A 56,262-nucleotide genomic window follows, 5' to 3' on the forward strand; every position below is an offset into this window, starting at 1 on the left:
AAATCAAGTGAAGGAAGTGAAATTCAAGGTATTAATACACAATCTTGACAGGTATGTCAAGATTGTATGCTTAGCTTGGTTGAGGATTTCTACAGAGCCCAAAAAATAGAGAGTTCATATTCTTTCAAAAAAGAAACTACAAACAATTCAACAATACTCGTTGCTGAAGACAAAGCTGATGCAAAGAAATTGCTCACGATCGCATTACGTTCACTAAAAAAGCAGCAAATATCCCCATTTATTATGTACTACAAAAGAGCTACAAAAGAGCTTACGTCAGAAAATAGCAAGATGCTTAAAAATATACCGTTGTCATGAACAAATACAAATTCAATCACAAAGAAATATAACTTATTAGAGAATATATTGATGAGAGCTTTATATACTTCAAGACATCATATATTTGGCAATTATTCTTGAGAATCTACAAAATATAATCTTTTAAAAATGGATTTTCGTCATTGCTATATACCAATAAATATGAAGAGTGTACAGGAGTTGATTTTATATGGCTGATAGCAAGAAAATTCTGATGGTAATTGCTCAGGAGAATTTCAGGGATGAAGAGTATTTAGAACCACGGAAAATCTTTGAGAAAAACGGTTACGAGGTAACAGTTGCCAGCAATTCAACTGCCACTGCTATAGGAATGAAAGGAGAGAAAGTAAAACCCGATATTACCATTGATGACGCAAATGCAAATGATTATGAATCAATTGTGGTTGTCGGAGGCGGAGGGTCCCACAAGTACCTGTGGGAAAACGTGAAACTCCGGAGTCTCCTAAAAGAAGCAAATAAAAGCGGTAAAGTAGTGGCAGCTATTTGCATATCCCCAGTGGTGCTTGCTAAAGCCGGATTGCTAAAGGGTAAGAACTGCACTGTTTTCAAAGATGATACCTGCATCAAAGCCCTTAAGAAAAACGGTGCCATGTATGAAGACAAGGATGTAATACGAGACGGAAGAATCGTGACAGGTCGTGATCCAAAGGCCGCAAAGAAGTTCGGCGAGACAGTTGTGGAAGCTTTAAAGGAATGAGCTTCCATATTTTTGTATAAGCAGACTGAATTATCCGCCAGAGCATCCATTTAGCAGATTAACATCTGCCCCATAATATTTTGTAAGCTGAAGAACATCGACTAATCCGTATTCCATGCATAGGCAAAGGCTTTCATTGGAACTCCCGCAGTACTTTAAACTAAATTTTTAATACCTTTACATATTATGATAATCTGATGTAGCTATAAAATATTTGCACATTCTCTTGCTTTTTTATACAAATTCTTTTGAATTTGTATAGGACCTACAAAAGAAAGCAAATAACAAAAAGTAATATACGGTGCTATGCCAATAGAAGGACTTCTTGTACCGAACCTGCTCTTTGGACTGATTGTCTTAACCCGGGCAGCACTTTAGGATCTAAGAGATTTGCTATTTCTGCATTCTGCACATGGCAAGCATGTTCAGGAATATAATTTTTTCAACAACTAAGATTATCCTTTTAAAACATCCCTGAATTTAACCCATTTGCGAGTCATTACAACAGTCCGGTTGGTATTCTTAATGACTTTTTCCGGGAAAACTCCTAAAAGGAAGTTTGTAAGGAATGGGCGACTTGTAGCACCAATGAACACAACATCATGATTTGAAGCTTCAGAAGCAATTGCTTTTGGAGCATCGTTTGCTTTGACAAATTTTTCTTCAGTATTTATACCAATAAACTTGTCAGATATTTCCTTAAATGCATTCTTTGCATTTTTCTCTTCAGCAGCGGAGTGCCCCACGTTTAAAAGTGTTATTTTGCCTTTTTCTTTCTGGGCGAGTTCACGAGCCAGTTCTGAAGCCAAAACTGAGTGTGGTCCTCCGGCAGTTGGAAGCAGGATGCTTTGCATGTTTTCCAAATCTCTTCCTTCCTCAAAGCGAACCACAACCACATCACATCTGGCCTTCAGTAATATCGGATCAAGGGTACTTCCAAGAACAAAATCCTTTCTGTAAGTTCTTCCGCGCCAGCCCATTACAAGCATATCCGGTTTCTCCTCTTCTATTGTCTCGAGGATTGTTTCTGAGGCTTTTCTACCTACCTTGATAATACCTCCGGAAGGCACAGTCGTTTCGTCCATTAATTTGTGTATTATTGCTTTTTGCTGTTCAACATACTTGTCAGCTGCTGAAAGAGGGGTCTGTTCAGGTAAAGTGATAATATTAAGGAAAGTTATGCTGCCACCACGATTTTCAGCAATTGAGTTGGCAAATTTTGTGAGTTTGGAAGCCAATGTTATGTTTTTCACAGGTACAAGGATATTGTAGCCTTCATGTTCCACGGGTTTGTATTCGTAGACTTTTCTCCGAAGTTCTTTTGTGACTTTCTTCAGAGATTTTTCAGAATAGATCAAAAAGATAAAGGATCCCAGCAACATCCATAGAATAGTGATTCCCAGAATAAATCCGGTTTGCTCAAGTTGTCTTATAAGGAAATAGCCAATTGAAGCCTGTGTAATAATTGCAAAAACAGGCAAGTAAGGAGCCAGAGGCATTTTAAAAGCACGTTTGAGATCCGGTCTTCTAAGTCTAAGGACCACAAGAACTGCATTTACCATTATGAACAGAATGAGGAACATCACATTGGCTACAGAAGCAACTGTTTCAATGGGAAAAACTGTCATTGAAGCAATTATAAAATAACTGAAAAGAATGGCATAGTGCGGAGTGCAATGTTTTTCATTTATCTTTGAAAGGGCAGCAGGCAAAAACCCCATTCTTCCAAGAGCAAATACCACTCTTGATGATGAATAGACTGTGGCATTCATTGCACTTATGGTAGAAACAAAACCACCTGCAAGGATCAACACAGAACCAAATACCATAATTGTATCCGCCACCCTTATCATGCTGAATTCCCCGAGTTCTCCCAGGAAAACCCAGCTTGGGACATCCGAATCAATAGCTCCTATCAATGCAAAAGCCACAAGGATGTAGATTACAACTGCTGTCCATAGAGAAATCATAACCGCTTTTGGAATGTTTTTTTCCGGGTTTTTGACTTCCTCACCGCTTTGCACAATTATTTCATAGCCTTCAAAAGCGATGAATGTCAATCCCATTGCAACAAGAAGACCCGTAAACCCATTTGGGAGAAATGAAGGATTCGAAAGAAACGCTATTGACCATCCCGGGGTTGTAATTGTCTTGTATATTCCAAATCCTGCAAAGATAACAAGGATAGTAACCTTCAGGAGAGTAATAAAACCACCTAACCTTCCACTTTCCTTGGCACCGAGATAATTTATAAACGCCATTAGAGTCACGATAAGAAGTGCAGAAACCTTCAACAAAAAACTCTGAGGGACAACATCGTAGCCGAGGAAATGAACAATCATTTCTGAAAAAAATGCTCCGAAAGTTACTGCATAGAGGGCACAAGCAATAGTGTGGGCTGCCCAGTCTACCCAACCTGCAAGAAAACCAAGATGATTTCCCAATCCTTCTTTCACCCAGAGAAAACTTCCCCCTGCCTCAGGTATTGCAGAACCAAGTTCCGCATAGGCAAGCCCGGTAAATGTGGCAACAATACCGTTTAGCAGAAAAGCTAGAAGAACAGCAGGTCCGGCAATACCTGTAGCTATACCCGTTAAGGCAAAAATACCAGCACCAATCATGCCGGCAATACCAATCATTGTAATATCAAAAAGTGTCAGGTCACGACTCAGGCTTACCCTAATATTATCATCTGGCACGATAACAAAGAAGCCGATGCTTTGTTAAATAATTTTTCTTTTAATTATGGGAAAAGAAAACAATTCAAACTGCATCATCATATTCTGATGGAAAATCCACTATTTCTTCGCCGATATAAAGTGCGTTTTCAATTAGTTCAAGAACCATGAATCATTCATCATGACCAGCATAGGGACAGTGTATGTTCCACTGATCTTGCAGGCGTAGAAACAAAATTAGGATCTATTTAACACAGACAATTATTTATTCACTAATCTACAAACTAATTAAACAAATGGAATGGAGACATTTCATATTCCTATGTTGGCTCCCTGCCTATAAAAGAGAAAAAGGAAAAGAAAAAATCAACCTGATTAAATAACTCAAACTAATAGATACACAATTTACCATGCTTTATCGTACTCTTGGAAAGACAGGAGAGAAAGTCTCAATTCTCGGACTCGGTTGTATGAGGCTTCCGGTCATTGGTGATGACCCTTCAAGAATTGATGAGATTGCAGCCGAAGAAATTGTCCGCTACGCAATTGATAGTGGAATTAACTACTTCGACACAGCTTATCCCTACCATGAAGGCAAGAGTGAATCTTTTTTAGGAAAAGTTCTGAACGATATTGACCGGAAAAAAGTATTTCTGGTTACCAAAATGCCATCTTGGCTCATTGAAAGCCGGAAAGAAATGGACACCTATTTTGAAGAACAACTTGAAAAGCTTCATACTAATTTCGTAGATGCGTATCTTGTACATACCCTCAACAGTGATTTCTGGAAATCACTAACAGAATTGGGATTATTTGAGTTTTTAGATACCATCAAGGAAAAGGGAAAAGCGCGATATGTGGGCTTTTCTTTCCATGATAATGTCGAACTGTTTAAGGAAATCGTAGATGCTTACCCATGGGATATCTGCCAGATCCAGTATAATTATCTTGATGTTGATTACCAGGCAGGAAAAGAAGGACTGTTGTATGCAGCAGAAAAAGGGCTTGGAATCGTCATAATGGAACCCCTTCGTGGAGGCTGTCTTGCTGAAAACGTCCCCCCAGAAATCATGGATATCTGGAATAAAAATCCTGTCAGACGAACTCCTGCGGAATGGGGCTTGAGATTCTTATGGGACTACCCTGAAATCAATATCGTACTCAGCGGAATGACAACGCTTGACCAATTGAAGGAAAATATTCAAACAGCTGAAAATGGGCACGCAAAATCACTGACAGACTTTGAACATGAACTAATTTCAAAGGTCAGAAACATTTATCGTGAAAAATTAAAAGTCAACTGTACCGGATGTAGGTACTGCCTCCCCTGCCCTGCAGGTGTGAATATCTCCCTGAATTTCAAATACCTAAACAATGCAATGCTTTTTGGAGACATTGAGAAGGCACGACTGGACTACATGAACCATGTTGGAGATGACCGAAAAGCCTCAAATTGCATTAAATGCGGAAGATGCTCCGAACGCTGTCCCCAGGACATACCAATCCCCGAAATGCTGGAAGAAATCGTGAAGTTGCTGGAAAGTGAATGAAGACTGTACTTATGGAAAAATGAAAACTATTTATACCATGAGAAACCAATTTTTAGCAAACAGGGGACTTTAAAATGACTGATGATATCAAGCAGAAAATAGAGGAATACCTTAAAAACCACAAATGGTTAAACCTTGCAACAGTGGACTCTGAATGTAAACCTATGGTTCACACCATGGCATATGTGTCAGATGGAGCAACTGTCTATTTTGGAACTTCGAAACAGACACATAAAGTCGATGACATTATGAATAATTCTAACGTGGCATATACTGTGGATGAAGACAACGTGGATGTTATGACAATAACAGGAATTCAGATGCAAGGAATTGCCACTCAGGTAACTGAACCATCCGAGCTTGAAAAATTCAGTACATTAATGAGCGAAAAATACCCATTCATGAGAGATCTACCAAAAACACCGGATTCTGTTGTTTTCAGAGTTGACCCTGTTGAGGGCTATTATCTTGATTACTCTAAGGGTTTTACTCACCGTGACAAAGTGACATATTGAAGCTGCTGCTTAGAGGCAGCTTTCTTTTTTCAACTAATTTTATTTGAATTATCACTCCACAACAAAAGGAATATAATGTGGAGGTTAATTAGCAAACTACTATTAACTAACTGATATTTTTCTGTAAATACGTAATCAAAACATTATTATGCTTCCATTCCCATGTTGCATCATATGTTCACTATAATCACTGGGTCTCAGTTTGGAGATGAGGGTAAAGGCAAGATTGTTGACCTGCTGGCAAAAGACTATGATATTGTCGCCCGTTTCCAGGGAGGTGACAATGCGGGACATACTGTGAAAGCGGGTGGAAAAGTATACAAGCTTCATTTGATTCCTTCCGGTTTTCTTTTAGATTCTCGCGTTCTTATTGGTCCCGGCACGGTTCTAAACCCAGAAGTCCTGGTCGAAGAAATGGAAATGCTTGAAGATGCCGGTATCCCTGTAACCCCAGAAAAGCTGGGAATTGATGCAAAAACCAGTGTAATTATGCCCTATCACATTGAAATGGATCAATTAAGGGAAGCTGCTCGCTCTGAGAAAATAGGAACTACCAGAAGGGGTATTGGGTATGCATACATCGACAAAGTTGCACGTGATGAAATCTGTATGGCAGATCTTGTGGATGAAAATCTTTTTCGTGCTCGCCTTGCTGAGATTTCTGCACAAAAAGAAGCAGCAATATCCCAAATGGGTGGAGACCCCTCTATTGTGCTTGACGACAAGAACATCTCCCATTATGTTTCACTCGGAAAAATGCTTGCTCCTTATGTGACTGATGTGTCACTTGAAATTAATCGTGGTCTTGATGAAGGGCTCAATGTTCTAGCGGAAGGTGCTCAGGGAAGCCATCTTGATGTTATCCACGGCACTCAAAAGTATGTAACGTCTTCCTCCACCATTGCCGGTTCTGCATGTGCAGGTCTGGGGGTAGGTCCCACAAGGGTGGACGAAGTACTCGGGATCGTCAAGGCATATATAACTCGTGTGGGTGCCGGTCCGCTACCAACAGAACTTGAAGATGAAGCAGGAAAACATTTACATGATGTTGGTCATGAATTTGGGACCACCACCGGTAGATCCAGACGTTGCGGATGGTTTGATCTTCCTCTTGTTAAAAAAGCCGTTTACCTTAACGGGTATACTTCACTTGCCCTGACAAAACTGGATGTCTTGACAGGATTGGATCCAATCAAGATTTGTGTGGGTTACATGTTTGAAGGAAAACAACTTGACTACCCACCGGAAAGTACTTCCGCTCTTTCGAAATGCATTCCTGTATATGAAGAATTACCCGGATGGAATACTGATCTTACGGTTGTGGATTCTTATGAGAATCTTCCAAAAAATGCCCGTTTGTATGTTGAAAAACTTGAGGATAAAATCGGTGTGCCTATCAAATATGTTTCGGTGGGACCGGCAAGAGAACAGACATTTGAGAAGTGAGTGCCTGATTCCATTAATCAGGCAAAAACCATATATATGAAACGTTCGCTTTAAGAACCTTATCTCACTGCGTATAGCAAAAAATCATGATAATCTGAGAAGATTCTATTTCATTAAGGAGGATATAATGACTACAGCGTATGATGTGCCTGCTACTGAGATTATTACCAGGCTGGCAGAGAAGCTAAAAGAAAATGATAACATCCAGCCCCCCGAATGGGCTGCATTTGCAAAGACCGGAGTACACAAGGAATTACCCCCTGTGGATAGTGACTGGTGGTATACCAGATGTGCTGCAGTTCTCAGGAAAATCTACATGAATGGACCAATCGGTGTCCAGAGACTTAGATCAGTTTACGGTGGTAAGAAGGACAGGGGTTCAAACCCATACAAGAAAGAAAAGGGCAGCGGTTCCATTGCACGTGTGATTTCCCAACAACTGGAAGCAGCAGGTTTTGTTACCCAGCTTAAAGGCGGAAGGATTGTAACGCCGGCAGGTCAGTCTTTGCTTGACAACACAGCTAATGAAGTCAAGACAGATTTGCTTTCTACTGTTCCAGGTCTTGAAAAATACTGATACAGCTCTGTATTCTGCTCATATGAGCAGTATCCAGATGGATGTGATATGCTATGGAAGACGATCTCGAAGCAATACGCAGGAAACGGATGGCAGATCTCCAGCGCCAACAGGCGGCAATGAGTGAGAATGACGTTCGGGCTGCATACCAAAAAGAACAAGAAATGGCTGAAAGGGAAGCTATGATCCAATCTATTCTGAGACAGATCATGACTCCAGAAGCCAGGGAAAGGCTGACTCGCTTAAAAATGTCTCGCAAAGAAATGGCTGAACAGATAGAAGCACAGCTTGTTTCACTTGCTCAAAGTGGTCGTTTACAGAGCAAAATTGATGATGATAGATTGAAAGCCCTGCTTATGCAGATGCAACCAAAAAAGCGCGAAACCAAGATCACAAGGATGTGAGAAGGTATTCCATGAAGGCGCGAATACTGTTTAGTGGAGGGAAGGATAGTTCCCTTTCCGCGCTCTTATTGGAGTCGTTCTTTGATGTGGAATTGGTAACCTGCACGTTTTCGTTGGCACCAGTTGTAGAAATTGCTGCAGAAGTTGCTGCTAAGCTGGGATTTAAACATAGTGCTATTGAAATGGATATGAGTGTGTTGGATGAAGCTTTCCAGTTGATTCTGGATGATGGATATCCCAGACATGCCATTAATCATATTCATTTGGAAGCTCTTGAAAAAGTTGCATCTCTGTCTCCTGGATGCGTTATTGCAGATGGCATAAGGAGAGATGATATAGCACCACGGCCTGATCAATCAAGTCTCCGAAGTATAGAAGATCGTTTTGGGGTTTTTTGTGTATCACCTCTGCTTGGATACGGGAGGGCTGCAGTTAATGATCTTGTGAACAGGTATCTGGTTATTGAAGAAGATTTGAGCGACAGGCTTGACAAGGCAGATTATGAAACTGAACTCAGGCAGCTAATCAGAGATCGATGCGGTGATGAAAAAGTCAAGGAAATTTTCCCAGAGCATATACAATCAAGAGTAATTTCTCGCAAGTAATAGAGCATTGGTTTATCAGAGCCGATTAAAGATTTATATGATTAGCTGGTTTATGCACTTAAATATATAGAGCAATATTGATTCAGGTGAGATACATGAGCCATAATACAAAAGGACAGAAGAAAAGGTTGGCAAAAGCCCATGTTCAGAACCAAAGGGTTCCTGCCTGGGCAATTATAAAGACTAACAGAAAGGTTGTTACTCATCCCAAGAGAAGGCACTGGAGAAGAAGCAGCCTTAAGGTAAAGTGAGAGGTGAAGATCATGGAAGGCGATATAATAAAAGAGCAGGTTTATACCATTCCTCTTCGCGCAGCCAAGATGGCTCCAAGATGGAGGCGTGCAAACCGTGCAATTACACTCATAAGAAAGTATTTGATACGTCACATGAAAGCTGATCCTAAACAGATCAAAATTGATAGCACAATCAATGAACTAATATGGAATAGGGGTTCAGAAAAGCCACCTTCCTCTATACGTGTAAGAGCAGCAAAATTTGATGATGGGGAAGTACAGGCAGAACTTGCCTGATAACCTTTGGTGACAACGCTGATATTTCAACCGGGTATATCATGACAAGAACTTTGAACATCTATAACAATCCTGTGATTGGGGTTTTTTCCACGTGTACTGAAAATGTTGCAATCGTACCTTCAGGTACTACTGGAGATATTATCCAATCAATAAAGGAGTACCTTAAAGTGGATGTTTTTTCCACACTTATAAATGGAAGTGTAGTTATTGGTTCTTTGTCATGCGGTAATTCCTCTGGATTGCTTGTGCCCCAACACAGCTCTTTACCAGGTTTAATTGATAGTGATGTCCCCATTATAGAAGTGCCGGGTAACCTTACTGCCATGGGGAATAATGTTCTGGTAAATGATTCCGCAGCATTGGTAAATCCCGAAATGACTGATGAGGCAATTAACGTAATTTCAAAAGCTCTCAATGTCGATGTACACAGGGGAACAATTGCAGGAATTAAAACTGTGGGAATGGCTGCAGTGGTCACCAACAAAGGTCTGTTAGCACATCCTCGCATAAACCAACATGAATTGGCACAATTGGAAGATATTTTTGATCTTCCAATTGAAGTGGGTACAGTAAACTATGGCTCAAAGTTAGTAGGCTCAGGTATTCTCGCTAATTCTAAGGGATATGTAGCAGGTTCTGAAACAACAGGTCATGAATTGGGGCGAATTGAAGATGCCCTTATGTATTAATTGTCAAGGATACTGGTGATTTAATATGAAAAATTTCGTGGTAAAAGGTACATTCAAGGCTGGTCATAATTGGGAAAAATTTACTAAGAATGTAGAAAGCCAGAATGAAGAGAATGCACGTGAAAAAGTTTACTCTATTTTTGGGAGTAAACATGGAATCAAGCGCTATCTGATAAACATTGATACAGTTGAAGAGGCATGATCCTATGGCAGAAATCGGGCAGCAACAGGATATACAGTATCTTGCGATGCAGCACAGGAGTTATCAGCAGCAGGCACAGTCTATCCAGCAACAGCTAAATGTGGTTAGAGTTTCTATTGACGAATGCAAAAAAGCTATTAATACTCTTGATGAGTTGCCCGGAGAATCTGAATTAGAGTCTTTGATTCCTATAGGATCAGGATCTTTTTTGAATGCGCGTGTTATGAATAATGATAAAGTCGTTGTGGATATTGGTGCAGGATTCCGTGTTGAGAAATCTGTGAACGGAGCAAAAGAAATTCTCAATAAGCGCTGTGATAATTTACAAAAGATTATGGAGAATATGACTCAATCCCTTTCAAAAATTGCTGAAAAACTGCAGTCCATAGAGTCTTTAATAGCACAGCAGCAGAGTGGACAGCCTCCACAATGAACAAATTGCTGTGGAGGTTCCGATTTTGTTCGGTAAACTCAAAGAAAAGCTCCGTGGATTCACAAAATCCGTGGGCGATCAGATTGAGGAAAAAACAACTCCTTTAGATAAATCTGAAGATGAAATAACTGAAGAGATTAGTCCTCAGGAGTCACCTGCCCAAGAAAACAAGAAGAGTTTAGGTTTTGCTCAGAAAGCAAAAGCGCTTGTATTTGAAAGAGAATTTATTATTACTGAAAGTGACATTGAAGATTCCCTGTGGGAACTGGAGATGGCGTTAATTGAAAGTGACATTGCCCTATCAGTTTCTGAAAAAATTGTATCCGATGTCAAAAATGAACTAGTGGCAAGTCGGCGGAAGATTGGCTCCAATATAACAAGCATTGTTGAGGATGCTTTGAAAAAATCCATTTACGAGGTCATGTCTGCTAACGTTTTTGACTTTGATGAATTTATTGATGCTCACGACAAGCCGGTTCATATTGTTTTCATAGGAATTAACGGCACAGGGAAAACCACGACAATTTCTAAACTTGCAAAACGCCTGAAAGACAAAGGCAAATCAGTGGTAATTGCTGCTGGAGATACTTTCAGAGCCGGTGCAATTGATCAGATTGCCATCCATGCGGAGAACCTTGGTGTGAAGCTTATCAAACACCAGCCCGGTGGAGATCCTGCAGCTGTTGTTTATGATGCCATACAGTATGCTAAGGCTCATAACACTGATGTTGTCCTTTCAGATACTGCGGGACGGATGCACACGAATGTAAATCTCATGTCCCAACTGGAAAAGATCTGTCGTGTAAGTTCACCTGATCTCATTGTGTTTGTGGATGAGGCAGTTGCAGGTAACGACGCAGTTGAGAGGGCAAAACAGTTCAATGAAACTGTGCCCATTGACGGATCAATTCTCACCAAGACAGATGCAGATTCAAAGGGAGGAGCTGCGATTTCAATCGCCTACATTACGGGAAAGCCCATTCTTTTCCTTGGTATCGGTCAGGGTTATGATGACTTGCAAAAATTCGATCCAAAATGGTTTGTGGATCAATTATTCAATTGATCCCTTTCTTTAAACATCCCCTCTTGAGATCCCTTGTCAGGGATTCTATCTTTTCCAGCACATTGTCGCCAGAAGCAATTATGTTAACCAATGCCGAACCCACAATAACTCCGTCGGCACCGTCATTAACTGCTTCTTCAACCTGCTCTTTTGTTGAAATCCCAAATCCTACTGCTTTTGGCTTATCGCTTTTGATCCCGTCAAGCTGTTTTTTCAGGGAATTGCCCAATTCGCTTTTATTACCTGTGACTCCCATTCTGGGAACTACATAAATAAAACCGGTAGTATTCTGTGAAACCTTTTCAATTCTATATGCCGGTGTATTCGGAGTTACCATGAAAATATTTGCAATTCCTTTTTTCTGGGATTCCCTAATGAGATCTCCTGCTTCATCTACCGGTAAATCTGGGATAATTATCCCACTGACTCCGCTTTTAGCACAATCTGAGACAAAATCCTTAATTCCGCGTGCATAAACCAGATTATAATATGTCATACAAACAAGCGGAATGTCGGTTTCAATGTCCTCGAGAAGTCTGAAGTAACTATCCGTATTCATGCCATTTTGTATTGCACGTACCGAAGCCGCCTGTATGATTGGCCCATCGGCAACCGGATCTGAAAACGGAAGTCCCAGTTCGATAATATCTGCACCGCCTTTTTCCAGTGCATAGACAATGTCTTTTGTAGACTCGATATCAGGATCGCCTGCACAGATATATGTTATGAGAGCAGCTTCATTTTTATTATCAAGCTCTTCAAATTTATCAGCAATTTTCATTTTCATCTCTCCTTTTGATAAGGCTCTCAAGATCCTTATCTCCCCTACCTGAAAGATTAATAATTACTGTGTCACCAAGTTCTCCGCTCTTTGCATTCTCGATAACATATCCAACAGCATGTGATGATTCAAGCGCTGGAATAATGCCTTCTTTCCGGCTCAATTCATTAAAGGCATTAACAGCAAGTTCGTCTGTAATATATCTTGGTTTGAGGCGGCCGATGTTTACCAAATATGCAAGTTCAGGGCCGACCCCGGCATAGTCTAGACCGGCTGAAATGGAAGTTGATTCAAGGATTTGTCCGTCCTTGTTTTGCAAGACTTTTGTGTGTGCTCCATGCAGGACTCCTTCCTTGCCTTCACAAAGTGATGCCGAGTGATATGCCACTGTAGGTCCTTCTTTTAGTTCCTTGCCTCCGGCTTCAACGGCAAACAGGTCTACATCATCCTCTAAAAAAGGATAGAATATTCCCATGGCATTGCTTCCGCCTCCGGCACATGCAACGATTGAGTCTGGAAGATCTCCTTCTTTTTCAAGAATCTGTTGCCTGGTTTCTTTCCCGATAACACTCTGGAAATCCCTCACTATCATGGGATACGGATGCGGACCTACAACCGAACCTATGAGATAGTGGGTATCTTTTACATTGGTTACCCAATCTCTCATTGCTTCATTTATGGCATCCTTGAGGGTTTTGGACCCACTTTCCACAGGGATAACTTCGGTACCCATCAGTTCCATCCGATAAACATTCATTTTCTGCCTTTCGACGTCTTTTGCACCCATATAAACAGTAGCTTCCATTCCCAGTCTCGCTGCTGCCATTGCAGTGGCAGTGCCATGCTGCCCTGCACCAGTCTCAGCGACAATGCGTTTTTTGCCCATATGTTTTGCCAGCAAAGCCTGTCCAAGAGCATTGTTCAGTTTGTGAGCACCGCCATGCACAAGATCTTCTCTCTTCAGGTAGATCTTAATACCATATTTTTGGCTGAGATTTGGTGCATGATAGAGGGGCGTCGGTCTGCCTCCAAAGTCCCTGAGCAGGTAATCAAGTTCATCAATGAATTTTTTATCAGAGCGCATTTTTTCATATTCCCGATCCAGCTCTTCAAGAGCTGGCATCAGGAGTTCAGGGACAAATTGACCCCCGTATTTTCCATAATATCCCTTCATTTTGTTACACCTTCAATACTTGTTACAATTGCTTTTGTATTATCGTATATGTCTCCTTTCATAATTGAGGTGCCTACAAGAAGTGCATCAGCCCCTGCTTTGATCATCCTTCTTGCGTCATCAGAATTTCGAATTCCACTTTCACTGACCACAAGGTACTTGCGATTATTTTTCTTTTCATCAGTCCTTATGTAAGGAAGTAGTTTTTCCGTGGTTCCAATATCAACTTCAAGTGTATTCAGATCGCGATTGTTTATTCCCAGCAGTCTTGCACCTGATTGAAATGCGAATTGTAGATCTTCAAGATTATGGACTTCAACAAGAGGCTCAATACCTTTAGAGAGAGCAGTTTCTACAAAGACAGGTAATTTTTCCCTCAGGATGGCAGCTATCAGAAGGATTATATCGTTTTCACATTCGTCAATTTGTTTTTCGTCAATGACAAAATCTTTCCTTAATACAGGAATGGTGACATTCTTCCTGACAGATTCCAGATTCTCCTGTGATCCATTGAAATAGTAGGGTTCAGTCAGAACTGATATAGCAGATGCTCCTGCATCTTCCATTATTTTTCCGATGAATGCGGCATCCGAGGGAGTTATATCTTTTATTTTTTCTCTTGGTGATGAAGGCTTAACTTCAGAAATAACTGCAACATGATTTCTTTGCTTGGCTGCATTGATTGCATCAAGTATTGATCTTTTCTTTGATACAGACTCTGAGCTCCTGTTTTCATATATTTTGGCTTCAGAAATTCTATTGCTTGTTTTTTCGAGTATGTCATTGATTAGCTGATGCAAATAGAACACCTATGTACATTAATGTATTACTATGTACGTACATAATACACCTATTTATAGATTGCGTCAAGGTACTCTTTCATAGCATCCAATTCAGTCATGAACAAGAGCGACTTGATTCTTGTCAAAATTTCCACTCTTAGTGATGCCAATAGTATGACAGACATTGATGATACAACTATTCCTAATAATGCAACCCGCTTCTGGTCTGGCACTAAGTCCAATGACAACTATTCAGATGGCAGTTAAACCCTGAGTGAGTAGTTCAGTAGACCTTAAATTCACCACTCCAGCACTACATAGTGTTGACAAGAGAATCTTACTCAAATGATAACTACCTTTGAATTAGGATGTTTACCCATCCTTTTTTTGTATTTTGTTTTTGGGTTTATCATTAATTTGAAATAGTCTTGTGCTGTATTCTTATTTTGGAGGAATGCTATAACATCTGTTGTTCTTTTATGTACTGATTGGTTTCACAATTTTCCAAAAGCCAAGAAAATCTGGCAGAAATTAAAAGAAAAATGTTTTGGATACATTGAGGTGGACGATGAATCAGATGATGGACAAAAATATGTTAAGGATCTTGGTGTTGTGGGAGTTCCGACTACAATGATTGAGATGTGGGTTTTGTTAGCATTTCTGATAAAAATGCAATTCAAAATTTATGTAATTGGGGGAACTAAAATTGCATGATCTTATTATTGTTGGTGCTGGTCCAGCAGGACTTACTGCATCTATTTATGCTGTTCGTTATGGTCTCGATGTTCTGCTTATCGATATACTCCCTATAGGCGGGCAGATATCCTCTGCAAGACTTGTAGAGAACTATCCCGGATTTTCGAGAATTTCAGGGATTGAATTAATGGAGAAATTTGTTGAACATGCTAGTGATGTGGGAGTACAGATGAAAGAGGCATCTGTCTCTGAAGTTGTGAGTATATCCAACGGTTTTGAAATAGTTACAGGTTCAGAGCGTATACCTTCAAAAGCTGTTATTATTGCAACTGGCGCTAAACCTAAATTACTGGGAATTCACGGAGAGATTGAATTCACGGGGAGAGGGGTCTCTTATTGTGCAACATGTGATGCTCCATTCTTTTCAGGAAAAAAAGTTGCTGTAATTGGTGGGGGTGAAACTGCAATTACAGAAGCACTTGTATTGTCTGACATCGCAAAACAGGTTACTGTAATTCATCGTAGGAATTCTCTTCGTGCATCACAAATCCTTCAGGAACGTGCATTTGCAAGAGACAACATCGATTTTGTCTGGAATACCGTTGTTGAAGAAATCGCAGGGAATGAACTTGTTGATAGAATACATGTCCGAAACGTTATAAGCGGGAAAAAATCCACAATTTCTGTGGAAGGTGTTTTTATTTATGTGGGTGTACTGCCAAACACTGATCTTGTAGACGTGAAGAAAAACGAACAGGGTTTTATTGTGTCAAATGAGGCAATGGAAACTTCTGTGCCAGGTATTTTTGCTGCCGGAGATTGCCGGGAATCTCTCCTACATCAGGTGATTACCGCTGCCGCTGATGGCGCAGTGGCTGCATATTCCGCACAAAAATTTGTAAGAGGCAAGTGAATTTATTGTATGAATAATGAATATATTATACAGAATAAAATAATAAACACGAGGTGGATTTTATGATATGCTTGAATATATGTGAAGATTCAACTGCAAAGGAACTGGAGCCGATAGCATCCGCAGTCCATTCTTTATTGGGTTTACCGATTACGATTCGTAGTCTTAACAATCCCGGAATACGAATGGAACGTGGCGAGGTTCTGGATTGGGAATATACAGGACCCGTATTGGAAGAAGTCCTGAAAACACACACTACCATTCGTAAGGTCCCGACAGAGGGAACATATAAAGGTAAGGCAGTTGTTGTTTCACCTATAAAGACATTGGATGGAAATGTAATTGGTGCAATTGGGGTTGTGGATCTGGTTGCAGCTCTTGATATTCTTTCGGTGTTCCGTGAATATCCTGATATAATAGATGAAGTTGAAGCAGCCAGAAAACGGAAATATTGATTTATTATCCTTAACCTTTCCAAAAAAGATTTTTAAGCAAGCGTTAATTGCAGGTTATTATGATTAGTGATGTTGCCAGGATATTCAAGGAACTTGACAAAAAAGATTTTCGGATACTTAATGGGATCGAATTAGGGATGCGAACCCACGAATGGGTACCTGTAGAATATCTTCTTTCCTTTACAGGTTTTAGTTACGGGGATCTTGAATATAAACTCAGGAAACTGCTTTACTACAAGCTTGTAATTTCTACTCATATGCCATATGATGGATACCGGATATACTTTGAAGGGTATGATGCACTAGCGCTTAATGCATTTGTAAAACGCAATGTTATATGTGCCATTGGTGATGAAATCGGCGTGGGCAAGGAATCAGTTGTACATGAAGCTATTCGTGAACCAGAACTTGCTATTGGGGATTATGAGCCTGTTATTGTTAAGTTTCACAGGGAAGGGCAAACTAGCTTTAAATCTGTAAAAAGAGCTCGTGGTCATCTGGAAGGAAAGGAGCATTTTTCTTGGATATATGCTGCAAGGCTGGCAGCCCAGAGGGAATACGAGATTATGAAAAAACTGTATCCAAAGGTTTCCATTCCGACTCCCATTGACTGCAATCGCCATGCTATCGTAATGGAAGTTGCAAAGGGATCAATTCTCGCAAAAACCAAGCTGGGGGACCCTGCACATTTTTTAAATGAAATTCTTTTACAGATATCCAATGCTTATGAAGAAGACGTCATTCATTCGGATTTGAGTGAATATAATATATTTGTGAGTACAGAAGGCGTTCAGCTTATTGACTGGCCACAATATGTAACACTTGTTCATCCTCACGCAAAGGATCTTCTTCTTAGGGACATTTCCAATATACTGAATCATTTTGAAAAGAAATACGATATTCATATGGATGCTGCTGCAGTATACAATGATATTACTTCCGGCAAGAAAATCCGGGTATAATCGATGAACATTAAAAGTCGTATCATTTATGGAATTGATATTGCACGGGGCTCATCACGTTCCAAGCAGGCTGCGCGTTATGCTTTAGTGATACTGGACAATAATTCCGTATCATATTACACAATGATCAGCCTGCACAGGATATTGCGGATGGTAAGACGCGATATTCCTTCCATTATAGCTGTAGATAATATATTTGAGCTGGCACCTGATAAGAAGGGTCTTGTCCGCATCCTTGACAGGCTCCCTTCTGAAGTAAAGCTTGTACAGGTAACAGGTGGGATGAAGCAGGAGGGACTTTTACATCTTGCCAAAAAACATGGATTTACTTTTGATCCCAAAGATCCGGTTGAAGAGGCTGAAATCTGTGCCCGGCTTGCTGATATGGGTGTGGGTTGTGAGGTTTTACTTTTCGAGGACATAACCAGGATAAAAGTGAGTCGCTCCCGTTCTCTTGGTAGAGGGGGGTGGAGTCAGAACCGATACAGGCGAAAAGTCCATGGAGCTGTGAAAGTAAAGAGTCGGGAAATAGAGGCGATCCTGAAAAAAGCTTCTAAGGAGCGAAAATTTACATTTACCACAAGGGCAATTGAAGGATTTGGAGGCTATGTCAGCTGCGAATTTATTGTTCATGCCAAAAGATCTGCCGTACCGGTGACACCGTATTCGGGTTCTGATGTGCAGGTTAAGATAACCAGCGTTGTTGGGGATAAGATTCGTTACAAGGAACTTCAGGGTTCTAAAAGGGTGCCTACAATCGTTGGTATTGATCCTGGGACCACGGTTGGGATTGCAATCCTTTCTCTTGATGGGGATCTCCTGCATTCGGGAAGTTATCGAGGAATCTCCTTTGATGAAATAGTGAAACTTATTGCTGAATACGGTAATCCGGCAGTTGTGGCGAGTGATGTTTTCCCAATGCCGGATGCTGTTGAGCGTGTCAGAAGGAGTTTCAGTGCGGTTGCTTATTCTCCGGGAACTGAAATCCCGGCAGATGAAAAAATTGCGATGGCACGCCCGTATAATTACTCCAATGATCACGAAAGGGATTCCCTGACAGCTGCACTTTTTGCGTACAAGAAGTACAAGTCCCTACTTCAGAGGGTTGACCGGAAAACTCCTCTTGATGTTGACAGAACGAAAGTCAAGCTGAAAGTCATTCAGGGCCTTTCAATAGGTAATGCCATCGAGCAGATCAGGGCGGAGAACGGTGTGCTTCCCGCACACGTTTCGGAATCAGGTGAAGTGCGTAAGGATGAAGCAGAAATCCGGAATCTTGTTGAAAAGTTGAAGAGAAAAATTGCGGAAGTGGAAGAACTACAGGAGTACATCCGTGAGCTGAAAGCTGAAAATGAATCAAAGGAATCCAAAATCCGTTATCTTGAGAACAAAATCAAGAAGATGCGGGAAACAAACTATGCACAACTTCGAAAAGAGAAGGAAATACGCATAAGGAATGAGCATATTTCCCGGCTGAAGAAAGAAGTCAGAAATCTAAAAAAGAACCTGTCGAAATGCCGCCAGCATGTCAAGAGACTCAGGCAAATTAAGAAAATGGAAAGTACCGGGGAAGGTATTCCTGTTAAGGTTATTTCCTCTTTTACCGCAGAGTCCATAAAACATATTTCGGACCTGTACGGGCTTAAAACAGGGGATGTGGTTTTCCTGAAAGATCCAAGTGGGGGAAGTGCCACTACTGCTGCAATACTTGCGGATGTTGGGCTTCGTGCGGTTATTGTTCCGGATGGAATGTCACATGCTGCAGAAGAGTTATTCTTTGAGAAAAATGTGCCTTTATTACATAATCTAGATATTGAAGTTGCTGATGACTTTGGGGTTGTGGCTCCTGATACATTGGAAGAAGCCCTTAAGGAGTGGGAGGAATATGCAGCTAAACGACGCCACGAGAAGGAAGAGAAAGAACTGCATCGCCTTGTCGATGAGTACCGTAGCGAGAGGCGCCGCAGAATTGTTTGAAACTTTTTTCGTCAAAAAGGTTAAAGGCAACGATACCAGATATTCATACTCTCAATATTGCCGGATATATTGGTATTATTGACAAGCCTGCCACAATATTCATAGCCACATTTTGCAAATACAATATTCATTCCATAGGAGTTTGCTCTTGCAATGGTATATGCGGTCCTGATACAAGTTGCTTTCATTTCCTTGTCCATATTCATAAGCAAATGTGACGAGAGCCCCTTTCCGCGGAATTCGGGCAATGTTGCAAAATCTGTCATTTCCACATTTGAGCTTTCATAGTCTATTTCAGCAGACGAAAGTGCAACAATTTTGTCTTTTTTAAAGACACCAAAATATACCACATTTTCTTCCATTGTTTTTAACAGGTAATCCGGATCATGTATGGGGAATGGATAAGTTTCAAACGTTTTCTGGTATATTCCAGCCATTTGTTTAATATCATGCCTCACACATTTCCTTATGGAATATCCAGATGGAAGAATAGAATGTGGATTCTTTTCTTTTGACAGGGCTTTTTTTATTACATTATCATGCAGTTCATTGAGACGATTAATACTCCTCTTAGCATCAAGGAATTTGCTCATGACTACAGCATCTTCTTTACCATCATAATATCGCGGAATTAATGCTTCGCAAAGATAGTTTCGATCAGAAAGCACTTTTTTGAATGACTCCGGAACCTTTGTGAATATCTTCGAGTAATGTTCCTGTTCTGCAAGAGATTCCAGTTTGTCCATAAGTAAGGGCATATCTGTCGGATCCAGTTTCATGAGATAGATCCGGTCGTTATGCCTGCCGTGCTGGATAATGGAATTGCCTATTTTTTCAATAGTATCCATTAAATCCTTCTCTCCATTCTCTCATTGTTTTCAGGAACAAGGCTTGTGGCGTCATCATAGTCTGCAAGCAGTTTGGCAATCCCGGTTCCCTTATACTCTGTAGCATCATCGTCAAGTTTGAGCTGAAGGCGGCAATCTCCACATTTGCGATCACAATATGCCTTTACGTATGCGTCCGGCTCTTTATAGGTGGTAATGACCCCTTCGTAATTACGAAGAACCACACGATTTGTAGACCAGGAAATAATATAATTGGGCATAACCGGTATTTTTCCTCCTCCGTGTGGAGCATCAATAACGTATGTAGGTACTGCAAATCCACTCGTATGGCCAATTAGATTTTCCATTATTTCAATGCCTTTCCCGACCGGTGTCCTGAAATGCGATAAACCTTCTGAAAGATCACATTGATATAAGTAATACGGACGGACACGGTTTTGAACCAGTTTGTGAACCAATTTTTTCATAATTCTGGGACAATCGTTTACTCCTGCGAGTAGTACACTCTGATTTCCCAGAGGTATTCCTGCATCTGCAAGTTTTTTGAGAGCCTGTTTTGACGATGCGGTAACTTCCCGGGGATGGTTGAAATGGGTATTTAGCCAGATTGGATGGTATTTCTTCAGAATATCCACGAGTTCATCGGTAATCCTGTATGGAAGTACAACCGGCATCCGGCTTCCGATACGTATCACTTCTACATGAGGAATCTGGGTTATTTCAGAAAGAATCCAATCCAGATATTCATCAGATAACATTAAGGGGTCGCCACCAGAAAGTAAAACATCTCTTATTTCTGGAGTATTTTTGATGTACTCAATACCCTGAAGTATTTTTTCTTTTCCCGGTATGCAATCAATGTCTCCGACTTTTCGTTTACGGGTGCAATGCCGACAATACATGGAGCAAACGTTGCTGATATGGAAAAGAACTCTGTCTGGATACCTGTGGGTTATTCCTTCAACAGGGCTGTCCTTGTCTTCGGACAGGGGGTCTTCAAATTCATCCGATGATATTATAAGTTCTTCAGGTGAAGGGAATGATTGGAGATATATCGGATCGTTCCTGAAATCATCGGCATCTATCAGGGAGAGATAATAAGGTGTAATAGATAATGGGAATAATTCCAATGTTTCTTCAAGCTTCTTTTTTTCGGTGAGTTCAAATTTTATTCCAAGTAATTTCTCAAACGTTTCAATATCCTGGATTGAGTGTTTTAGTTGCCAATTCCAGTCTCTCCATTTAATCAAAACTTCTTCCGGTTCTATTTTCGATGCAATTTCTTTTTGTTTTTTGCTGCTTTTTTCCATTAAAATACCACAGGTAAAGTTTCGGCTTGAAGAATATACCTACCAGTCAAATTCCAAATCTGGAATAAAAAAGGGAAATGAACCTTAAGTTTGATAGATATTCTTTTGTCAAAAATTTCGTTGACGGTAGCCTATAAAATAAAATACCCCTAATTAGCTTGTAGTGCTATTATAAAATTGTCCGAATGCCTATATAGTTTTCCCTTTATTATTTTAATTTAAATTATTTAATCTGTAAGTGATTATAATAGTCAATTATGTGATAAAATGGTATGCTGCCAAATCTTTCGACATCATCTTGCTTCAAAATCATTCGGGAATATTCGGCAATTTTGTTAATTCACCACGATGATTTTTCAGCACGTATTTTTCCTCATTCTTATCCATTATGTAATAGTCCGGCATGAGGGGATTTTACCAACATTCGTTGCTATTACATACATAGGCTGGGCAAGACCTGTAGTGTGCCCCCTCAGGCCGTCACGTATCAATTCCGCTCCTTTTTCCACAGGAGTACGGAAATGATCGATTCTCGGTGCGGGTTCACAATAGAAGATATAGTATGGCCTGATCCTTGCGGTTAACAATTTTTGGTGCAGTTCACGTATGGTATCAACATCATCATTGATTCCTTTCAGCAATACTGCCTGATTTCCGACATTGACTCCCGCAGAAACCAGATCATAAACAGCCCTTTTTGTTTTTTCAGTGATTTCTTTGGGATGGTTGCACTGGGTATTCAGCCAGATTGGTACATCGTGGTAACCACCGAGTATCTTTTTCAGGTTATCGGTTATCCTGTGAGGTAAAACAATTGGCAGGCGTGAGCCTATGCGGATCATTTCTACACTGGGGATGTCCCGGAGGCTTTCGATGAGATATTCGATCTTCTCATCAGGCAAGAGCAAAGGATCTCCGCCTTGTAATAAGTACATCCCTGACTTCCGGATGCTGGCGAATCCATTCGATGCCTTCGTCAAGATCAAAATCCAGTTCCAGATCCCTGTCAACAACCAGTTCTTTCCTGAAACAGTGGCGGCAATAGATTCCGCATTTTTTAAAAACAGTGAATGCCACCCGATCTTTATATTGCCTGGCTATACTGTCGGGACGCACTTCATCGGTGGCCCTGTTTTCTTTCCAGACAAGATAATCTTTCATTCCATAGGTGTTCTTTTTTTCTTTAAGAGAAGGAACGACCTGTTTTCTGATTGGACAATTCTGGTCATCCTTGTCCATAAGGGAAGCAAAATGAGGTGTAGTACCCCAGCGTGTATCAAGCTCTGTTATAGCTTGCCTTTCGGATTCTGTTAAGTTGATTATTTCTTCGAGCTTTTCAAGAGAATTTATTTCATTTTTTATTTGTTCTTTCCATTCCTCATTCATTATATTGAATGCTCCTTGTCATAAAGAGAAAAGTCATGAATTATAGTATTTATGGTAGAAATTAATAAATAGTAAATCGTTTTCCGGCATATTCCGGCAAAAACTGGCTTTTAGATTATGCCCGGGTTAGATAGTATGATGAGCTTTTTGGGAAGCTCGTTGAGTATACGATCGGCAAGTTCTGCATGTATCAGGAAGATGAGTTTGTGAGATCGCTCTCTCACTACGAATCGTATAACTTAAAATTACAGTGTGTAAAAATTGCTTTATAGGTATCCGGGTCTGCAAAGGTACTTCAAATCGTTTGATGCCCTTCCACAATTCTTGCAATAGAATTTTGCACCTTCAATACGTTTTTTGAATTCTTCTTCGTTGTTCCTTATGTCCTCTTTTTTCCATGCGCACATATTTTTTGACATGATAGCATTTCCTGTCAGTACACGTTTAAAATTAATAAAGCACAATATATAATAATAGTTTATGAATATTAAAAGCTGGTGTTGTTCTGATCTGTTGAGAAGGTGACAGGTTAGAAACCTGCTCTGTGGGGGAGGAGTCCATGGAACATGTGAAGAAGATGAGTTTGTAATGGTTTGTTTTCATACTGTTTTTTCTAGCAGAAAATTAACTTTCATTAGACAAACTTATATTTTGTCAAATTCTTTTTAAATTGAGAAGCAGGATTTTGGATAAAAATTACAAGTTTGAAATTTTACTGGCGATTTTGGTTGTTTTTTTTGTCAGGATCTATATCATATTTCATAGCCGAAGGTGCACAAGATACAGCAAATGAAGCTAATCGTATTGCTGAAGATGCCAAAAATGAAGCCACCAAAGCAAATGATCATATTGAAATAATCGAAAGTCGACTTTAAAAGTTGGCAATTTTAGATACAACAACACAGAAAAAACAATTAAAACAGATTTAATAAATGGATACTATGTTCGCTATCCTGCATATGTTTATGGTGCAAAATTGTACGTAGACTATTATCCAATTGAAAGCAACTTTGGACCAACAAGTGGCGACCCACTTTTGCTCGGGCAAGGTGAAAGAGTTTCTCTAAAAATACCGGTTAAGGATTACATTGATGAATCAAATGATGGTGCATTTAATTTGACTGTTGAAATAAAATACTTGGACTATACTAACATGACAGAAAAAGCTACTTTTGTGACTTTCAAAGTCCTGTTTTCAAATAACAACATGACTGGCATGACTCCAGTAGAAATGTATGTAGTCGAATATCCAGATAAAATAGGCCACGTATCTGGAAATTTTTGAAATTACGAAATCCCTTATTTCCGATCAAAGAAAGGATTCTTCCCACTTATACTAAGCGGCATCCCGATAGCAACATCAGCATCAATCAAACCTGCCTGCTTTGTTGCCATTCCCGCTGAATACATCATTCGGCTGTCGATGCATAGATCCTTGGCTTTTGCTGCGGCGGCGCCGAGTGCAATTCCGAGATCGATGTGCTTGAATGCACAGATGGGTCCATCATAGTCGTGGTAAAGTTTATTCTGCTTGAGCATTTCGTTACACTCTGCATGTCCACAGGCTCCACAGTTAAGTCCTTCGACCCCTGAGCTTTTGACGCCGATTAGCAGCAGAGCATCTGCCTGCCTTACATTGCCTGCGTCCCTTTTGAGAAAAGCAAACTTCTCACCTTTCAGGTCGGCGAGTTCTTCCATTTTGGCTGCGATTTTCTCCCGGTCTTCGGCTTCTGCGAAAGCCGTGACAATGTCATCGATACCTTTTGTTTTCGGTGCGGTGCGAGCAGCAGTCAGGATTAGTGCTGCCATTGTTTCGATATCGTGCTTTTCATGATTAAATAACATATTTTCAGATAGGTGATTCCTTGTGTTTAATATTTTCTTTCTCCTCTGGCAGAAATATTTAAAGCCAGAAGTTTTAATGAAGGATCATATGTATTTCACATCTCTCATCCTTGCAGGCGGGAAAGCGGAGAGGCTGGATAATCATGAAAAAGCTCTTCTACTTCTGGACAGTACTCCTTTATTGAAAGTTATTATGGATTCCCTTAAAACAGTAAGCTCCGAGATCATAGTCTCACTGCGGGATGAGAGCCAAAGGGATTTGCTTTTTCCGCTGCTTCAGGATTCAACGGTGGTATTTGACAGTTTCAAGGGCAAAGGTCCACTTGCAGGAATCATTGAGGGATTTAAGGCAAGCAGTCATGAATATGTTTTTGTCACAGCCTGCGACATGCCCTTTGTTAATGTGAAGGTCATTGACTATCTTTTCAATGCTGCACAGGGTCATGATGCAGCCCTTATTCGCAACTCCGACGGACGCTTCCAGTCCATCTATGCATTTTATCGGGCAAAAGCCATGATTCCACTGATCGAAAAATGCCTTGATGAAGGGAAAAACTTCATTCTTGCACCGGTTTTTGAACTTAATGATGTAGTCGCAGTGGACATATCTAAAATCAGGAAGATAGATCCGAAACTCAAATGTCTTGTAAACATCAATACTCTTCAGGATCTTAAAAAAACGGGAATAAGCATCGCTGATTAATCAACAATGTAAGTTTCACCGTTTTCAGGTGCATAGGCAGGAATATCATGTGTCTCTGAAACCCACTTGGCAAAACCCTTTGTATTGTGACCGTCTCCATGCATGGTAAATACGACTTCAGTTCCATTGCGGCAGAAATGATTCACAATTTCCTTCAATTCCTTCTCCCCGCAATGGGCTGAAAAGTCATATTGCTCAATCTTCGGTTTCAGGTGTAAAATCCGGTCATTATTTTCAATCATGCCTCTTTCAAGAGCAAGCCTGCCGTTTGTACCCTCAACCTGATATCCTGTAAGTATGATCTTGGCTTTCGGATCATTGTAGAGCTTCTCCAGATAGTACAAAACTGGACCGCCGTTCAGCATTCCGGCGGTAGTAACAATAACAGAACTCTCCAGCTCAACTTGCTTTCTATTTGCTCCTCTGACCAGTGTAGCTGCTTCAAAAGCACGACTCAGTTCCTTAGGCGAGCGCACCGAATCGGGATGTTCCAGCATTTCCTTAAACATCCTTAAGCCCATGCCGTCAACATAAGCGGGAATACCTTCGGATTGGAGCAGCATCATTATCTCCTGTGTCCTGCCAATTGCAAAAGCAGGAATAAGGACCGTACCGCCGATATCAAGGGTCTCGTAAAGGGATTCAATGAATTTCCTCTCAGTTTCCTTTCTTGGAGGATGGTCAACCGAATAATAGGTACTTTCAATTATCAGGACATCTGCTTCTGGAAACTCTTTAGCACCACTCACAAGCCTTGTATCGGTTGTACTAATATCACCTGTGTAAAAGAGACTCTTGCCGGTTGGATCTTCGAGATAAATCCCACATGCTCCCGGGATATGACCTGCATCATAAAACTGTACACTGTACCCTTGGCTTTTGAAGTTTTCTCCCACCTCTTTTAGTCTTGTTCTCTGGGCAAGAACCTGCAAATCTCTCTCATCATAAGGAGTGGGGATACCACGGTCTTCTGAAATCTTAAGAGTATCCTTTCCTAGGATCTGCGTAAACCTTGAAGTCATGGGTGACATATACACTTCTGGAGCAAGATCCATCAGATTTGCAACCGCACCGCAATGATCAAGGTGTCCATGAGACACCAGTACAGTTTTCGGGAAGATCCCATCAAGCGGGTATTCAGGGTAGTCTCCAGGTTTGATCCCGTAATCAAGCAAAACTTCTTCATTTACGAGAACTGCGGACCTCCCTACTTCTCCACTACCTCCTTTAAAATCAAGTTGCATTTGTTAATTCCCCGTTTAAGTTACAGTTTCCTGCCACTTTATAATTTTGCCAACAGGTAAATTAGTACTTTTTGCAATTTCTCTTGGATCCTCTTTACCAAGGTCTTCTACAGTCGAAATTCCAGCCGAGTTCAATTTTTCAGCAGTCACCTTTCCAATACCGGGGATGTCGGTGATCCTCTTTGGTTTGTCATCTGCCTTGTTTTCTTCCTTTAAGGTGGCTTTCCATTCTAGGTAATTGCAATAAGCACATCCTAGGTCCCATGCCCGGCGTTTTCCGGTATTGACCTTGATATGATAAATGCCATGTTTCTCGCACTTCTTATCAGTTACAAGGATATTTCCACTCTTTGGAAGAGGAAGTGAGAATGTGCAATCCGGATAACCGTTACAGCCGATAAATCTGGAACCTCGTTTTGATCTGCGGATCATCAGTTCGGATCCACATTCGGGACATTTGCCTATGATCTTATCTTTGCGAAGACCTTCCCTCAATGCTTTGGAGATGTTCTCTTGGTTTTTCTTCAGTTCCTCGAAAACTGAGCTAAGCATTGCCCTTGATTCCAGAAGAACTTCCTCTTCACTTACAGTCCCTTCTGCAATGCGATCCATGTCTTCTTCAAGCTTGCTCGTCATGTCAGGTTTGGTAATTGTCGGAGCATATTTTTCAAGCGCCTCAATAACGGCATAGGCAGTTTGAGTTGGCTGGAGTGGATTTCCGTGCACATAAGAGCGTGAATACAACTTGCTGATGATTTCGTGACGTGTGGCTTTTGTACCGAGTCCGAGATCTTCCATTATCTTAATAAGCCGTCCCTGCCCGTACCTGCCCGGAGGCATAGTTTCCTTGTCCAGCATTTCCTTCCCGGATATTGGAAGCGTTTCACCCTCGGTAAGCTGCGGAAGCAACCTCTCTTCTGGTGCATTATAATGGTAATACCAGCGCCATCCCTCTTCAACAAGGCGTGCACCGTTTGCTCTGAATTCCTCGCCATTGATATCGAAACGTGCTTTTATGGTTTCCCAAACAGCAGGTCCTGCAAAAGTGGCAAAAAATCTCCTTACAACCAGCTCATACACCTTCCACTCATCTTCTCCAAGCTTGGATTTGCTGGCAACTGAAGTCGGATAGATTGGAGGGTGGTCGGTTGTTTCCTTTTTGCCTCTTGTAGGAGTTAAATCCTTTTTGGAAAGTAATTTTTGGGCATACTTGCCAAAACTTCCTTTGCTGAACATTTCTATTTGTGCCCTGAGATCAATTGACTTTGGGTATACGGTGTTGTCAGTCCTCGGATATGAAATAAAACCGTTAGTGTAAAGTGATTCAGCAATTCTCATGGCTTTTGCAGGTGTAAAACCGATGGAATTTGCTGCCCTGATAAACTCTGTTGTATTAAATGGAGTTGGAGGCTTGTCCTTCTTAAAACCAGTTTCAATCAGAGTAACAACAGCTTTTGATCCTATTTTCCCATAGGCTGCATCGGCTTCATCCTTATCCCAGAATCTTGCTGTGGAATGCTTTATGGTAAAAAGCTCTCCATCTTTTGTAATAGTTGCATAGATCTCCCAGTACGGCTGCGCGACAAAGGCATCACGTTCTTTTTCTCTGTCCACAATGAGTGCAAGGGTTGGGGATTGCACTCTTCCCACTGAAAGGAACGATTTTCCAAGACGCATTGCCGCAAGGGATAAGTAACGTGTTAATGCAGCACCCCATACAAGATCTATTACTTGTCTCGAATGTCCTGCATCTGCGAGATTAAAATCTATCTTTATGGGATTTGCAAAAGCTTCCTCAATTGATGATTTTGTGATTGCACTGTAAACAACCCTGTCATATTCAATATCAGGATTCACTTCTTTAACAATTTCCAGTGCTTCTACTCCGATAAGTTCGCCTTCTCGATCGTAGTCAGTAGCTATGGTGACTTTTGATGCTTCACGCCCCAGCTTTTTCAGGGCACCAACAATTCTCGTATGTGTTGGTGTTGTAATAATGTCTGCATTCACCAGTTCACTGGCATCAACTTCCTGCCAATTATTATAAGCACGGGGGAAATCAAGCTGGACTATATGCCCGCTTAACCCCATGATAACTGTTTCTTCCCCGTTGTCAAACCGGTAAATATCAATACCGTTAATACGCTTGTTTTCCGGTTTCCCGGAACTCAAAATAGACGCTATTCTTTTTGCAGCAATGTGCTTTTCGGCAATTATTAAATGCATTGAGAACCCGTAGGATTTGTTTACTTTAAGAGCAGTTGATTGACAAATATCATTTCATATAAACTTTATTGCGAAAATCAGTCATATGAAAGAAAATGCCATTTCAACAGCTTCTTCTGGGGTCTCTGCAGTATATGTGCCCTCTATCTCCCATTTAGATTTAAGGCAAACAACTTTTTTACCCATTTTCAGCGAGAGGGCGATTTCAGATAATGTCCCATATTCGCCGTCAATTGCAATGAGTACATCAGCCGATTGAGCAATTATTGCATTCCTTGCATTGCTCATTGCAGTGGTTATCGCAATGTCAACATAATCGTTTGCATCATCAGGATTGTCCGTTGGAAGTATCCCAACTACAATCCCGCCTTCCAGCTTACATCCTCTGGAAACCGCTTCCATAACTCCTCCCAGACCGCCACAGAGCACAATCCCTTCCTATCTTGCAATTATGCGGCCGACATCTTCTGCAATAGATGAGATATATTCATCACATTTCCCCGCTCCTATAACTCCTATGTGCGGTTTCATGATGGGATGTCCTTTTTGATCACATATAACTTTTCTGCATTTCAACAACTTCACGACTGTTTTTCGCAGATATGTAGTCTTCCAGAGGATTATGGTTTAATTCTAAAAACGTATATCCCCACCGAAATTTGGAAAGGATTTCTTTTGCCTGCTCCCTTGCACCCATAATATATAATGCAGCACCAAATGCCTCTGCTGAATTCAGCTTAAACGGTCTTCCAAAATTTACAGGATTTGCAGCAACAAGGTAGGGAAGTGCACGATGCTTAAAGTTTCGTTTAAGTAAAAGTGGGAACACTTCCTCCACCGTTTCCCATGAGCAATCCAGTACAACAATATCTTTTGTATCCATGTCTTCCCTAGAGATTGCTTTCTCAGCAAAGGGGTCAAGTAATATGGAATGTTTGGGGAGAGTATTCACTTTCTCATGGATACGTGCTAGCCCAAACTTTTTCAGGCGTTTTCCAGTACACTTTTTCGGATTGCACTGGTTTGCATGATAAACATGAAGCTTATAGTTACTATGCTGCATTACAACCTGCTATATTAAAAGGGGAGTATTTGTCTTTTTGTTTTTGTGGACCCCGGTAAATCCGGGATCCACAAGAGGTGGTTGTATGATATATTACCCCAGTGCTTTGGGAAGAGCAGAAATAAATCTGCCTTATTGCCATTTCCTCTTCTTCCTATTAAGTGTTAACGGTGTAAATGAGATAAGAGTGGTTACAGCAGGCTTAGTTAGAAGAGGACTTTTTATAAAAAATGTAGTGACTTCAGTTGAGGTTAGAGAAGAGGATTTCTACAGAGCCCTTCTCCTAATTACAATTTGAGTGTATAATAAAATTACAGAAGCTCTCAGAGATTCTAGAAAGGCAAGTTATCACTTGAAAATGGTTTGTGTAGACAGAGTTTTTTCATTGAAACTAAAAAAGGAGCAAGGAACTTGTTCAAGAAGCGAAAAAATAAGCATCTTCCTTCCAGTAATTCAGTGTTTTCATGGGAATATATAGAAGAGCAGCAGCACTTGCATACTCAGTTCTTGTCATCAGCACAGAAACTCTTGATCATTTCCAGCATCTTTTCCTTTATTTCAATAAAGGAACCAATGTTCTCCACTTCGGCATCCAGAGGTGCTTTCCCTTCAAAATCCGCAATCATGAGATCATATGAAAACGGAATTTCACCAAGTATGGGTATACCCATTTCCGCCAGTTTTGGTTTAACATCTGAAGAAGTTCCCTTGTTTATCACGGCAGCCAGATTGTTTATTCCAATATCTTCAGCAAGCCATTTTATTCGCTCAGCCGTCTCAATGGATCGCATACCTGGTTCCACAACAACGATCATCAGATCAATACCCTTTGTAGTACCACGGCCAAGATGCTCGATGCCTGCTTCCATATCTATAATGACAGTACTGCTGTCCTTGAGAACCACATGGCGAAGCAGAGCGCGCAGGAAAGCTGAAGCAGGGCACATACATCCACTACCTCCCCTCTCAACCGTTCCCATCACAAGCATCTTGACGCCATCGGGACCCACAACTCCAAATTTATCAACTATGTCATCGACTTTGGGATTGTACTTGAACATCCCCTCAGGCTCACCTGCCCTTTCCTCTATAAGTTCCTTGTAATCGGTAAGTGGTCTTGGAGATTCCGCAATACCCAAGGATGAAGCAAGGTTCATGTCGGGATCTGCATCTATGGCAAGTACATCGTAACCATCCCTTGCAACCAGTCGGGATATGACTCCGGACAATGTAGTTTTTCCCACACCGCCTTTTCCCGTAATTGCTATTTTGATCATTAATTCACCTTAGACTTTTCATTGTATAAAGATTACCGAAAAACAAGGTTCTCAATGATTACTGAACTTTCAAATTGATTCAATACATCATTTCATAATTAAATATCAAAATTATTTCAAAAACATAACGATTACTTCTATATTTTGATGAATATTAAAGAATTTACTTAGTACAAATCTGGCGGGACTAATATGCCCTGTGAGTTATTTGTTGGAAAGACATTGTGACAACAAATATTGGACCAAAACGAGAGTGGAGGATGATTTCAAATTTGATATGTATGTTCATTTGGTTGAGGAATGGGTGCGGAGAAGGTTATAAAGTTAGATTAGCAGTGAAGTGTTTTGATAATGTAAGAGGAATTATTTTAGTGATAAATTAGCGAACTACTGACATTGGCATGGCATCTCAAGTTTTTATATGCTGTCGCCAAAAGTTCTTTTTTGAACCTATTCCTCTCAAAACATGTTCAAAAAACACTATTTTACCTACCAATTAAGCACATTGATCAATTCTGCGAACCTTTGTAATAACCGGAACATTTATTGATTGAAAATATCATGTAAGATCCGGTAATCATGCAGGAATATAAATTAAAACGCGGTAAATCTCCTGATATTGAGAGGATCTATGAAGAACTTCGGTCTTGTTTCCCTTCCGAGATTATTCGTGATGGTGATAAACTGACAACTTCTTACGGAGCGATGTCAGAACTATCTGTCTGGATGAACGGCAAACTCCTTGCCGTTGAAACGGTTTCGGATGCTGAAGGTCTTGCAGATGATGTAATTCTGGATACCAATAAGCGTTTCAGAGATTTTCTCTTTAAGGCAACCGGATACACTGCCAAAGAGCGTGTTAAAAATGCAAAGAAATCAGTTTCAAAGTAAGTTTTTGATCAGTTTTGATGTTTGTTAATCATGATTTTCTTGAAGCGCTTAAGAGCTTTGAGATTCCTACATGTTTAAGAGTTTGTGCAGGTACCGACGGATCTGTTACATTCCTGCTTGAAATTATGATCCGCAGTGAGGTTTCAGTGGTTACTGAAGATCAGTATCTTATGGAAGCGGATGCTGAAATGGCTAAATTGCTGGATGTAGAAGAAAGCTCTTCAATAAACCATCGCACGGTTATGCTTGTTGCAGATGGTATTCCTTATGTGCATGCTTTATCTCTCTCTCCACTGGATCGGATGCCTGAAGGGGTAAAACAGGATCTGATGCGCGCCGATATCCCGATTGGTAAGATCCTGAGAAATTATGGAATGGAAACTCGCAGGGATTTTGAGACCATACAGCTTGAAGATGGTAAGGAACTCTTCGGCTGTGATAAAGTCCTTTCAAGGACTTATAGAATTATTTATCAGAATACCACTCTTATGTGGATAAAGGAAAGCTTCCCGATAGACGGGCGCTGGAACCTGTAATCCAACCGAAACCTTATTATCTGATATTCCCTATTTTGGGGTCACAATAATCACCATATGCCCTGGTGGCATAGAGGTATCGCGCGTCCTTGGTAAGGACGAGGTCGTGGGTTCGAATCCCACCCAGGGCTTATAATCACGGGGTATAAACCCCCTGATTTCTCTTTTATCAATAAGATCTATGTTAGTGTAAAAGATCTGCACTACTCACTTATGCTACGCGCTTTATTTTGTTCCACTTTGCTATTTTGAATTCAGCAACTATTAGCCAGCAACTATTAGCCAGCAACTATTAGCTACATTAGCTATTTCAATGAAAACGACTCCTCAATCGGAGTAATTTATTTTTAATTATTGCAAACCTACTATCAAATTAGTGCATTGAATGCATCTCATTTTGGGGTTGTTTTTGATCCTGAAATATTACTTCATCCCTGATATTAGATGCTAAAAGAATAATAGAGTGCTTTGCACAGGGCAATTATATAATCATGAAAGATAATCTAATTCTTTGAGTGGACATGGACAAACATATCGGGGAAATAGAATCTAAATACGACGTAATTATCATCGGTGCAGGACCTGCAGGGATGTTTGCGGCTAACGAACTGGCAGGTCACGATCTGAATATTCTTGTTGTTGACAAAGGGAAAGATGTTAGCAAAAGGCATTGCCCCATGGACACGGTCCAGCAGTGCATGCACTGCACTCCCTGTGACATCATGTGCGGTGTAGGAGGAGCTGGTACGTTTTCCGACGGAACATTGAATCTCCGGCCGGATATTGGTGGGGATCTCACCGAGTTCACGCATGATCTGGATAAAGCATGGGAACTGGTGGAATATGTGGATCATGTATTTCTCCGTAGTGGAGCCACTGAAAAGGTATTATCACCTTCCACTCTGGAAGTGGAAGAACTTGGGCGCAGGGCAGCTTCAGCAGGTGCCAGGTTTATCGAGATCAGGCAGCGCCATATCGGTACAGACAATGCACCAACGGTAATCGGTAATTTCAAAAAAGAACTTGATGAAAAAGGAATTGATTTTCTGCTCAATAGTGAGGTTGAAGACCTTCTGATTGAGAACGGAGTATGCAAAGGTATCAGGCTTGAGGATGGCACGACTTTGCGGTCCCGCTATACTCTGCTTTCCCCAGGCAGGATAGGAGGGAGCTGGGTCAACGAACTGGTGGACCGGCATTTTATTGATGCCCGCTATGCAGGAGTTGATATAGGAGTACGGATCGAAGTTCCGGCTATAATAATGGATCCGGTGACCAGAATCAACCGTGATCCCAAATTCCATATTCTGACGCGTAAGTATGACGATTTTGTCAGGACTTTCTGTACCAATGAACGCGGTTTTGTTGTCAAGGAAGAATATGAAGGTTTTATCGCCACCAACGGGCATTCCATGCACGAAAAGGTATCTGAGAATACCAACTTTGCTTTCATGGTGCATATTGAACTGACAAAACCAATTGAAAATACCATCAGATATGCCAGGTCGGTTGCAAAACTGGCCACCACCATTGGAGGAGGCAAACCCGTGCTCCAGAGGATGGGGGATTTGAGACGTGGAAGACGCTCTACCGAAAAAAGGCTCTCGAAGAATCCTTTGATACCTACCCTCAGGGACGTTACGCCGGGGGATATTTCGATGGCAATGCCTCACAGGATTGTGATGGATGTTATTGAAGGTCTTGACATTCTTAACAAAATAATTCCCGGAGTGGCTTCAGATTCCACATTGCTGTACGCACCGGAGGTAAAATTCTATTCTATGAAAATTCTGGTTGACGACAACATGCAATCAAGTATCAAAAACTTGTTTGCAGCAGGGGATGGTGCGGGGCTTTCCCGTGACATAGTCAATGCATCTGCCACCGGGGTTCTGGCAGGGAGAGGTATATTAAGAGTATCTAGGAAAAGCTAAGCCGGTTGATGATCATAATGTACAAAATTGGATTTATCGAGCTTCAATGTCATGCAGACTTTTGGGCATTACCATGGCTTTTTACATGATGCATGAAATACTCAATTTTATTGGGATTGCACACTTTTTATATTCACAATTATTTAGATGTCACAGTATTTGTACAGTATTTGCACTCGGACATTTTGCATTTTGGGTTATCAAATTGCCATGTTAGTGCCCATTTCTTAATATCCTGAATAATGCGAATGAAATCTATACCGCTTTCAGTCATTGAATAGAATGATCTGGCTGGTAAGGCAGTACTGTCAACCCTCTTGCGTATAATTCCCTGTTCTTCCAGTTCCTTGAGCCTTGTGGAAAGCATTTTTGGGGTAATACCTTTGATCATTCCCTTAAGTTCATTGAACTGCTTTTCATTGTTATCTCCTTTGTATAGTTCAAGAAGAATGCAAAGTGTCCATCGTTTCCCGATAATATCCATTGTTTTGTAAATTGTACAATCTTTCATAGTATCACATTAGAAACCTCCTACTATATAATAGAGTATCTTAATAATATAAAATATCAATAATATACTATATTGGAGGAAAAATATGTTTTGTTACCAGTGTGAAGAAGCTGCTAAAGGTACCGGTTGTACAACTGGTGGTGTTTGTGGGAAGTCTGCGGAAGTTGCAGATTTGCAGGACAAGCTGATCTATGCCCTCAAGGGTGTTGCATTTTACAATGCAAAAGCGAGGGAAGAAGGATTTAATAATCCCAAGGCAGATCAACTGCTACTTGAAGCCTTGTTTTCTACGATTACTAACGTCAACTTTGATTCCGCTTACTTCGAGGCAAAAATTGATGAAATACTTACATTAAGGGACAGCCTGAAAGAAAAACTCTCAGGCAACATTGCCGTAGCAGATGTTCCCACAGAAGCGACCGTCTCAAGAGAATCCTTGATTTCCGGCAACAATTTTGGAGTACTCAGGATTGAGGATGAGGATATCCGCTCACTCAAAGAATTGCTTACCTATGGCATCAAAGGCATTGCAGCCTACGCACACCATGCTTATGTCCTCGGTTTTCAGAATGAAGACATTTTCAAATTCATTGAGAAAGGACTAATTGCAACTACAAGAAATGATATAGGTGTACCAGAACTTGTTGATATGGCCCTTGAATGTGGTTCCGTAGCAGCAACTACAATGGCCCTTCTTGATGAGGCGAACACTACTACTTACGGAAGTCCAGAACCAACTTCCATTGATATCGGGGTTGGGACTAATCCTGGTATTCTCATTAGTGGACATGATCTCAAGGATCTCAAACAACTTCTCGAGCAGACCGAAGGTACCGGTGTGGATGTTTACACACATGGTGAGATGCTTCCGGCTCATGCATACCCCGAACTCAAAAAGTACAAGCATCTGGTGGGCAACTATGGAGGCTCATGGTGGACACAAAAAGATGAATTTGAGAAATTCAATGGTCCCATCTTAATGACAACTAATTGTTTGGTCCCACCAAAAGCTTCCTACAAGAATAGGCTATACACAACTTCAATGGTAGGTTTTGAAGGTGTAAAACACATCGAAGAGAAAGCTGATGGTACCAAAGACTTCTCTGCCATCATCGAGCAAGCAAAGCAGTGCAGTGCACCAGATGAACTTGAAAACGGTGCAATCATGGGTGGATTCGCCCACAATGCAGTATTGTCTGTTGCGGACAAGATCATCGAAGCTGTAAAAGCAGGTCAGATTTCCCGCTTTATTGTTATGGCAGGATGTGATGGCAGGCATGCATCAAGGGAATATTACACCAACTTTGCAAAGAGTCTCCCAGATGATGCGGTAATCCTGACAGCTGGCTGTGCCAAGTACCGCTACAACAAACTGGATCTTGGTGATATCGGCGGTATCCCGCGTGTACTGGATGCAGGGCAGTGTAATGATTCATATTCACTTGTGGTCGTTGCCCTGAAACTTGCAGAAGCTTTCGGATTGGATGATATCAACGAACTTCCAATTTCATATAACATTGCATGGTATGAACAGAAGGCAGTTACTGTGCTTCTTGCACTGCTTAGCCTTGGGGTTAAGAACATCGTGCTCGGTCCAGAACTGCCGGCATTTGTTTCACCAAATGTTCTCAAGGTTCTTGTTGAGAATTTCAACATCAGCAAGAATACCACAGTCGAAGCAGATCTTGAAAGGTTGCTCTGAGCAACCTTTTAAAAAATTATGATCCAAGTTTATGATCCAAGTATTTCTAGCAATGATTTAAAAGTAAGTAGCTAGATTGGATAAAATTTTACTATTGCAGGTTTAAACATGATTAAAGTGACAGAAATTAAAAGTGCAGAAATAAAACCCAACCCTCATGGTGTAGATGTAAGGAATCTTTATGATTTGGAACACGGGCAGATAGTCCATATAAGTCTCAATCCGGATCAGGAGCTTTTAAAACATGTGACTCCGGTGGATGCCGCTGTATATATACTTGAGGGTGAAGCAGTGGTCAAGGTAGGGGATGAAGAAAAAACAGTAGGACAGGATAGTCTTGTTGAGTTTCCAAAGGGGATTCCACATTCTGTGAGGAATTCCAGTAAAACAACTTTGCGTTTTTTAGTTATAAAAATGCCTCGTCAATCCAAGCCCACAAAATTCCTTTAACCTTTATTTTTCAGGATTTTTTTGAATTTTTTAATTACCCTTACATCTTTTTATATAGGTTGTGCCATAACCCTATACAAGCGCTTGGTAGGGATGTTTCAAGAGGTGAATATTTTGGATCACGAGCAGATATTTTCAGACACCTGGAAGGTGTTTAAAAGAGATTTTGTAACTTATATCATCGCAACTTTGGTAACAACAATAGGTTCTACCCTTATTATTACTGCTGCACCCCTGTTTTATGGACTATACTATATGGTTCTGAAAGGCATCAGAGGAGAGGAAATAGAAATTAAGGACGTTTTTGAAGGTTTCAATCATTTCGTTAAAAGCTGGGTATTCTTTATTGTAGCCGCGATTCTTTTAATGATCGGATTTATGCTTCTTGTAGTTCCTGGAATTGTAATTGGTATTTTATTGATCTATGCTCTTCCTCTTCTGGTCATAAAGGAATATGGTGGCATTGATGCAATTAAGGAAAGTATCGAAATAGCTAGGGACAATTTTGTAGATACTCTTATTCTTGCAATTGTATTATGGGTTATCAGTGCCATTGGTGGCTATGTTGTAGTGGGTTTTCTCATAACTATTCCTATAGTAGCCATTGCAGAAACAATTGCAACAATGCGTCTTATTGAATCTTGCCCAGATGAATATACTGAAGTTGCAGAAGATTCTGAAATAGAAGAATTTGTATAATCGAAAGTCTCACTAACCAGCAGAAGTATATTCCTAGGATGACGGAGCAGAAAAGGAACACGCCATCTGACCATCTTTTTATTTTTGGCTTTAGTAATTGGCCATAGTCGTATGTTATAAAGGCTTAGATTAATGTATGAATTGTCATAGATGTAAGAAGTCCAAGTTACAAAATAACGGCAGAATTGGTGGCCGAGATGGAATGCATACATATATTGGAAAAAAATCCTGCTGGGTATGAAGTGATTGGTGAAGCCAGACCAATTACCATGTAGTAGACTTATAACGCTATGGGAAACGAGGACAGTACCTTATTTTTTAATTTATTTCTTTTTAGATGCAATAATAATTGCCATGGTTATATTTATATTGAGTAATTACCATCAGTAATAATATGCATCTTCCGACTCCCAAAGATCTCAAACAGAGACGTATAGAGTTGGGATTGACACAGAATGAACTCGCAATGCGTGCAGGTGTCAGTCAACCTTTAATTGCCAGAATTGAATCTGGAGATGTTGATCCAAGGCTTTCCACCCTCCGGAAAATATTTGATGCATTTGAAATATCGGAAAAAGAGCAGGTTAAAGCCTGCGACATAATGCATTCTCTTGTAACATTTGTTTCTTCGTCTGACTCATTGGATCATGCTGTGGAAATCATGCAGGAATATGGCTATTCACAATTGCCGGTTATTGATGATGGAGTACCGATGGGGAGCATTTCGGAAGACATGTTGGTTCGTGCGATGGCTGAAAACAAGCCATCTCGGCTTTCCCAGATGAAAGTTATCGATCTTATGGGTGAATCTTTTCCAGTTATCTCACCTACAACAGATATTTGGCTTGTATCTCAGGTTCTGGAACGATACCCTGCCGTTCTTGTTGTTGAAAAAGGCCAAACAATTGGGTTTATCACAAAACACGATATTATAAAATTGCTTCATGGATAAATCTCGTTTTTTAAGTAGAGTTATATAGCAAGTTGTTCATTACATAAAATTTGGATTACAAAGATATGAGGTATTTCTATGGATCTTGAAGATAAATTATTAATGATGCCTGGACCTGTTAATGTTGTCCCGCGAATTTTAAGGGCAATGTCAAAACCTATGATTAATCATAGGGGCGATGCTTTTTCAGAATTGTATGATGATTGCCGCAAGATTCTTGCAGATGTCTTCCAGACCAGGAATGATATTTTCGTGATAAGCGGTTCAGGAACCGCTGCAATGGAAGCAGCAGTGGGTTGTGTCGCTGGTCCTTCCGATCGTATTATTTCCCTTGAAAATGGAAAATTCGGTGAGCGTCTCAAGGACCTTGCCGGAATCTATGGTGATGTTGTACCTCTTGAATATGAATGGGGTCACTCATTCGACCTTGATGAATTGGAGAAAGCCCTTCAGGAAGGAGCAAAAGCCGTAACAATGGTTCATAATGAAACTTCTGCAGGTATCCTTAATCCTGCAAAGGAAGTCGGAGAGCTTGCTAAGAAATATGGTGCTCTTTTCATTATGGATGGTGTTACTTCCATTGGTGGCGATAATGTCCCTGTGGACGAATGGGGTGTTGATATTGCGATTGTTGGTTCCCAGAAATGCATTGCAGCACCACCCGGGTTATCGATGATATCAGTAAGTGAACGCGCTTTTGAAGCCATGGATAAGGACAACCTTCCGTATTATCTTGATCTCAAAGCATATCGCAAGAGTGCTAATAAGGATAAAACCCAGACGCCTTACACACCTGCCATTCCGCTTTTCTACGGACTTCAGGAAGCTCTCCACATCGTTGCTGAAGAAGGAATGGAAGCTCGCATTAAACGCCATGCAACCGCTGCCGCAGCAGTCAGGGCTGCAATGGATGCAATGGGTATCGAGATGTTTCCGCAGCTTAATGAATACAGCCGTTATTCAAACACGGTTTCTGCCATGAAAGCACCCGAGGGTCTTGATGGTAATAAGATCAAAAAAGCCATGCTGGAGAGTGGTATTATCATTGCAGGTGGGCAAGCACATCTTAGTGGTAAAATATTCAGGATTGGAAGCATGGGCAATGTGTCATATGGTGACATTATGAGAACTATACAGCAGCTTGCATTAATCTTTAAGAAAGAAGGGATTATAAGTTCCATTGGTCCTGCAATTGAAGCTGCCGCAGATGTTATCGACAATGCATGATCTGTTATGAAATCTGTAGGAATTGTAGATACAACTTTTGCACGCTTTAACATGGGTGCTGCTGCTGTGGATGAGCTACAGCAGCATGCATCTGTGCGAATAGTTCGTGTTACAGTTCCCGGCATCAAAGACTTACCAGTTGCTTCCAAAAAGCTGATAGAAGAAGAAAACTGCGACATTGTTATGGCTCTTGGGATGCCCGGTGGGAAACCACAGGATAAAGTCTGTGCCCATGAAGCTTCCACCGGACTTATCCAGGTACAGCTTATGACGAATACGCACATTATCGAGGTTTTTGTCCATGAGGATGAAGCAAAAGACGAGAAAGAGCTTGTTTATCTAATGGATAAGCGAACCCGTGAGCATGCGCTAAATGTCATTAAAATGCTGTTTAAGCCTCAGCAACTGATTAAAGAAGCAGGAACTGGACAAAGACAGGGATTTGAAGACGCAGGTCCTGCACGTATCTGAAATACCAAAAAAGTAAACACAATTAATTGACAAACTAATATGCGCTCAGGAGTGTTATTAAATGACTATGAAGCTGGGATTTGTTGTAGCGGAATTTAACAGGGATTTGACTTACCAGATGGAACTCCTCGGAAAAGAGCATGCAACGTTCCTTGGTGCTGAAGTTGTGGACACAATTCTTGTACCGGGTGTTTATGACATGCCACTTGCAATCAAAAAACTCTGCAGTAGGGATGACATCGATGCAGTTGTGACCATTGGTGCTGTTATTGAAGGAGCAACCGGCCACGACGAAATTGTAGTTCAGCATGCAGCACGTAAGATCACGGATCTTTCCCTTGAATTCAATAAACCTGTAACTCTTGGCATTACTGGACCCGGCATGACCCGTATGGAAGCACACCAGCGTGTGGATTATGCAAAAAGGGCTGTTGAAGCTGCAGTTAAACTTCTTAACCGCCTTTAATTGAGGATTCTTATGCCTTCTTCACGCTTAAAACGTGTGGGTGAGTCACCTACTATTCGTATTGCAAATATTGCAAATCAAATGAAAAGCGATGGGATTGACGTTATAAGCTTCAGCCTTGGTGAACCCGATTTTGATACACCTAAGCATATATCGGATGCTGCCATTGAAGCACTTTAGAATGGAGCTACTCATTATGCACCGTCTCCTGGCATTCCAAAGCTAAGAGAAGCTATTGCCAATAAACTGAGATCTGAAAACGGTCTTGATGCAATGGCTTCCGATATACTTGTCACTCCCGGAGCAAAACAGGCAATTTTTGAAATACTGATGTCAGTACTGGATGACAATGATGAGGCTATTATTTTTGATCCTGCATGGGTTTCTTATGATCCATGTATCAGATTTGCAGGTGCCAACTCGGTCTGGGTTCCTACAAACCCTGATAACGGATTTATGCCTGTGGATGTTGCTGACTACATTACGGACAAAACACGCATTATTGTGGTAAACAGCCCGTGTAACCCCACAGGAGGAGTTTTTGGTAAGGAAGAACTCAAAAACATTGCCGATCTGGCAATTGACCACGATCTTCTCGTACTTTCGGATGAAATCTATGAAAAAATTGTTTACGAACGTGAGCACCTCAGTATCGGTGCAATGGATGGTATGCAAGAGCGCACTATCACTGTAAATGGTTTCTCCAAGGCCTATGCAATGACTGGCTGGAGGCTTGGTTATGTTCATGCAAATTCGGAACTGCTTCAGGGATTCAAGAAAATTCACTCCCATTCCGTAAGCAGTGCCACGACTTTCGCTCAATATGGAGGAGTTGCTGCACTGGAAGGATCACAGGAAGCAGTAACAGCAATGGTAGAAGAATTCCGGAAAAGACGCGATATCCTGATTGACGGATTGAATGCAATAGGGATCAAATGCAACAAACCTGAGGGTGCTTTTTACGCATTTGCAGACGTCAGTGAATATGGTGACGGAGATAGTGTTGCAGAAAAGCTGCTTTCAGAGGCCCATGTTGCTTTAACACCGGGGTCTGCATTTGGTGCAAGCGGCAAGAATTTTGTAAGAATTTCTTATGCAACTTCACAGGAAAGAATAAGGGAAGCCCTGAAAAGGATTGAAGAATGTCTTCTTTAATCCCTTTTTCCATTTCTTTTTAGAATTTCTTTTATTATGCTTCCGCTGCTGCAAAATTCGCAGGATTCTGATTTTTTGATTCTTACAATTTCAGGTTTGAATCCCCTTTTTGCAAGTTCCTCTTTTAATTTATCAGAATCAAAAACCTGATCATGGCCAAGAGCTATTACATCAGGCTGGATTTTTTTGAGAGGCTCAAAAATATCGTTTTCGCTTCCCAGAATAGCGTGATCTACAATCTTTAATGCTGCAATCATCTTAGCCCTTTGTTTTTCTGGAACAATTGGTCTGGGTTTGTGCTCGATTTTTGAATCCCTTGCAACGATTACGTATAATTCATCCCCCAGCTTCTTTGCTTCCTCAAGAAAAAAGAGATGTCCGGGATGAAGCAGATCAAATGTACCGGTTGCAAGTACTCTCTTCAAAATATCACCTGTTTGGATTCCATAAGCAACAAACTATTTAGGATTTTTGAACTTACTCAATTAACCTTCAAGGACAGCATCCCGAACATTATAGTAACATGCTTTGAGTGTATCAAGGCTAGCAGAAATATTCATAATGTCAAAATTAAAGATTTCTGCAAAATCCTCAACCTGTGTGTAGAACTCCTTCTCATAGTTAAGCCCGGTTTCAACTCTGGCAACGTGTTTGTATCCCACCGTTTCAAAAACAAAACGGGATGTCTCAATGTCATCCCGATCACTTCCAAAACCGGATGAAACAAGCATGTCCCTCCAGTTAGCTGCCCACATCGGTGTCAGAAAAAACGTTCCTTCTCCATTGAAACTTTTCAGGGTTTTGAGGTAGGCATCCCTTCCCCCAAGGACGGCTCCAATGCAGTCATCAATAATTTCTCCATTGGGTTCTTTCAGGATAGCAACTTTGCACGGATGGTCTTCAAAATCCTTTTCTACGTTCCTCAGGATATTACCGCATAGCCCGTAGAAAAGGAGAATGCCATCGGAATAAGGAGTAAATTTGTTTATGTTTGCATAAACCTCATCTTTTAGCTTTGCAGGTATTGCATGCAATGCAAATTCAAGTATCTGGACAACTACATTGAATCCGTCTTTGTCGAGATCATCATTGAGTGCTTCCAATCTGTTAAGATGATGCTGAACCCCTGAAGCTTCCAGCTTTTGCCGGATTCCTTCAGACTCACCATTTTCAATAACTATAATGTCAGTAATGCGAGGATCTTCTTCCAAAAGATATACAACTTCATCTTCAAACATCCTGCAGCAAATAAGTGTTAATACAGACAATCCTTCTCCTCCGTTTACCTTAACCTGAGTTTACAGTTTGCCTGTATTTAACACTGACGTGTTTGGAGTTATTTGCATCCTTTATAGCAGAAATCAATGTGTTCTTGTGGGGTAGGTTTTGTTGCCAGACTCACCACAACTGCTGCTATTGCTGCAATAGGTGTTGCAACAAGGATTGGATCTACCAGTGTCCACGTTCCTGTAAGGATTGTATCTACTCCAAAAAGAGCCTGTGAGATCCCAAGGGGTACAGCTTCTTTTGCGTGGACAAATGTCAGCCAAAAAAGACTGCTGAATGTACCTACGATAAGGCTTGCAATTGCACCCTCTTTAGTCATTCTTTTCCAGAACAATGCTCCTGCATACATCGGGAGGAATGCTGCTGCACAAAGCCCGAAGAAAATTGCAGTTCCTCTGGCGACGATGCTTATCGGAAGGGTGTAAGCCAGAATGACACTGATAATAATTGTAACGGAAATTCCCATTCTTGTAACGGTTACAGTCTGTCGAGATTTTCCTTTCATAAGGAATTCCTTAAAGAAATCGTGACCAATTGCAGTTCCCATTGTATGGTATTGTGAGCTCATGGTTGACATTGCTGCTGCAAGAAGTGTTATCATGAAGATGACCACAAACAGATCAGGCATTGCACTGTTAATGTATTTGGGCATGATTGAATCCATATTCCCGCCGGCTGCAACTAGCGAAATAACTCCCTCCGTCTCAAAAAAATAAACATTTGAAAGTGCGCCTACAATGTAAGCTACTCCTGCCATCATAAGAATAAAAGGTCCTCCAACAAAAACAGCCCTGTTGAGGGACTTCTTGCTGTCTACTGTCATGAAACGAACTGCAAGTTGTGGCTGGGCCAGTACTCCAATTCCAACACCAAGAATGATTGTTGATACCATAGTCCACCATATTGGTGTGCCGAACGCTGGCATGGAAGTCCAGCCGGTATGACCGCCTGCTTTCAAACTTTCAGGGACAAGATATGCCATGTTAGTAAGTGCCTGATGGGCTTCCACGACACCTCCCAGTTTGGCATAGGTCAATACAAGAAGTATTGCCATACCTACAATCATAAGTCCGCCTTGAAGGGCATCAGTGTACATTACTGCAAGTAAACCACCGGTAATTACATAGGCTGCGACCATTACTGTAAGAATCAAAACTGCTACATCATAATCAATTCCCAGAGCAGTTTCCACAAACCTTGCTCCGCCGATGAGGACTATTCCTGCATAGAGGGGCATAAACAAACCAATCAGGGCACCGGAAAATCCCTGTATGAAACGTGACTGGAATCTTTTTCCCAGAAGTTCCGGGAAGGTTATTGCATTAAGGTTCACTCCCATACGACGAGTACGCGATCCGAAAATTGCAAAGGCAATGAAAATTCCGACTACGATGTTCATGAATACTAGCCACAGGGTTCCAAGGCCAAGGGTTGCACTCACTCCTCCAAAACCAACAATAGCTGCGGTACTGATAAAAGCCGCACCGTAAGAAAGTGCAAGGATAACAGGATGGACTTTTCTTCCTGCCACCATATAGTCGTCAACTTCTCGGGTACGTTTGTATGCAAGCCAGCCACACCAGAAAACAAGAAGAAGGTATATCAGTATTACGATTCCAAAGAGTGCTGTGCTTACAGCCATTATTCTTCCTCCTCTTCATTCCATTTTAAAAGACCATACACTGCACATCCAACTGCACTTACGATGCAAAGGATGTATGCACTCCAGATATAAGGATCATCAATACCAAGCATTTAAGCTACCTCTGATTACCGACATGTGTTAACATGTAACATATTACATGTGTTAGGTTATATGTAACATATTTGAAACTTTCTATGTAACAATGCCGAACGATGGTGAAAAACGAGTAACAATGCTATAAGTTGTACAATGAAAAAAAGAGTTTCTCTTTAACATTGTGTGGATAAACTCAGTTTTCCTGCCACAAGAATCATTGTATTTCTTCACTTCTCAGTTCTTCAACCCATCTGATCCTCTTAAATGCATCTTGAAAATAGAACAAGGAATTTACTTTCTTAAATAAAATCAAGATGCATATTCACTCTCTTTTTAGAAATGCTAGGATTTAATTGGTACAATCTAATACAGGTTGAATGAGTTCTTGATCTTCATATTGAATTAGAGGAAAATATTAATACCGACTCAATCTTGAGGGGATCACTTTTACAATAATAATGCACAATGCTGCTGAATATTTAACACATATAATATATCTGATCTTTAAAAAACGATGATTGTTATTTGCTTAACCATAAAGTATAACTACGTGTTACTTATTAATAGATAATTGTTATTAAAATGAAAGCCATTCAGACACGGGGTACAAAAGTACCCCCTCCTCTCTTTTATCAAAAATTAATGATTTTTATTAAAACTCAATTATTTCAGCTTCATTGGTATCTGGATCCCAAAAGGCAAGTGTCCTTTTCCCACTAAGAACACCACAGCATTCACCTGGATTGATTACAAGAGTTCCACTGATTTGCTTAATTGACGGCTCGTGTGTATGACCTCGCACTACAAGATCGAAATTCCCTGATTTTGCGAGGGAATCAATAATTTTTTCGTTGGTTCCGTGGAGAAGTGCGATTTTACGGTTTTCAATTTCAAGGGATGCAAAATTCCCATATATAGTGGCTCCAAATACCTCAAACCAACTTTTAATAGTTATTTTATCGCCCTCGTTGTTCCCGAAAACCATGTACAATTCAGGCTCTAGTTTGCTAAATGCACGTGCCATGAAGGGGGAGACGAGGTCTCCTGCATGGAGCACAGCAGTGACTCCTTTATTATTGAGAATTTCAATTGCATCTTCTACTGCTTCAAGGTTATCGTGAGTGTCTGAGATTATACCGATCATCATTCTGCCTCGTTAGAATTGTTGTTTATTATTTGAGTGAGTGATTCCATGTACCTTAAAAAGGTTTCATTATTGTAACAAACTATTATTACTTTATCAATTTCATTGTTATGTAATAAGAAATTATGAATTGCTTCAACTGCAATCTTTGCAGCTCTTGGAATTGGAAAACGATATGCTCCAGTACTTATTGCTGGAAAAGCGATTGTCTTAATCCCATTCTCAACAGCAAGTGTGAGAGAGTTCAGATAACACCGCTCCAGTATTTCATCTTCCCTGTCTTTCCCGCCCTTCCAGACCGGTCCAACAGTATGAATTACCCATTTCGCAGGAAGATTATAACCCCTTGTTATCTTTGCATCGCCGGTTTTACAACCTCCGAGGGTACGACATTCTTCAAGAAGCCCAGGTCCTGCAGCCCTGTGAATAGCACCATCAACCCCGCCACCCCCAAGAAGGGTGTTGTTTGCAGCATTAACAATTGCATCAACGTGCTGTTTAACAATGTCTCCCTAGATGATTTCTATTTTTGGATGGTCCATACAAGACAGGTGATTCCTATTCGGATTAATAAATATCGGGTATCAGAACACAAAGGTATCAAGTATAAGAGTTGCAATGAAAAGCAAAATTCCAAGTATCGCCAGCGGAAGGGTATAATTGTAAATAATTTTTTTAATCGGATCCCGGGTTGTTCGATGGATCAGCCAGAAATAGGGGTCTGTCATATATGGCACAATCAACGTTCCTGCCGAAATCATAAGAATCTGAGAGGGTTGAGTGATACAGGCTGCATAAGAGCTCTGCGCAATAATCGATGATGCAACAATTGCAGTCACAACCCTTGAACCCTGTGCTGTTTGCACAAGTGCTGCAAGAACAAACGGGATCACTATTACAGGAAATAAACCTTCAAGCAGAAGGTATGCATCATTTGCAAAAGAACTTGCTGCAATTACTCCTCCCAATGCTCCGGCCCCGCAAAGATCAAGCATAATTATTCCTGCATTTTTTGTTCCGTTTTCAAAAACAATGCTGCGGTTTTTTTCCTTAAGAAGCAACAAAGAGAATAAAGCAGCAAGAAACATGGCTAGATTAATGTTTGTCAGGAGGCTGAATCCCCGGTAAGCATAGCCGGCGGCAAGCAACATAATCGGCAAGATTATTGGAATCCATGCAATGTATGATATGCTTTTGGTTAATTCATCACTGCCTTTCCATGTATCTGTATGAACATCTTTTTTCCAGAGTATGAGGTAACCAATAACCAGTAATACAATTGAAATCGGTATAGTTATTCCGTTAAAGGTTGCCACATCTTTAATTCCCAGATTGGTTGTAATGCTGTATAGTACTGGCAGAGGATACAGGAGCACAAAGGAAAGGGTGCTACCAATTGCTGCAGTGTAGAAGCACTTTTTCTTGACATTTTCTTCAACTTTCAGGTTTTCTATAAGTGGCACCATTACAACGTAGGCTGTCATGCAGCACATCAGCGGAATTGAAAGCAGGTATCCCACAATTCCCGATGATAAGGCAGGCTTTTTTGATACCTTTTCAATATCAGAAACAAATCTTGATCCATAGTTTTCATGCCTTACAACCTGTGCGATAAGGGAACCACAAAAAATAGGGATAGCAAGCAAAGAAAATATTTTTCCTGCACTCTGCGTTGTGAGGACAATTGTCATTTCCTGCATTCCTGAAAGGAATCCGTAGAACAGGGCTGCTCCTGTCAGAGCAAAAAAAGGAGGTATCCTGAAACGCCACAGTATGATAGTTATCATCAAAAGTGTTATTATAAATAACAGGATACTTGTCATCTTAAATCAACTCATCCAATGTTATTCTTGAATAACTTTATTGCTATAGCAACAGTAAAAATAGTGGCAGTATATCTTAAGTAATTATTCTGAGGCTTTTTGATGATGTCGTTACAGAAATATGCGGACTCATGTATCAATTGCAGGAAATGTATCGATGTCTGTCCGATAGTGATAGCTACTGAAAATGAAAATTTTTCCCCGCAATCGAAATTACGTCTTCTCTCCAGAATAGAGGCAAATGAATCCATTTCGGAAGAAGATATCGATAATGTTTATCTTTCGACAAGATGTGGTGCATGTGATGCCGTATGTCCGATAAATATCCCCATTACTTCTATTATCCAGCGGGAAAGGCAACTCCTTTCAGAGCAAGGACTTGAACCTCAGCGTACCGGACAAATAGTTCAGAATATCCTTGAAAGGAATGTTCCAGGGCACATGGATGATTCAAATCGGTTTGACTGGGTCAGCGATGATCTTGAATTATCGGAAAAATCCGATGTTGCCTATATGGGAGGATGCTGGGCATCGTTTGCTCATCCGGAAATTGCTCGAGATACAATAAGACTTCTGAATGCTGCAGGCGTTAAGCCAATGTTATTGGCTGAAGAGAAATGTTGCGGTTTATTTCTCATCGACAACGGTCATCTTGATGATGCAGCATTGCACGCGGAAAAATACGTAACTTACATAGAATCCTTAGGTGTAACAAAATTAATTGTATCATGTCCCGGTTGCTATGAAGTGCTCGGAAAACAATACCCGCTTCTTTTCAGGAAATCAAGTTTTGAAGTGATTTTATCATCTTTCCTCTTTAAAGAAATGATTGATAAAGGTATACTGGTTCCAAAAAAAGGCGAAGGCAAAGTTGCTTTGAGGGATGCCTGTCCATTAAGAGAGGACTGGGAAATATTCCGGGACATAATATTCTCACTTGGTTTTGATACGGATGAACTGTTTGAGACAAATATGTGTTGTGGAGCTCCCGCAGGTGTTAAACCCAATTATCCGGAAGTGTCCAAAAAAGTTGCAATGCTTACAATCGAGAAAGCCAAAAAAAAGAATGTAAAACTGATTTCATATTGCCCGTTTTGCCTTTATCATCTTGAAGGTACTTGCAAGGAATGTGGTGAAACCCTTGACATGCAGGATATCACTTCCCTTATTGCCGAAAGGGTTTTGTGATGCCTGTCAGACAATCTGGAATATTTTGAGCATGTTTGTGCCGCGTCCTGTTTCAGATTTCGTACCTCTTGTGAGAACTACAAGATCACCACAGCTTGAAATACCCATGTTTTTCAGGATTTCAGTAGTGCGATATTCCCAATCTGGCTTTTCGTTTTCAATGCAAATTGGATATACTCCATATGATAACGTAAGTTGCTCACATATATCACGATGGCTGCTCAATGCAAAAATCCAACGTTGTGGCTTGAACCGGGAAATATGCCGTGGCGTTCTTCCGGTAACGGTAGGGGTAATAACATAATCAAGATCCAGCTTCTGGATGGCCTCATTTACCTGCAATGCAATCACATCACTGATTGACATTGCCATACTGTCCATCTCCCCTACCAAACTGCACTTATCTCCTTCTCCATACTTTGCACGAATAGACGTTGCTATTTTGTCAATTCCTTTGGTTAAGATATCAAGACCCCATCCGGTCTCATTTCTCCATTTTTCGGTCCTTTCGGCAATTTTTGTCATCATCCTGACCGATTCAACCGGATACTTCCCAATTGTGGTTTCACCAGAGAGCATTACTGCATCAGTGCCGTCAAGGATTGCATTTGCAACGTCAGTGACTTCTGCTCTTGTGGGGCGATTGTTCTCGATCATAGACTCAAGCATGTGAGTTGCGGTAATGACAGGTTTGCCCACAAGGTTTGCTTTATGGATTATTACTTTCTGGAGTATCGGCACTCCCTCAATTGGAACTTCTACTCCAAGATCTCCGCGTGCAAGCATAATTGCATCCGATTCTTCGATAATCGAATCTATGTTCTGGACAGCAGATTCTCTTTCGATTTTTGCAATAAGGTAGACATTTTTGCCTCTGCTTGCAGCAAACTCACGAGCTTTTTTGATATCATCTGCTTTTTCGATAAATGAGAGGCTGAATGTATGAATTCCTTCTGAAAGGGCAAAATCCATAAACTCCAGATCTTTTTTGGTAATTGAGTCGATAAAAAGCTTTGAACCAGGAAGATTCACTCCCTTATGTGACGATAGTATTCCACCGACCATAACATCGCATTCGACACCCTTTTCCGTGACTTTCCGACACAGTAACTGTATGAAACCATCATTGAGATATACATGTGAATTCGGGCTAATGCTTTCGTATAGTTTGCTATAATTGACAGGAATTATCTTAGAATTACCTTCAATTTCATCCGTGGTCAGGTAAACACGATCTCCTGTTCTCAGGGTAACCGGTTCATCTCCCATGTTTCCTACCCTGATCCTAGGCCCGGGTAGGTCAGCCATTATATTTACGATAGAATTAAGATCCGAAGCCGCTTTGCGGATATTTTTGATCGTATTTCGGTGTTGCTCAATGTCACCATGAGAAAAATTAATCCGAGCAACGTTCAAGCCTGCAAGAATCAGTTCCTTCAGTTTGCTTTCGGGAGAAGAAACCGGGCCTATTGTACACACAATTTTAGTTTGGTGATCAGGAAGATCCATTTATTTAACCCCTGGATGATTCTGTTTTTTTATTCATTGCTATCTTTCTTTTTTTTACCTACTTCCAGACGGCACCATTCACTGATTTGCCTGTCGGCATCAGTCATCTCATTTTCAGGTTCGACAAAAGACTCGCACCAGTCTTTGATTTCCTCTTCGGTGTCCTCGATTTCTTCATCCCCAAGTTCGCCTTTCTTGTTGTTGGAATTATTATTTTTCATTTGTAACCCTCCAATTAGATACATACATTTTATTTGTCAACCAATTTAGCTTTTTCAATTACAAAGCGTGCGGTGTACTCATCCAGCTCTACAATCCGACTTTCCAGTATATGGATTCGCTTCCTGAAAAGAGGAGCATCCAGCACAAAACTCTCAAATTCCCCACCTTCGCCGGCAATGTTTAATCCTATCTTCTCATGCAGATTTGCCAGCTTTTCAATGTCATATTCAGTTATTACTTTCCCTAACCAGCTACTGCTTAATCCATATGCTGCAATGCTGCTGAAGATAAACGAAAAACCATAATCAAGCAGTTCTCTCATCTCTTGTTCCTGATCCATCCCCCAAAGAGGAGAAAATACCTCGATTCCAAGTTCCCTGCAGATATTATCGATCCTTTCTTTCTGGTAGTTCGAGTGCAGGGCTCCAGTAATAATTCCCTTGATTCCGAAATCTTCCATTGCTTTTTGGATTGCATTTTTCAGGTCTTCAAGCTCTACTTCTTTTTCCCCTTTAGTATTCCATTCAATAAGCGGGATTCCCATTGCATAGGCCTGCATCTGTGCAAGATTTATGTTAGGCGTGTGGAACATGTATGAATCGGGATTCTGGCTTCGAACCGTAATGAGACACCTGATTGGATATCCCTGCTCATGCATTAGGTGAAGGGCATAATTACAGTCCTTTCCTGAACTAAAAAGCACACCTAATGGCGTTTTTTCTTTTTTTACCAGACTTTTAAGATATTCAGATTTAAGCTTAAATCCATGCTTTTTTGCCAGTTTCTCAATTGCCTTATCAGAGCGACTCCCATACTGTGCAGCCTTCTTCGGCCTTTGTGCAGTTTCAGTATCCATTCCAAGTTTCCCAGCTATCAGCCTTAAAATGTATTTGTTCTCATTATCATGCATTTTGCAGTTCTCAGGAAGATTCAGTGCATACTCCATAACTTTCCTGTCAAGAAACGGTGCCCTCAAAGAAATACCGCATTCTGAACCGATGAGTTCATCACGATAGGTATCACGAATATGTATACCAAGCGTATCCTTCAGGCATTCTTCGGAAAGGTTTTCGACAAATTTGTGGCGACCATATCCACCGAACATTTCATCGGCTCCACTTCCAGTAAGAAGGACTTTTATCCCATCTTCACTGGCTGCTTTTGTCGCTGCATAAAGGGCAAGGGCCACTCCAAGCATTGGAACAGATGTTGTTTCAAGCAGTGGGACGAGTTTTTTCAGATAGCTTTCCGCCTGTTCAAGTGAAATACTTACAACCTTTAATGGGACACCAAGTCTTTCGGTAACTTTTTTTGCATGTTCTATATCAGGAGCTTCAGTTTCTCCTTCAAAACCTGCTGTGTAACAGGTAAACCGATTCTCAGGTCGAATCTTCTTGCAGATGGCTGCAATAAGGGATGAATCCAATCCTCCTGAAAATAAAATTCCAAATGGTTCAACTGGTATACGTATTGCAGTAGTTTCTTCAAGCAATACTGATAATTCTTTGCCAGCAGTTTCACAGTTCTTTTCTATCTTTTTTATTCCGAAATTGTGAGTCCTTTCAAATAAAGTACAGTTTTTTTCCTTTGAGTCATAAATGAGTATTTTCCGGGGATTTAGCTTTTTGGGATTTACATCCTCTGGGAGAAACTTTTTTTCGGAGGCTGCTGCAAATCCGATTTCAGAAGTGTACCAGATAGCTTTCAGTCCTTCAATATCGCAGGCAATAAACACATAATTGCCAACTTTGCCTATTATTGTGTAAGCCCCTCTTACGTTCCTGAGTGCTTTGTCCAGATTTTCAGCAACACTTTTCCCGGTATAATCAATGTCCTGCAGACATTCACTAATTAATTTTTTCAGGACTGCATTGGATTTGTCAATGTTTAGCTTGTTTTGTTCCACCAACTCCTCGAGGTTATAGATGTCGCAATCTGCTACGATAATGTTTTCTGCAATCTCGCGCCCATATTTTGTACATGCAGAAGCTTCAATTATCATGCTTGTGCGACCGGGTAATTCACATTCAATAATATTATCAAGTAACCTTCCTTTTTTTTCAGAGTATATCTGTATGTTAGCATGCCCTCGCTTATTCAATTCATCTATTATGCGTTCTAAAAAAGATTTTTGTAGGTTTTGATCGAAATATGCCGCAATTCTGCTCATGATGGGGAAACTTCCGTGATGCAATATAGACTTGGATTTATTAATAGCTCAACTTGACAGCTTAAAAAGAAACAATAAGTATTTGAAGTTTAACGTTGACTATAAGTTTTATCATAATCATTATAACGGATTATATTAGTAGGCATTAGTGAGCGTCTTATCGTGTTATCTGAAGACAAAACTGCTGAAAAATGGTTCCAGACCGGATTTCACTCGGAATATCCTGAAGACAAAATCAAATATTACTCATAGGTCATCGAAGGCCCAAGAGATCCGCTTCTATGGGACGATGAAGCAGTTGCCCTCGTATGGATGAACTAGGGTATTGCCCACTGTGATTTGGCTGAGTATGAAAAAGCAATTGAATGCTTTGAAAAAGCCCTTACTCTTGATTCTGATAATCCCTTTATATGGTACAATAAAGGAATTGCTTACTCTAACCTTTGTGATCTGGAATGTGCTCTTTCATGCTTCGAAGAAGTTCTTAAGCTTGATCCATCTTATGATAATGCATGGATTAACAAAGGCTTAATGCTTTGTATGCTTGGTAAGTATAGGGATGCGATAAAATGCTATGAAAATATTTCCTTTGATAGAGATTCCATGACCGATGAGAAAAAAGCTTTTGTGTGGAACAATAAAGGAATTGCCCATTCATATCTCGGGGAATATGAGGACGCAATCAAATGTTTTACCAAAGTCTTGCACATTGATCCTGACTACGACGACGCCAAATCAAACATGCAAAAAGTAATTCGAAAATTATCAGCCGAAGAAAGTGATAATTGATATTTTCATCATAGCTTAATCTGAAGTCCAGTCATTATTTAATACTAAGAATCCCTTTATTCTAAAAATAAACAATGCGAGGGGTGTCGAATTCTAGGTAATTTAAAAGATACCGTAAGAGTAGGAATTCTTCCTGTTGCTTCTAGGATTCCTTTATCTCCAAATGTCATAACTGTTCTTGGACTTGTTGTAAGTGCAATAGCAGCCCTGATGTTTGCACGTGGTGAATTGGTATTAGGTGGAATCCTGCTTTTGCTCAGTGGTATTTTTGATGTTTTAGATGGAGCAGTGGCAAGGGCTTCAAATTTTACCACACCGTTTGGGGGAGTACTTGATTCGGTTTGTGATCGCTATGCAGATGCATTGATTTTTGCAGGAATTATTTACGGACTGGTATCAGGTAGTATAAAATCCAGCCTTTTTGGTGCAGATCTATGGCTCTGGTGCATATTTGCAATGATTGGTTCATTTATGGTAAGCTACACACGCGCAAGGGCTGAAGCTGCCGGCTCCGGTGTTCTCAATGTAGGAATTGCCGAGCGTTCCGAACGCATGATTCTACTGATGATTGGTGCATTCACAGGATTCTTGGGGCCTATTTTAGCATTTGTTGCTATTATTACCCACATAACTTTATTACAAAGGATTATCTCCGCAAAAGGTAGATTGTGAACAAAGATTATATAATTGCAAGTGTTTAAACTGCCTGATTGCTTTATATCTTTGATGCTAAAACAATTTCAGAGGACCTAAAATGCTCTATCTTGCAGAAGTCACCGTTAAACTCAAAGCAGGGATGCTGGATCCTGAAGGTACCACAATCAAACGCGCTCTCGAACACCTTGGCTACCATCCTAACAGTGTCCGGAGTGCAAAAGAATATCTCATCGAGCTCGAAGCTGAATCTGCAGACAAGGCTCGTGAGCAAATAGACCAAATGTGCCAGAAACTAATTGCAAATCCCATCATTCATGATTATATAATTGATTTGAGGGAGATTGAATGAGCATCGCAATCGTGCAGTTTGGTGGAAGTAATTGCGACCTTGATGTACTGCATGTATTGAAAGCTGTGGTGGATGCAGATGCCAATCTTGTGTGGTACAAGGATGCAGATCTCAGTGATTATGATGCTGTGATAATCCCTGGAGGTTTTTCTTATGGTGACTATCTGCGCTCAGGAGCTATTGCTTCCCGAACGCCTATAATGGATTCTGTACGCAAAATGGCAGAAGATGGAAAACCAATCCTGGGAATTTGCAATGGTTTCCAGATCCTAACAGAAGCAGGTCTTCTTGAGGGTGCTCTTACTACCAACCGTTACCCAAAATTTAGGTGTGAATGGACATATCTTAAAGTAGAAAATACTGATACTCCCTTTACTTCTAACTTCAGGAAGGGTCAGATTGTCCGTATTCCAATTGCACATAAGGATGGGAACTATTTCATAGACGATACAAGGCTTGCAAACCTTGAGGACAATGGTCAGGTTGTTTTTAGATACGTTGATGAAAACGGCAATGCAACAGAAGAAGCAAATCCAAATGGTTCCAGAAACAACATTGCAGGAATCAGCAATTTTCAGGGGAACGTTGTCGGACTCATGCCGCATCCCGAAAGGGCTTCTGAAGAAATCCTTGGTTCTGCAGATGGTCTTGCAATGTTCAAATCAATGGTTGAACACATTAGTTAATGAGGATGTTTCAAAAATATAAATACTACTTATACTAATTATAGTTTTCAAGGGATTGCTACTGGATATTGCGTGTTTCATCTAATGTGGAATTAAAGTATAAGAAGGAATTGTGAAACAGGTTAGATGTCAAATCCCCTTAAGATGGCAATTTCCGGAAAGTTCTCTATTTACATGCTTTCTTCTGGGATAATAGGCATTTGCTTAACCTTTCTTCTTTTTCTTGCCCTTGAATACGGACGAAAGATCAACGGCGTAAGTACCGTCTTCTTTAATAGCCATCACAATTTCCTTACGATTTAAGAGAGAATCAAGGTTAAGTTCATAGGA

The 56,262-nt window shown here is 40.7% G+C and carries 65 protein-coding genes, 1 tRNA gene and 2 pseudogenes (1 of these 68 only partly in view); 41 read left to right on the plus strand and 27 right to left on the minus strand.

Features of this window, described 5'->3' with window-relative positions; all coding sequences use genetic code 11:
- From PWQ49_RS02175 to PWQ49_RS02185, 3 genes and pseudogenes are all read left to right on the plus strand, one after another.
- Window positions 1-109 (plus strand): annotated as a pseudogene (locus tag PWQ49_RS02175) (IS5/IS1182 family transposase); the annotation flags it as partial.
- Window positions 76-318 carry a hypothetical protein gene (locus PWQ49_RS02180; RefSeq protein WP_300607199.1) on the plus strand — a complete coding sequence of 81 codons (243 nt, stop codon included), beginning with the start codon at window positions 76-78 and terminating at the stop codon, window positions 316-318. The pseudogene PWQ49_RS02175 and the gene PWQ49_RS02180, both read left to right, overlap by 34 nt.
- 190 nt (window positions 319-508) lie before the next feature.
- A complete protein-coding gene (locus PWQ49_RS02185) occupies window positions 509-1,036 on the plus strand; it encodes a DJ-1/PfpI family protein (protein ID WP_300607202.1) in 528 nt (175 codons plus the stop codon).
- Window positions 1,037-1,491: 455 nt separating this feature from the next.
- Here the strand turns inward: PWQ49_RS02185 and PWQ49_RS02190 are convergent, their stop codons facing one another.
- Window positions 1,492-3,735: an amino acid permease gene (locus PWQ49_RS02190; protein WP_300607205.1), complete on the minus strand. Its 2,244-nt coding sequence runs from the start codon at window positions 3,733-3,735 to the stop codon at window positions 1,492-1,494.
- A gap of 389 nt (window positions 3,736-4,124) precedes the next feature.
- Here PWQ49_RS02190 and PWQ49_RS02195 point away from each other — a divergent pair, with 389 nt between their 5' ends.
- From PWQ49_RS02195 to ftsY, 12 genes are all read left to right on the plus strand, one after another.
- The gene (locus PWQ49_RS02195) at window positions 4,125-5,264 is read left to right on the plus strand and encodes an aldo/keto reductase (protein ID WP_300607208.1); all 1,140 of its coding nucleotides are present in this window, start codon (window positions 4,125-4,127) and stop codon (window positions 5,262-5,264) included.
- A gap of 74 nt (window positions 5,265-5,338) precedes the next feature.
- Window positions 5,339-5,779, plus strand: a complete 441-nt coding sequence (locus PWQ49_RS02200) for a pyridoxamine 5'-phosphate oxidase family protein (protein ID WP_300607210.1) — start codon at window positions 5,339-5,341, stop codon at window positions 5,777-5,779.
- A gap of 174 nt (window positions 5,780-5,953) precedes the next feature.
- Window positions 5,954-7,225 carry an adenylosuccinate synthase gene (locus PWQ49_RS02205; protein WP_300607213.1) on the plus strand — a complete coding sequence of 424 codons (1,272 nt, stop codon included), beginning with the start codon at window positions 5,954-5,956 and terminating at the stop codon, window positions 7,223-7,225.
- A gap of 127 nt (window positions 7,226-7,352) precedes the next feature.
- Window positions 7,353-7,802: a 30S ribosomal protein S19e gene (locus PWQ49_RS02210; protein ID WP_300607215.1), complete on the plus strand. Its 450-nt coding sequence runs from the start codon at window positions 7,353-7,355 to the stop codon at window positions 7,800-7,802.
- A gap of 53 nt (window positions 7,803-7,855) precedes the next feature.
- The gene (locus PWQ49_RS02215) at window positions 7,856-8,206 is read left to right on the plus strand and encodes a DNA-binding protein (protein ID WP_300607218.1); all 351 of its coding nucleotides are present in this window, start codon (window positions 7,856-7,858) and stop codon (window positions 8,204-8,206) included.
- Between the two features lie 11 nt (window positions 8,207-8,217).
- Complete coding sequence (locus tag PWQ49_RS02220; RefSeq protein ID WP_300607221.1) at window positions 8,218-8,811, plus strand: alpha hydrolase; 594 nt, start codon at window positions 8,218-8,220, stop codon at window positions 8,809-8,811.
- Between the two features lie 95 nt (window positions 8,812-8,906).
- Window positions 8,907-9,062, plus strand: a complete 156-nt coding sequence (locus PWQ49_RS02225; RefSeq protein ID WP_300607224.1) for a 50S ribosomal protein L39e — start codon at window positions 8,907-8,909, stop codon at window positions 9,060-9,062.
- A gap of 12 nt (window positions 9,063-9,074) precedes the next feature.
- Entirely contained in the window at window positions 9,075-9,341 is a 267-nt protein-coding gene (locus PWQ49_RS02230; RefSeq protein ID WP_300607227.1) for a 50S ribosomal protein L31e, read from the plus strand.
- Window positions 9,342-9,382: 41 nt separating this feature from the next.
- Complete coding sequence (locus tag PWQ49_RS02235; protein ID WP_300607230.1) at window positions 9,383-10,033, plus strand: translation initiation factor IF-6; 651 nt, start codon at window positions 9,383-9,385, stop codon at window positions 10,031-10,033.
- Window positions 10,034-10,058: 25 nt separating this feature from the next.
- Entirely contained in the window at window positions 10,059-10,235 is a 177-nt protein-coding gene (gene rpl18a / locus PWQ49_RS02240; protein ID WP_300607233.1) for a 50S ribosomal protein L18Ae, read from the plus strand.
- A gap of 4 nt (window positions 10,236-10,239) precedes the next feature.
- Window positions 10,240-10,668: a prefoldin subunit alpha gene (gene pfdA, locus PWQ49_RS02245; protein ID WP_300607236.1), complete on the plus strand. Its 429-nt coding sequence runs from the start codon at window positions 10,240-10,242 to the stop codon at window positions 10,666-10,668.
- Window positions 10,669-10,693: 25 nt separating this feature from the next.
- The gene (gene ftsY / locus PWQ49_RS02250) at window positions 10,694-11,731 is read left to right on the plus strand and encodes a signal recognition particle-docking protein FtsY (protein WP_300607238.1); all 1,038 of its coding nucleotides are present in this window, start codon (window positions 10,694-10,696) and stop codon (window positions 11,729-11,731) included.
- Here ftsY and trpA read toward each other — a convergent pair.
- Genes trpA through PWQ49_RS02265 form a run of 3 tightly spaced genes read right to left on the minus strand, consistent with a single transcriptional unit; the run spans window position 11,724 to window position 14,486 of the window.
- On the minus strand, window positions 11,724-12,512 hold the full coding sequence (trpA, locus tag PWQ49_RS02255) for a tryptophan synthase subunit alpha (protein ID WP_300607240.1): 789 nt from the start codon (window positions 12,510-12,512) through the stop codon (window positions 11,724-11,726). The genes ftsY and trpA overlap by 8 nt on opposite strands.
- Window positions 12,499-13,686: a tryptophan synthase subunit beta gene (trpB, locus tag PWQ49_RS02260; protein WP_300607243.1), complete on the minus strand. Its 1,188-nt coding sequence runs from the start codon at window positions 13,684-13,686 to the stop codon at window positions 12,499-12,501. Before trpB ends, trpA begins: the two co-directional genes overlap by 14 nt.
- Window positions 13,683-14,486: an indole-3-glycerol-phosphate synthase gene (locus tag PWQ49_RS02265; protein WP_300607246.1), complete on the minus strand. Its 804-nt coding sequence runs from the start codon at window positions 14,484-14,486 to the stop codon at window positions 13,683-13,685. Before PWQ49_RS02265 ends, trpB begins: the two co-directional genes overlap by 4 nt.
- Window positions 14,487-15,029: 543 nt before the next feature.
- On the opposite strand from PWQ49_RS02265, the gene PWQ49_RS02270 reads away from it, so the two are divergent.
- The 5 genes from PWQ49_RS02270 to PWQ49_RS02290 all read left to right on the plus strand — a co-directional run bounded on the left by PWQ49_RS02270 (window position 15,030) and on the right by PWQ49_RS02290 (window position 19,471).
- On the plus strand, window positions 15,030-15,182 hold the full coding sequence (locus PWQ49_RS02270) for a hypothetical protein (RefSeq protein WP_300607249.1): 153 nt from the start codon (window positions 15,030-15,032) through the stop codon (window positions 15,180-15,182).
- The gene (gene trxB / locus PWQ49_RS02275; protein WP_300607252.1) at window positions 15,175-16,077 is read left to right on the plus strand and encodes a thioredoxin-disulfide reductase; all 903 of its coding nucleotides are present in this window, start codon (window positions 15,175-15,177) and stop codon (window positions 16,075-16,077) included. The genes PWQ49_RS02270 and trxB overlap by 8 nt, the downstream gene beginning before the upstream one ends.
- Before the next feature lie 62 nt (window positions 16,078-16,139).
- On the plus strand, window positions 16,140-16,532 hold the full coding sequence (locus PWQ49_RS02280) for a DUF2111 domain-containing protein (protein ID WP_300607254.1): 393 nt from the start codon (window positions 16,140-16,142) through the stop codon (window positions 16,530-16,532).
- A gap of 59 nt (window positions 16,533-16,591) precedes the next feature.
- Entirely contained in the window at window positions 16,592-17,494 is a 903-nt protein-coding gene (locus tag PWQ49_RS02285) for an RIO1 family regulatory kinase/ATPase (RefSeq protein ID WP_300607257.1), read from the plus strand.
- Between the two features lie 3 nt (window positions 17,495-17,497).
- Window positions 17,498-19,471, plus strand: coding sequence for a DUF460 domain-containing protein (locus PWQ49_RS02290; RefSeq protein ID WP_300607260.1), 1,974 nt, complete (start codon window positions 17,498-17,500; stop codon window positions 19,469-19,471).
- A gap of 20 nt (window positions 19,472-19,491) precedes the next feature.
- Here the strand turns inward: PWQ49_RS02290 and ablB are convergent, their stop codons facing one another.
- From ablB to PWQ49_RS02315, 5 genes are all read right to left on the minus strand, one after another.
- On the minus strand, window positions 19,492-20,319 hold the full coding sequence (gene ablB, locus PWQ49_RS02295) for a putative beta-lysine N-acetyltransferase (RefSeq protein ID WP_300607263.1): 828 nt from the start codon (window positions 20,317-20,319) through the stop codon (window positions 19,492-19,494).
- Window positions 20,319-21,629: a lysine 2,3-aminomutase gene (gene ablA / locus PWQ49_RS02300; RefSeq protein WP_300607265.1), complete on the minus strand. Its 1,311-nt coding sequence runs from the start codon at window positions 21,627-21,629 to the stop codon at window positions 20,319-20,321. The genes ablB and ablA overlap by 1 nt, the downstream gene beginning before the upstream one ends.
- Window positions 21,630-22,015: 386 nt before the next feature.
- Entirely contained in the window at window positions 22,016-22,531 is a 516-nt protein-coding gene (locus PWQ49_RS02305; protein ID WP_300607268.1) for a hypothetical protein, read from the minus strand.
- Window positions 22,524-23,015: a hypothetical protein gene (locus PWQ49_RS02310; protein WP_300607271.1), complete on the minus strand. Its 492-nt coding sequence runs from the start codon at window positions 23,013-23,015 to the stop codon at window positions 22,524-22,526. The genes PWQ49_RS02305 and PWQ49_RS02310 overlap by 8 nt, the downstream gene beginning before the upstream one ends.
- Before the next feature lie 266 nt (window positions 23,016-23,281).
- Window positions 23,282-23,434 carry a hypothetical protein gene (locus PWQ49_RS02315; RefSeq protein ID WP_300607274.1) on the minus strand — a complete coding sequence of 51 codons (153 nt, stop codon included), beginning with the start codon at window positions 23,432-23,434 and terminating at the stop codon, window positions 23,282-23,284.
- A gap of 318 nt (window positions 23,435-23,752) precedes the next feature.
- Here PWQ49_RS02315 and PWQ49_RS02320 point away from each other — a divergent pair, with 318 nt between their 5' ends.
- Complete coding sequence (locus tag PWQ49_RS02320; protein WP_300607277.1) at window positions 23,753-23,890, plus strand: hypothetical protein; 138 nt, start codon at window positions 23,753-23,755, stop codon at window positions 23,888-23,890.
- Window positions 23,891-23,991: 101 nt separating this feature from the next.
- Entirely contained in the window at window positions 23,992-24,300 is a 309-nt protein-coding gene (locus tag PWQ49_RS02325) for a hypothetical protein (RefSeq protein WP_300607280.1), read from the plus strand.
- A 14-nt stretch (window positions 24,301-24,314) separates the two neighbouring features.
- On the opposite strand, the gene PWQ49_RS02330 is transcribed toward PWQ49_RS02325, so the two are convergent.
- Window positions 24,315-24,860 (minus strand): DUF2148 domain-containing protein, encoded by a 546-nt coding sequence (locus PWQ49_RS02330; protein ID WP_300607283.1) that lies wholly within the window; start codon window positions 24,858-24,860, stop codon window positions 24,315-24,317.
- An 88-nt stretch (window positions 24,861-24,948) separates the two neighbouring features.
- Here PWQ49_RS02330 and PWQ49_RS02335 point away from each other — a divergent pair, with 88 nt between their 5' ends.
- Window positions 24,949-25,563 carry a molybdenum cofactor guanylyltransferase gene (locus tag PWQ49_RS02335; protein ID WP_300607286.1) on the plus strand — a complete coding sequence of 205 codons (615 nt, stop codon included), beginning with the start codon at window positions 24,949-24,951 and terminating at the stop codon, window positions 25,561-25,563.
- Here PWQ49_RS02335 and PWQ49_RS02340 read toward each other — a convergent pair.
- The 4 genes from PWQ49_RS02340 to PWQ49_RS02355 all read right to left on the minus strand — a co-directional run bounded on the left by PWQ49_RS02340 (window position 25,560) and on the right by PWQ49_RS02355 (window position 30,096).
- Window positions 25,560-26,807 (minus strand): MBL fold metallo-hydrolase, encoded by a 1,248-nt coding sequence (locus tag PWQ49_RS02340; protein ID WP_300607289.1) that lies wholly within the window; start codon window positions 26,805-26,807, stop codon window positions 25,560-25,562. The two genes, PWQ49_RS02335 and PWQ49_RS02340, sit on opposite strands and share 4 nt — an antisense overlap.
- A gap of 15 nt (window positions 26,808-26,822) precedes the next feature.
- Window positions 26,823-29,033 (minus strand): DNA topoisomerase I, encoded by a 2,211-nt coding sequence (locus PWQ49_RS02345; protein WP_300607292.1) that lies wholly within the window; start codon window positions 29,031-29,033, stop codon window positions 26,823-26,825.
- Window positions 29,034-29,114: 81 nt separating this feature from the next.
- Window positions 29,115-29,462, minus strand: coding sequence for a TIGR00725 family protein (locus PWQ49_RS02350; RefSeq protein WP_363321790.1), 348 nt, complete (start codon window positions 29,460-29,462; stop codon window positions 29,115-29,117).
- Between the two features lie 121 nt (window positions 29,463-29,583).
- The gene (locus PWQ49_RS02355) at window positions 29,584-30,096 is read right to left on the minus strand and encodes a DUF367 family protein (protein WP_300607295.1); all 513 of its coding nucleotides are present in this window, start codon (window positions 30,094-30,096) and stop codon (window positions 29,584-29,586) included.
- Between the two features lie 85 nt (window positions 30,097-30,181).
- Here PWQ49_RS02355 and PWQ49_RS02360 point away from each other — a divergent pair, with 85 nt between their 5' ends.
- Window positions 30,182-30,394 (plus strand): hypothetical protein, encoded by a 213-nt coding sequence (locus tag PWQ49_RS02360; RefSeq protein WP_300607297.1) that lies wholly within the window; start codon window positions 30,182-30,184, stop codon window positions 30,392-30,394.
- Between the two features lie 202 nt (window positions 30,395-30,596).
- On the opposite strand, the gene PWQ49_RS02365 is transcribed toward PWQ49_RS02360, so the two are convergent.
- A complete protein-coding gene (locus PWQ49_RS02365; RefSeq protein WP_300607299.1) occupies window positions 30,597-31,373 on the minus strand; it encodes an AAA family ATPase in 777 nt (258 codons plus the stop codon).
- Window positions 31,374-31,952: 579 nt separating this feature from the next.
- Here PWQ49_RS02365 and PWQ49_RS02370 point away from each other — a divergent pair.
- The 4 genes from PWQ49_RS02370 to PWQ49_RS02385 all read left to right on the plus strand — a co-directional run bounded on the left by PWQ49_RS02370 (window position 31,953) and on the right by PWQ49_RS02385 (window position 34,734).
- The gene (locus PWQ49_RS02370) at window positions 31,953-32,264 is read left to right on the plus strand and encodes a DUF5611 family protein (protein ID WP_300607301.1); all 312 of its coding nucleotides are present in this window, start codon (window positions 31,953-31,955) and stop codon (window positions 32,262-32,264) included.
- A gap of 17 nt (window positions 32,265-32,281) precedes the next feature.
- A complete protein-coding gene (locus tag PWQ49_RS02375) occupies window positions 32,282-32,800 on the plus strand; it encodes a chorismate pyruvate-lyase family protein (RefSeq protein ID WP_300607537.1) in 519 nt (172 codons plus the stop codon).
- A 59-nt stretch (window positions 32,801-32,859) separates the two neighbouring features.
- A tRNA-Thr gene (locus tag PWQ49_RS02380) sits at window positions 32,860-32,931 on the plus strand.
- 390 nt (window positions 32,932-33,321) lie between these two features.
- Window positions 33,322-34,734 carry an NAD(P)/FAD-dependent oxidoreductase gene (locus PWQ49_RS02385; protein ID WP_300607540.1) on the plus strand — a complete coding sequence of 471 codons (1,413 nt, stop codon included), beginning with the start codon at window positions 33,322-33,324 and terminating at the stop codon, window positions 34,732-34,734.
- Between the two features lie 139 nt (window positions 34,735-34,873).
- Here the strand turns inward: PWQ49_RS02385 and PWQ49_RS02390 are convergent, their stop codons facing one another.
- Window positions 34,874-35,245 (minus strand): helix-turn-helix domain-containing protein, encoded by a 372-nt coding sequence (locus tag PWQ49_RS02390; protein WP_300607304.1) that lies wholly within the window; start codon window positions 35,243-35,245, stop codon window positions 34,874-34,876.
- Between the two features lie 85 nt (window positions 35,246-35,330).
- On the opposite strand from PWQ49_RS02390, the gene hcp reads away from it, so the two are divergent.
- The 8 genes and pseudogenes from hcp to PWQ49_RS02430 all read left to right on the plus strand — a co-directional run bounded on the left by hcp (window position 35,331) and on the right by PWQ49_RS02430 (window position 42,367).
- Window positions 35,331-36,947 carry a hydroxylamine reductase gene (gene hcp, locus PWQ49_RS02395; protein WP_300607307.1) on the plus strand — a complete coding sequence of 539 codons (1,617 nt, stop codon included), beginning with the start codon at window positions 35,331-35,333 and terminating at the stop codon, window positions 36,945-36,947.
- A 108-nt stretch (window positions 36,948-37,055) separates the two neighbouring features.
- Window positions 37,056-37,397, plus strand: coding sequence for a cupin domain-containing protein (locus PWQ49_RS02400; RefSeq protein ID WP_363321792.1), 342 nt, complete (start codon window positions 37,056-37,058; stop codon window positions 37,395-37,397).
- A 114-nt stretch (window positions 37,398-37,511) separates the two neighbouring features.
- Window positions 37,512-38,096 carry a glycerophosphoryl diester phosphodiesterase membrane domain-containing protein gene (locus PWQ49_RS02405; RefSeq protein WP_300607310.1) on the plus strand — a complete coding sequence of 195 codons (585 nt, stop codon included), beginning with the start codon at window positions 37,512-37,514 and terminating at the stop codon, window positions 38,094-38,096.
- A 394-nt stretch (window positions 38,097-38,490) separates the two neighbouring features.
- Window positions 38,491-39,048, plus strand: coding sequence for a CBS domain-containing protein (locus tag PWQ49_RS02410; protein ID WP_300607312.1), 558 nt, complete (start codon window positions 38,491-38,493; stop codon window positions 39,046-39,048).
- 78 nt (window positions 39,049-39,126) lie between these two features.
- Window positions 39,127-40,275, plus strand: a complete 1,149-nt coding sequence (locus PWQ49_RS02415; RefSeq protein ID WP_300607315.1) for an alanine--glyoxylate aminotransferase family protein — start codon at window positions 39,127-39,129, stop codon at window positions 40,273-40,275.
- 6 nt (window positions 40,276-40,281) lie between these two features.
- Window positions 40,282-40,746: a riboflavin synthase gene (ribC, locus tag PWQ49_RS02420; protein WP_300607317.1), complete on the plus strand. Its 465-nt coding sequence runs from the start codon at window positions 40,282-40,284 to the stop codon at window positions 40,744-40,746.
- A 61-nt stretch (window positions 40,747-40,807) separates the two neighbouring features.
- A complete protein-coding gene (ribH, locus tag PWQ49_RS02425) occupies window positions 40,808-41,212 on the plus strand; it encodes a 6,7-dimethyl-8-ribityllumazine synthase (RefSeq protein WP_300607320.1) in 405 nt (134 codons plus the stop codon).
- Window positions 41,213-41,224: 12 nt separating this feature from the next.
- Window positions 41,225-42,367, plus strand: a pseudogene (locus PWQ49_RS02430) (pyridoxal phosphate-dependent aminotransferase).
- Here PWQ49_RS02430 and PWQ49_RS02435 read toward each other — a convergent pair.
- The 7 genes from PWQ49_RS02435 to PWQ49_RS02460 form a co-directional block, all read right to left on the minus strand.
- Window positions 42,364-42,810 (minus strand): FAD synthase, encoded by a 447-nt coding sequence (locus PWQ49_RS02435; protein ID WP_300607545.1) that lies wholly within the window; start codon window positions 42,808-42,810, stop codon window positions 42,364-42,366. The pseudogene PWQ49_RS02430 and the gene PWQ49_RS02435 sit on opposite strands and share 4 nt — an antisense overlap.
- A gap of 42 nt (window positions 42,811-42,852) precedes the next feature.
- The gene (locus PWQ49_RS02440; RefSeq protein WP_300607323.1) at window positions 42,853-43,635 is read right to left on the minus strand and encodes a DUF1638 domain-containing protein; all 783 of its coding nucleotides are present in this window, start codon (window positions 43,633-43,635) and stop codon (window positions 42,853-42,855) included.
- A 68-nt stretch (window positions 43,636-43,703) separates the two neighbouring features.
- Window positions 43,704-45,296, minus strand: a complete 1,593-nt coding sequence (locus PWQ49_RS02445; protein WP_300607326.1) for a sodium:solute symporter family protein — start codon at window positions 45,294-45,296, stop codon at window positions 43,704-43,706.
- Window positions 45,296-45,409: a symporter small accessory protein gene (locus PWQ49_RS08270; protein WP_363321793.1), complete on the minus strand. Its 114-nt coding sequence runs from the start codon at window positions 45,407-45,409 to the stop codon at window positions 45,296-45,298. Before PWQ49_RS08270 ends, PWQ49_RS02445 begins: the two co-directional genes overlap by 1 nt.
- Before the next feature lie 638 nt (window positions 45,410-46,047).
- Window positions 46,048-46,542 carry a metallophosphoesterase gene (locus PWQ49_RS02450; RefSeq protein ID WP_363321794.1) on the minus strand — a complete coding sequence of 165 codons (495 nt, stop codon included), beginning with the start codon at window positions 46,540-46,542 and terminating at the stop codon, window positions 46,048-46,050.
- Complete coding sequence (locus PWQ49_RS02455; protein WP_300607550.1) at window positions 46,539-47,045, minus strand: O-acetyl-ADP-ribose deacetylase; 507 nt, start codon at window positions 47,043-47,045, stop codon at window positions 46,539-46,541. Before PWQ49_RS02455 ends, PWQ49_RS02450 begins: the two co-directional genes overlap by 4 nt.
- 78 nt (window positions 47,046-47,123) lie before the next feature.
- Entirely contained in the window at window positions 47,124-48,362 is a 1,239-nt protein-coding gene (locus tag PWQ49_RS02460) for a hypothetical protein (RefSeq protein ID WP_300607329.1), read from the minus strand.
- A 102-nt stretch (window positions 48,363-48,464) separates the two neighbouring features.
- On the opposite strand from PWQ49_RS02460, the gene PWQ49_RS02465 reads away from it, so the two are divergent.
- Window positions 48,465-49,550: a (Fe-S)-binding protein gene (locus tag PWQ49_RS02465; protein WP_300607331.1), complete on the plus strand. Its 1,086-nt coding sequence runs from the start codon at window positions 48,465-48,467 to the stop codon at window positions 49,548-49,550.
- A 6-nt stretch (window positions 49,551-49,556) separates the two neighbouring features.
- Here PWQ49_RS02465 and pyk read toward each other — a convergent pair whose 3' ends face one another.
- From pyk to PWQ49_RS02480, 3 genes are read right to left on the minus strand one after another with little or no spacing between them, the layout of a single operon-like run.
- On the minus strand, window positions 49,557-51,059 hold the full coding sequence (gene pyk / locus PWQ49_RS02470; protein ID WP_300607333.1) for a pyruvate kinase: 1,503 nt from the start codon (window positions 51,057-51,059) through the stop codon (window positions 49,557-49,559).
- Between the two features lie 29 nt (window positions 51,060-51,088).
- On the minus strand, window positions 51,089-51,280 hold the full coding sequence (locus PWQ49_RS02475) for a hypothetical protein (RefSeq protein ID WP_300607336.1): 192 nt from the start codon (window positions 51,278-51,280) through the stop codon (window positions 51,089-51,091).
- A 29-nt stretch (window positions 51,281-51,309) separates the two neighbouring features.
- Entirely contained in the window at window positions 51,310-53,451 is a 2,142-nt protein-coding gene (locus PWQ49_RS02480; protein WP_300607338.1) for a diphthine--ammonia ligase, read from the minus strand.
- Window positions 53,452-53,775: 324 nt separating this feature from the next.
- On the opposite strand from PWQ49_RS02480, the gene PWQ49_RS02485 reads away from it, so the two are divergent.
- From PWQ49_RS02485 to purQ, 4 genes are all read left to right on the plus strand, one after another.
- Window positions 53,776-54,240 (plus strand): tetratricopeptide repeat protein, encoded by a 465-nt coding sequence (locus PWQ49_RS02485; protein ID WP_300607553.1) that lies wholly within the window; start codon window positions 53,776-53,778, stop codon window positions 54,238-54,240.
- A 168-nt stretch (window positions 54,241-54,408) separates the two neighbouring features.
- Window positions 54,409-54,912 carry a CDP-alcohol phosphatidyltransferase family protein gene (locus PWQ49_RS02490; protein ID WP_363321797.1) on the plus strand — a complete coding sequence of 168 codons (504 nt, stop codon included), beginning with the start codon at window positions 54,409-54,411 and terminating at the stop codon, window positions 54,910-54,912.
- A gap of 82 nt (window positions 54,913-54,994) precedes the next feature.
- A complete protein-coding gene (gene purS / locus PWQ49_RS02495; protein WP_300607340.1) occupies window positions 54,995-55,246 on the plus strand; it encodes a phosphoribosylformylglycinamidine synthase subunit PurS in 252 nt (83 codons plus the stop codon).
- Window positions 55,243-55,932, plus strand: a complete 690-nt coding sequence (purQ, locus tag PWQ49_RS02500) for a phosphoribosylformylglycinamidine synthase I (RefSeq protein ID WP_300607343.1) — start codon at window positions 55,243-55,245, stop codon at window positions 55,930-55,932. The genes purS and purQ overlap by 4 nt, the downstream gene beginning before the upstream one ends.
- Window positions 55,933-56,136: 204 nt before the next feature.
- On the opposite strand, the gene PWQ49_RS02505 is transcribed toward purQ, so the two are convergent.
- On the minus strand, window positions 56,137-56,262 hold the final stretch of the coding sequence (locus PWQ49_RS02505) for a Zn-ribbon domain-containing protein (protein ID WP_300607345.1). It continues 300 nt past the right edge of the window; 126 of the gene's 426 nt are visible here — the last part of the coding sequence; the start codon falls outside the window, past its right edge; the stop codon is at window positions 56,137-56,139.

Origin of the sequence: Methanohalophilus sp. (assembly GCF_030156785.1) — an archaeon.
Taxonomy (GTDB): Archaea; Halobacteriota; Methanosarcinia; order Methanosarcinales; family Methanosarcinaceae; genus Methanohalophilus.

Excerpts from the sequence above, each read along its gene's own strand:
- PWQ49_RS02185 (WP_300607202.1), top strand. The coding sequence starts at position 509 with ATGGCTGATAGCAAGAAAATTCTGATGGTAATTGCTCAGGAGAATTTC.
- PWQ49_RS02195 (WP_300607208.1), top strand. The coding sequence starts at position 4,125 with ATGCTTTATCGTACTCTTGGAAAGACAGGAGAGAAAGTCTCAATTCTC.
- PWQ49_RS02200 (WP_300607210.1), top strand. The coding sequence starts at position 5,339 with ATGACTGATGATATCAAGCAGAAAATAGAGGAATACCTTAAAAACCAC.
- PWQ49_RS02205 (WP_300607213.1), top strand. The coding sequence starts at position 5,954 with ATGTTCACTATAATCACTGGGTCTCAGTTTGGAGATGAGGGTAAAGGC.
- PWQ49_RS02210 (WP_300607215.1), top strand. The coding sequence starts at position 7,353 with ATGACTACAGCGTATGATGTGCCTGCTACTGAGATTATTACCAGGCTG.
- PWQ49_RS02215 (WP_300607218.1), top strand. The coding sequence starts at position 7,856 with ATGGAAGACGATCTCGAAGCAATACGCAGGAAACGGATGGCAGATCTC.
- PWQ49_RS02220 (WP_300607221.1), top strand. The coding sequence starts at position 8,218 with ATGAAGGCGCGAATACTGTTTAGTGGAGGGAAGGATAGTTCCCTTTCC.
- PWQ49_RS02225 (WP_300607224.1), top strand. The coding sequence starts at position 8,907 with ATGAGCCATAATACAAAAGGACAGAAGAAAAGGTTGGCAAAAGCCCAT.
- PWQ49_RS02230 (WP_300607227.1), top strand. The coding sequence starts at position 9,075 with ATGGAAGGCGATATAATAAAAGAGCAGGTTTATACCATTCCTCTTCGC.
- PWQ49_RS02235 (WP_300607230.1), top strand. The coding sequence starts at position 9,383 with ATGACAAGAACTTTGAACATCTATAACAATCCTGTGATTGGGGTTTTT.
- rpl18a (WP_300607233.1), top strand. The coding sequence starts at position 10,059 with ATGAAAAATTTCGTGGTAAAAGGTACATTCAAGGCTGGTCATAATTGG.
- pfdA (WP_300607236.1), top strand. The coding sequence starts at position 10,240 with ATGGCAGAAATCGGGCAGCAACAGGATATACAGTATCTTGCGATGCAG.
- trpA (WP_300607240.1), bottom strand. The coding sequence starts at position 12,512 with ATGAAAATTGCTGATAAATTTGAAGAGCTTGATAATAAAAATGAAGCT.
- trpB (WP_300607243.1), bottom strand. The coding sequence starts at position 13,686 with ATGAAGGGATATTATGGAAAATACGGGGGTCAATTTGTCCCTGAACTC.
- PWQ49_RS02280 (WP_300607254.1), top strand. The coding sequence starts at position 16,140 with ATGATATGCTTGAATATATGTGAAGATTCAACTGCAAAGGAACTGGAG.
- PWQ49_RS02285 (WP_300607257.1), top strand. The coding sequence starts at position 16,592 with ATGATTAGTGATGTTGCCAGGATATTCAAGGAACTTGACAAAAAAGAT.
- PWQ49_RS02290 (WP_300607260.1), top strand. The coding sequence starts at position 17,498 with ATGAACATTAAAAGTCGTATCATTTATGGAATTGATATTGCACGGGGC.
- ablB (WP_300607263.1), bottom strand. The coding sequence starts at position 20,319 with ATGGATACTATTGAAAAAATAGGCAATTCCATTATCCAGCACGGCAGG.
- ablA (WP_300607265.1), bottom strand. The coding sequence starts at position 21,629 with ATGGAAAAAAGCAGCAAAAAACAAAAAGAAATTGCATCGAAAATAGAA.
- PWQ49_RS02310 (WP_300607271.1), bottom strand. The coding sequence starts at position 23,015 with ATGAATGAGGAATGGAAAGAACAAATAAAAAATGAAATAAATTCTCTT.
- PWQ49_RS02315 (WP_300607274.1), bottom strand. The coding sequence starts at position 23,434 with ATGTCAAAAAATATGTGCGCATGGAAAAAAGAGGACATAAGGAACAAC.
- PWQ49_RS02330 (WP_300607283.1), bottom strand. The coding sequence starts at position 24,860 with ATGTTATTTAATCATGAAAAGCACGATATCGAAACAATGGCAGCACTA.
- PWQ49_RS02335 (WP_300607286.1), top strand. The coding sequence starts at position 24,949 with ATGTATTTCACATCTCTCATCCTTGCAGGCGGGAAAGCGGAGAGGCTG.
- PWQ49_RS02340 (WP_300607289.1), bottom strand. The coding sequence starts at position 26,807 with ATGCAACTTGATTTTAAAGGAGGTAGTGGAGAAGTAGGGAGGTCCGCA.
- PWQ49_RS02345 (WP_300607292.1), bottom strand. The coding sequence starts at position 29,033 with ATGCATTTAATAATTGCCGAAAAGCACATTGCTGCAAAAAGAATAGCG.
- PWQ49_RS02355 (WP_300607295.1), bottom strand. The coding sequence starts at position 30,096 with ATGCAGCATAGTAACTATAAGCTTCATGTTTATCATGCAAACCAGTGC.
- PWQ49_RS02360 (WP_300607297.1), top strand. The coding sequence starts at position 30,182 with ATGATATATTACCCCAGTGCTTTGGGAAGAGCAGAAATAAATCTGCCT.
- PWQ49_RS02365 (WP_300607299.1), bottom strand. The coding sequence starts at position 31,373 with ATGATCAAAATAGCAATTACGGGAAAAGGCGGTGTGGGAAAAACTACA.
- PWQ49_RS02370 (WP_300607301.1), top strand. The coding sequence starts at position 31,953 with ATGCAGGAATATAAATTAAAACGCGGTAAATCTCCTGATATTGAGAGG.
- PWQ49_RS02375 (WP_300607537.1), top strand. The coding sequence starts at position 32,282 with ATGTTTGTTAATCATGATTTTCTTGAAGCGCTTAAGAGCTTTGAGATT.
- PWQ49_RS02385 (WP_300607540.1), top strand. The coding sequence starts at position 33,322 with ATGGACAAACATATCGGGGAAATAGAATCTAAATACGACGTAATTATC.
- PWQ49_RS02390 (WP_300607304.1), bottom strand. The coding sequence starts at position 35,245 with ATGAAAGATTGTACAATTTACAAAACAATGGATATTATCGGGAAACGA.
- hcp (WP_300607307.1), top strand. The coding sequence starts at position 35,331 with ATGTTTTGTTACCAGTGTGAAGAAGCTGCTAAAGGTACCGGTTGTACA.
- PWQ49_RS02400 (WP_363321792.1), top strand. The coding sequence starts at position 37,056 with ATGATTAAAGTGACAGAAATTAAAAGTGCAGAAATAAAACCCAACCCT.
- PWQ49_RS02410 (WP_300607312.1), top strand. The coding sequence starts at position 38,491 with ATGCATCTTCCGACTCCCAAAGATCTCAAACAGAGACGTATAGAGTTG.
- PWQ49_RS02415 (WP_300607315.1), top strand. The coding sequence starts at position 39,127 with ATGGATCTTGAAGATAAATTATTAATGATGCCTGGACCTGTTAATGTT.
- ribC (WP_300607317.1), top strand. The coding sequence starts at position 40,282 with ATGAAATCTGTAGGAATTGTAGATACAACTTTTGCACGCTTTAACATG.
- ribH (WP_300607320.1), top strand. The coding sequence starts at position 40,808 with ATGACTATGAAGCTGGGATTTGTTGTAGCGGAATTTAACAGGGATTTG.
- PWQ49_RS02445 (WP_300607326.1), bottom strand. The coding sequence starts at position 45,296 with ATGGCTGTAAGCACAGCACTCTTTGGAATCGTAATACTGATATACCTT.
- PWQ49_RS08270 (WP_363321793.1), bottom strand. The coding sequence starts at position 45,409 with ATGCTTGGTATTGATGATCCTTATATCTGGAGTGCATACATCCTTTGC.
- PWQ49_RS02450 (WP_363321794.1), bottom strand. The coding sequence starts at position 46,542 with ATGATGATCGGTATAATCTCAGACACTCACGATAACCTTGAAGCAGTA.
- PWQ49_RS02460 (WP_300607329.1), bottom strand. The coding sequence starts at position 48,362 with ATGACAAGTATCCTGTTATTTATAATAACACTTTTGATGATAACTATC.
- PWQ49_RS02465 (WP_300607331.1), top strand. The coding sequence starts at position 48,465 with ATGATGTCGTTACAGAAATATGCGGACTCATGTATCAATTGCAGGAAA.
- pyk (WP_300607333.1), bottom strand. The coding sequence starts at position 51,059 with ATGGATCTTCCTGATCACCAAACTAAAATTGTGTGTACAATAGGCCCG.
- PWQ49_RS02475 (WP_300607336.1), bottom strand. The coding sequence starts at position 51,280 with ATGAAAAATAATAATTCCAACAACAAGAAAGGCGAACTTGGGGATGAA.
- PWQ49_RS02480 (WP_300607338.1), bottom strand. The coding sequence starts at position 53,451 with ATGAGCAGAATTGCGGCATATTTCGATCAAAACCTACAAAAATCTTTT.
- purS (WP_300607340.1), top strand. The coding sequence starts at position 54,995 with ATGCTCTATCTTGCAGAAGTCACCGTTAAACTCAAAGCAGGGATGCTG.
- purQ (WP_300607343.1), top strand. The coding sequence starts at position 55,243 with ATGAGCATCGCAATCGTGCAGTTTGGTGGAAGTAATTGCGACCTTGAT.